Annotated in this window: 45 protein-coding genes, 1 tRNA gene and 4 pseudogenes; 26 read left to right on the plus strand and 24 right to left on the minus strand. The window is 51.6% G+C overall.

Going from position 1 to position 46,288, the window contains the following annotated elements; all coding sequences use genetic code 11:
• Positions 1-93: 93 nt before the first annotated feature.
• Together Q3O06_RS02995 and Q3O06_RS03000 are read left to right on the plus strand one after the other, a co-directional pair.
• A pseudogene (locus tag Q3O06_RS02995) lies at positions 94-2,706 on the plus strand (lactoferrin/transferrin family TonB-dependent receptor); the annotation flags it as partial.
• Between the two features lie 5 nt (positions 2,707-2,711).
• Positions 2,712-2,852 (plus strand): hypothetical protein, encoded by a 141-nt coding sequence (locus Q3O06_RS03000; RefSeq protein ID WP_162817098.1) that lies wholly within the window; start codon positions 2,712-2,714, stop codon positions 2,850-2,852.
• 734 nt (positions 2,853-3,586) lie between these two features.
• Here Q3O06_RS03000 and Q3O06_RS03010 read toward each other — a convergent pair.
• From Q3O06_RS03010 to rsmA, 12 genes are all read right to left on the minus strand, one after another.
• Positions 3,587-4,213: a phosphoribosylanthranilate isomerase gene (locus Q3O06_RS03010; protein ID WP_301817615.1), complete on the minus strand. Its 627-nt coding sequence runs from the start codon at positions 4,211-4,213 to the stop codon at positions 3,587-3,589.
• Positions 4,214-4,271: 58 nt separating this feature from the next.
• On the minus strand, positions 4,272-4,763 hold the full coding sequence (greB, locus tag Q3O06_RS03015; protein ID WP_301817616.1) for a transcription elongation factor GreB: 492 nt from the start codon (positions 4,761-4,763) through the stop codon (positions 4,272-4,274).
• 99 nt (positions 4,764-4,862) lie between these two features.
• Positions 4,863-6,407: an amidophosphoribosyltransferase gene (gene purF, locus Q3O06_RS03020; RefSeq protein WP_301817618.1), complete on the minus strand. Its 1,545-nt coding sequence runs from the start codon at positions 6,405-6,407 to the stop codon at positions 4,863-4,865.
• Positions 6,408-6,614: 207 nt separating this feature from the next.
• Positions 6,615-7,112, minus strand: a complete 498-nt coding sequence (locus Q3O06_RS03025) for a CvpA family protein (protein WP_301817619.1) — start codon at positions 7,110-7,112, stop codon at positions 6,615-6,617.
• Complete coding sequence (ftsN, locus tag Q3O06_RS03030; protein WP_301817620.1) at positions 7,105-8,139, minus strand: cell division protein FtsN; 1,035 nt, start codon at positions 8,137-8,139, stop codon at positions 7,105-7,107. The genes Q3O06_RS03025 and ftsN overlap by 8 nt, the downstream gene beginning before the upstream one ends.
• A 12-nt stretch (positions 8,140-8,151) precedes the next feature.
• Positions 8,152-9,426 carry a bifunctional tetrahydrofolate synthase/dihydrofolate synthase gene (folC, locus tag Q3O06_RS03035; RefSeq protein WP_301817622.1) on the minus strand — a complete coding sequence of 425 codons (1,275 nt, stop codon included), beginning with the start codon at positions 9,424-9,426 and terminating at the stop codon, positions 8,152-8,154.
• 30 nt (positions 9,427-9,456) lie between these two features.
• Positions 9,457-9,897, minus strand: a complete 441-nt coding sequence (locus Q3O06_RS03040; RefSeq protein ID WP_301817623.1) for a protein YgfX — start codon at positions 9,895-9,897, stop codon at positions 9,457-9,459.
• A 4-nt stretch (positions 9,898-9,901) separates the two neighbouring features.
• Positions 9,902-10,261, minus strand: coding sequence for a hypothetical protein (locus Q3O06_RS03045; RefSeq protein ID WP_301668307.1), 360 nt, complete (start codon positions 10,259-10,261; stop codon positions 9,902-9,904).
• 72 nt (positions 10,262-10,333) lie between these two features.
• Positions 10,334-11,062 (minus strand): amino acid ABC transporter ATP-binding protein, encoded by a 729-nt coding sequence (locus Q3O06_RS03050; RefSeq protein WP_002240396.1) that lies wholly within the window; start codon positions 11,060-11,062, stop codon positions 10,334-10,336.
• 41 nt (positions 11,063-11,103) lie between these two features.
• Positions 11,104-11,559 (minus strand): hypothetical protein, encoded by a 456-nt coding sequence (locus Q3O06_RS03055; protein WP_301817625.1) that lies wholly within the window; start codon positions 11,557-11,559, stop codon positions 11,104-11,106.
• A gap of 110 nt (positions 11,560-11,669) precedes the next feature.
• The gene (locus Q3O06_RS03060) at positions 11,670-12,239 is read right to left on the minus strand and encodes a nucleotidyltransferase family protein (RefSeq protein WP_301817626.1); all 570 of its coding nucleotides are present in this window, start codon (positions 12,237-12,239) and stop codon (positions 11,670-11,672) included.
• 15 nt (positions 12,240-12,254) lie between these two features.
• Complete coding sequence (gene rsmA, locus Q3O06_RS03065) at positions 12,255-13,034, minus strand: 16S rRNA (adenine(1518)-N(6)/adenine(1519)-N(6))-dimethyltransferase RsmA (protein WP_301817628.1); 780 nt, start codon at positions 13,032-13,034, stop codon at positions 12,255-12,257.
• A 333-nt stretch (positions 13,035-13,367) separates the two neighbouring features.
• Here rsmA and Q3O06_RS03070 point away from each other — a divergent pair, with 333 nt between their 5' ends.
• The 4 genes from Q3O06_RS03070 to Q3O06_RS03085 all read left to right on the plus strand — a co-directional run bounded on the left by Q3O06_RS03070 (position 13,368) and on the right by Q3O06_RS03085 (position 17,691).
• Entirely contained in the window at positions 13,368-13,907 is a 540-nt protein-coding gene (locus Q3O06_RS03070) for a uracil-DNA glycosylase family protein (protein WP_301817679.1), read from the plus strand.
• Positions 13,908-13,990: 83 nt separating this feature from the next.
• Positions 13,991-15,193: a tryptophan synthase subunit beta gene (gene trpB, locus Q3O06_RS03075; protein WP_301817629.1), complete on the plus strand. Its 1,203-nt coding sequence runs from the start codon at positions 13,991-13,993 to the stop codon at positions 15,191-15,193.
• Between the two features lie 131 nt (positions 15,194-15,324).
• Positions 15,325-17,544, plus strand: coding sequence for a DNA internalization-related competence protein ComEC/Rec2 (locus tag Q3O06_RS03080; RefSeq protein ID WP_301817631.1), 2,220 nt, complete (start codon positions 15,325-15,327; stop codon positions 17,542-17,544).
• A gap of 15 nt (positions 17,545-17,559) precedes the next feature.
• Positions 17,560-17,691: a hypothetical protein gene (locus tag Q3O06_RS03085; RefSeq protein WP_301817633.1), complete on the plus strand. Its 132-nt coding sequence runs from the start codon at positions 17,560-17,562 to the stop codon at positions 17,689-17,691.
• Here the strand turns inward: Q3O06_RS03085 and Q3O06_RS03090 are convergent.
• Positions 17,683-18,315, minus strand: coding sequence for a DUF8309 domain-containing protein (locus tag Q3O06_RS03090; RefSeq protein WP_301817634.1), 633 nt, complete (start codon positions 18,313-18,315; stop codon positions 17,683-17,685). The genes Q3O06_RS03085 and Q3O06_RS03090 overlap by 9 nt on opposite strands.
• Before the next feature lie 152 nt (positions 18,316-18,467).
• The gene (locus Q3O06_RS03095; RefSeq protein ID WP_033911979.1) at positions 18,468-19,271 is read right to left on the minus strand and encodes an outer membrane protein assembly factor BamD; all 804 of its coding nucleotides are present in this window, start codon (positions 19,269-19,271) and stop codon (positions 18,468-18,470) included.
• Here Q3O06_RS03095 and rluD point away from each other — a divergent pair.
• Entirely contained in the window at positions 19,270-20,394 is a 1,125-nt protein-coding gene (gene rluD, locus Q3O06_RS03100) for a 23S rRNA pseudouridine(1911/1915/1917) synthase RluD (protein WP_301817639.1), read from the plus strand. The genes Q3O06_RS03095 and rluD overlap by 2 nt on opposite strands.
• A 152-nt stretch (positions 20,395-20,546) precedes the next feature.
• Here the strand turns inward: rluD and Q3O06_RS03105 are convergent, their stop codons facing one another.
• Together Q3O06_RS03105 and Q3O06_RS11140 are read right to left on the minus strand one after the other, a co-directional pair.
• Positions 20,547-21,494, minus strand: a complete 948-nt coding sequence (locus Q3O06_RS03105; protein WP_301817641.1) for a bile acid:sodium symporter family protein — start codon at positions 21,492-21,494, stop codon at positions 20,547-20,549.
• A gap of 218 nt (positions 21,495-21,712) precedes the next feature.
• A pseudogene (locus Q3O06_RS11140) lies at positions 21,713-21,936 on the minus strand (hypothetical protein); the annotation flags it as partial.
• Between the two features lie 174 nt (positions 21,937-22,110).
• Between Q3O06_RS11140 and pgeF the strand changes: the two are divergent.
• The 5 genes from pgeF to Q3O06_RS03130 all read left to right on the plus strand — a co-directional run bounded on the left by pgeF (position 22,111) and on the right by Q3O06_RS03130 (position 25,552).
• Complete coding sequence (gene pgeF, locus Q3O06_RS03110; protein WP_118791893.1) at positions 22,111-22,890, plus strand: peptidoglycan editing factor PgeF; 780 nt, start codon at positions 22,111-22,113, stop codon at positions 22,888-22,890.
• A gap of 51 nt (positions 22,891-22,941) precedes the next feature.
• Positions 22,942-23,421, plus strand: coding sequence for an LPS-assembly lipoprotein LptE (locus Q3O06_RS03115; protein ID WP_301817644.1), 480 nt, complete (start codon positions 22,942-22,944; stop codon positions 23,419-23,421).
• 1 nt (position 23,422) lies between these two features.
• Positions 23,423-24,421 (plus strand): DNA polymerase III subunit delta, encoded by a 999-nt coding sequence (gene holA / locus Q3O06_RS03120; RefSeq protein WP_301817645.1) that lies wholly within the window; start codon positions 23,423-23,425, stop codon positions 24,419-24,421.
• 120 nt (positions 24,422-24,541) lie between these two features.
• The gene (locus tag Q3O06_RS03125) at positions 24,542-24,961 is read left to right on the plus strand and encodes a hypothetical protein (RefSeq protein WP_301817648.1); all 420 of its coding nucleotides are present in this window, start codon (positions 24,542-24,544) and stop codon (positions 24,959-24,961) included.
• 24 nt (positions 24,962-24,985) lie between these two features.
• On the plus strand, positions 24,986-25,552 hold the full coding sequence (locus Q3O06_RS03130) for an RDD family protein (protein WP_301817650.1): 567 nt from the start codon (positions 24,986-24,988) through the stop codon (positions 25,550-25,552).
• Between the two features lie 83 nt (positions 25,553-25,635).
• On the opposite strand, the gene Q3O06_RS03135 is transcribed toward Q3O06_RS03130, so the two are convergent.
• The gene (locus Q3O06_RS03135) at positions 25,636-26,520 is read right to left on the minus strand and encodes a YicC/YloC family endoribonuclease (protein WP_301817651.1); all 885 of its coding nucleotides are present in this window, start codon (positions 26,518-26,520) and stop codon (positions 25,636-25,638) included.
• A gap of 188 nt (positions 26,521-26,708) precedes the next feature.
• Between Q3O06_RS03135 and Q3O06_RS03140 the strand changes: the two genes are divergently transcribed.
• Positions 26,709-27,095 (plus strand): YqhA family protein, encoded by a 387-nt coding sequence (locus Q3O06_RS03140; RefSeq protein WP_301817654.1) that lies wholly within the window; start codon positions 26,709-26,711, stop codon positions 27,093-27,095.
• A 156-nt stretch (positions 27,096-27,251) separates the two neighbouring features.
• Here Q3O06_RS03140 and rpoH read toward each other — a convergent pair whose 3' ends face one another.
• The 4 genes and pseudogenes from rpoH to Q3O06_RS03160 form a co-directional block, all read right to left on the minus strand.
• Positions 27,252-28,115 (minus strand): RNA polymerase sigma factor RpoH, encoded by an 864-nt coding sequence (gene rpoH, locus Q3O06_RS03145; RefSeq protein ID WP_301817656.1) that lies wholly within the window; start codon positions 28,113-28,115, stop codon positions 27,252-27,254.
• 381 nt (positions 28,116-28,496) lie between these two features.
• Complete coding sequence (locus Q3O06_RS03150; protein WP_301668285.1) at positions 28,497-28,985, minus strand: hypothetical protein; 489 nt, start codon at positions 28,983-28,985, stop codon at positions 28,497-28,499.
• Between the two features lie 262 nt (positions 28,986-29,247).
• Positions 29,248-30,771, minus strand: a complete 1,524-nt coding sequence (gene lnt / locus Q3O06_RS03155; protein ID WP_301817658.1) for an apolipoprotein N-acyltransferase — start codon at positions 30,769-30,771, stop codon at positions 29,248-29,250.
• Positions 30,772-30,839: 68 nt separating this feature from the next.
• Positions 30,840-31,700: pseudogene (locus Q3O06_RS03160) on the minus strand (DUF808 domain-containing protein).
• Positions 31,701-31,904: 204 nt separating this feature from the next.
• Here Q3O06_RS03160 and Q3O06_RS03165 point away from each other — a divergent pair.
• Complete coding sequence (locus Q3O06_RS03165) at positions 31,905-33,626, plus strand: potassium/proton antiporter (RefSeq protein ID WP_301817660.1); 1,722 nt, start codon at positions 31,905-31,907, stop codon at positions 33,624-33,626.
• 62 nt (positions 33,627-33,688) lie between these two features.
• On the opposite strand, the gene Q3O06_RS03170 is transcribed toward Q3O06_RS03165, so the two are convergent.
• The 3 genes from Q3O06_RS03170 to tgt form a co-directional block, all read right to left on the minus strand.
• Positions 33,689-34,090, minus strand: a complete 402-nt coding sequence (locus tag Q3O06_RS03170) for a c-type cytochrome (protein ID WP_308446887.1) — start codon at positions 34,088-34,090, stop codon at positions 33,689-33,691.
• A gap of 190 nt (positions 34,091-34,280) precedes the next feature.
• Positions 34,281-35,363 (minus strand): ferrochelatase, encoded by a 1,083-nt coding sequence (gene hemH / locus Q3O06_RS03175; protein ID WP_301817661.1) that lies wholly within the window; start codon positions 35,361-35,363, stop codon positions 34,281-34,283.
• 9 nt (positions 35,364-35,372) lie between these two features.
• Entirely contained in the window at positions 35,373-36,488 is a 1,116-nt protein-coding gene (tgt, locus tag Q3O06_RS03180; RefSeq protein WP_301817663.1) for a tRNA guanosine(34) transglycosylase Tgt, read from the minus strand.
• A 178-nt stretch (positions 36,489-36,666) separates the two neighbouring features.
• On the opposite strand from tgt, the gene Q3O06_RS03185 reads away from it, so the two are divergent.
• From Q3O06_RS03185 to Q3O06_RS03240, 12 genes and pseudogenes are all read left to right on the plus strand, one after another.
• Positions 36,667-36,743, plus strand: a tRNA-Val gene (locus Q3O06_RS03185).
• 52 nt (positions 36,744-36,795) lie between these two features.
• A complete protein-coding gene (gene thrS / locus Q3O06_RS03190; RefSeq protein ID WP_301817665.1) occupies positions 36,796-38,709 on the plus strand; it encodes a threonine--tRNA ligase in 1,914 nt (637 codons plus the stop codon).
• Between the two features lie 17 nt (positions 38,710-38,726).
• Positions 38,727-39,248 (plus strand): translation initiation factor IF-3, encoded by a 522-nt coding sequence (infC, locus tag Q3O06_RS03195; protein WP_010951024.1) that lies wholly within the window; start codon positions 38,727-38,729, stop codon positions 39,246-39,248.
• Positions 39,249-39,394: 146 nt separating this feature from the next.
• Positions 39,395-39,592 carry a 50S ribosomal protein L35 gene (rpmI, locus tag Q3O06_RS03200; RefSeq protein WP_301817668.1) on the plus strand — a complete coding sequence of 66 codons (198 nt, stop codon included), beginning with the start codon at positions 39,395-39,397 and terminating at the stop codon, positions 39,590-39,592.
• A 12-nt stretch (positions 39,593-39,604) separates the two neighbouring features.
• On the plus strand, positions 39,605-39,964 hold the full coding sequence (gene rplT, locus Q3O06_RS03205) for a 50S ribosomal protein L20 (protein WP_107918888.1): 360 nt from the start codon (positions 39,605-39,607) through the stop codon (positions 39,962-39,964).
• Between the two features lie 240 nt (positions 39,965-40,204).
• On the plus strand, positions 40,205-41,197 hold the full coding sequence (pheS, locus tag Q3O06_RS03210) for a phenylalanine--tRNA ligase subunit alpha (protein ID WP_301817671.1): 993 nt from the start codon (positions 40,205-40,207) through the stop codon (positions 41,195-41,197).
• Positions 41,198-41,373: 176 nt separating this feature from the next.
• A complete protein-coding gene (locus tag Q3O06_RS03215; RefSeq protein WP_002229220.1) occupies positions 41,374-42,438 on the plus strand; it encodes an AAA family ATPase in 1,065 nt (354 codons plus the stop codon).
• A 6-nt stretch (positions 42,439-42,444) separates the two neighbouring features.
• Positions 42,445-42,963, plus strand: a complete 519-nt coding sequence (locus Q3O06_RS03220; protein ID WP_301817672.1) for a hypothetical protein — start codon at positions 42,445-42,447, stop codon at positions 42,961-42,963.
• Between the two features lie 35 nt (positions 42,964-42,998).
• Positions 42,999-45,362, plus strand: a complete 2,364-nt coding sequence (gene pheT, locus Q3O06_RS03225; RefSeq protein ID WP_301817674.1) for a phenylalanine--tRNA ligase subunit beta — start codon at positions 42,999-43,001, stop codon at positions 45,360-45,362.
• Positions 45,363-45,435: 73 nt separating this feature from the next.
• The gene (locus Q3O06_RS03230; RefSeq protein WP_003687686.1) at positions 45,436-45,738 is read left to right on the plus strand and encodes an integration host factor subunit alpha; all 303 of its coding nucleotides are present in this window, start codon (positions 45,436-45,438) and stop codon (positions 45,736-45,738) included.
• The gene (locus tag Q3O06_RS03235) at positions 45,722-46,030 is read left to right on the plus strand and encodes a hypothetical protein (protein ID WP_301817677.1); all 309 of its coding nucleotides are present in this window, start codon (positions 45,722-45,724) and stop codon (positions 46,028-46,030) included. Before Q3O06_RS03230 ends, Q3O06_RS03235 begins: the two co-directional genes overlap by 17 nt.
• Positions 46,031-46,067: 37 nt before the next feature.
• Positions 46,068-46,226 (plus strand): annotated as a pseudogene (locus Q3O06_RS03240) (IS5/IS1182 family transposase); the annotation flags it as partial.
• Positions 46,227-46,288: the final 62 nt, after the last annotated feature.

A 46,288-nucleotide genomic window follows, 5' to 3' on the forward strand; every position in this document is an offset into this window, starting at 1 on the left:
ACAAGGGAAGACTTACTCGTGGCTGCAACCCTACTAGCTCAAAATTTATTCACACATGGTTACGCTTTGGGGAAATTATGAGGGGATCTCTCAGTACTCGGTATCCGCGACCTGACGCGCTACGATCCGGGCGTGGCGGTTGTCGAACAGGGCAACGGCGCGAGCGGCGGCTACTCGATACGCGGCGTGGATAAAAACCGTGTGGCGGTTTCGGTTGACGGCGTTGCCCAAATACAGGCGTTTACCGTGCAGGGATCGTTGAGCGGATACGGCGGACGCGGCGGCAGCGGTGCAATCAACGAAATCGAATATGAAAACATCAGCACGGTGGAAATCGACAAAGGTGCCGGTTCGTCCGATCACGGCAGCGGCGCACTCGGCGGCGCGGTCGCCTTCCGCACCAAAGAAGCGGCAGACCTGATTTCAGACGGCAAAAGCTGGGGGATACAGGCAAAAACCGCCTACGGCAGTAAAAACCGCCAATTTATGAAGTCGCTCGGCGCGGGTTTCAGCAAAGACGGTTGGGAAGGGCTGTTAATCCGAACCGAACGTCAAGGGCGGGAAACGCGCCCGCACGGCGATATTGCGGACGGGGTGGAATACGGCATAAACCGTTTGGACGCGTTCCGCCAGACATACGATATTCAGAAGCAGAATAAAAAGGCGGAATATTTCTTAGCGGAGGGCGAGCGTGAACCCAAGCCCGTGGCAAAATTAGCGGGCAACGGAAACTATTTGAAAAACCAGCTCAACCGCTGGGTAAAAGAACGTATTGAACAAAATCAGCCTTTAAGTGCTGAAGAAGAAGCGATGGTGCGGGAGGCGCAGGCGCGCCACGAAAACCTGTCCGCCCAAGCTTACACAGGCGGCGGCAGGATATTGCCCGATCCGATGGATTACCGCAGCGGTTCGTGGCTTGCCAAGCTGGGCTACCGCTTCGGCGGCAGGCATTATGTCGGCGGCGTGTTTGAGGATACCAAACAGCGTTACGACATCCGCGATATGACGGAAAAACAGTATTACGGTACGGATGAGGCGAAAAAGTTTAGCGACAAGAGCGGGGTGTACGACGGCAACGATTTCCGCGACGGCTTGTATTTTAGGCCGAATATAGAAGAGTGGAAGGGCGATACAAATTTGGTCAAGGGCATAGGTTTGAAATATTCCCGCACCAAATTTATTGACGAACATCACCGCCGCCGCCGTATGGGTTTGCTGTACCGTTATGAAAACGAAGCGTATTCTGACAATTGGGCGGATAAAGCGGTGTTGTCGTTTGACAAACAGGGCGTGGCAACCGACAACAACACGCTGAAGCTGAATTGCGCCGTGTATCCTTCCGTGGACAAATCCTGCCGCGCGTCGGCGGACAAACCGTATTCCTACGACAGCAGCGACCGTTTCCACTACCGCGAACAGCACAATGTTTTGAATGCCTCGTTTGAGAAATCGCTGAAAAACAAATGGACGAAACACCATCTGACTTTGGGCTTCGGTTACGATGCTTCCAAAGCAGTTTCCCGCCCCGAACAGCTTTCCCACAATGCGGCAAGGATTTCGGAATCCACGGGATTCGATGATAACAATCAAGATAAGTATCTTTTGGGTAAGCCCGAAGTCGTCGAAGGGTCGGTCTGCGGCTACATCGAAACCCTGCGTTCCCGCAAATGCGTGCCAAGAAAAATCAACGGCAGCAATATCCACATTTCTTTGAACGACCGTTTTTCAATCGGCAAATATTTTGATTTCAGCTTGGGCGGCAGGTATGACCGGCAAAACTTTACCACGTCGGAAGAACTCGTCCGCAGCGGGCGGTATGTTGACCGTTCGTGGAACAGCGGCATCGTGTTCAAACCGAACCGGCATTTTTCTTTGTCTTACCGCGCCTCCAGCGGCTTCAGAACGCCCTCATTCCAAGAGCTTTTCGGTATAGACATTTATCACGATTATCCGAAAGGCTGGCAGCGTCCCGCCCTGAAATCGGAAAAGGCAGCCAACCGGGAAATCGGTTTGCAGTGGAAGGGCGATTTCGGCTTTTTGGAAATCAGCAGCTTCCGCAACCGCTATACCGATATGATTGCCGTTGCCGATCAAAAAACCAAATTGCCGGATTCAACAGGACGATTGACAGAGATTGATATACGCGATTATTACAATGCCCAAAATATGTCGCTCCAAGGCATTAATATATTGGGAAAAATCGACTGGAACGGCGTGTACGGCAAACTGCCCGAAGGTTTGTACACGACTTTGGCGTACAACCGCATCAAACCGAAATCGGTATCCAACCGGCCGGACTTGTCCCTCCGCAGCTATGCTTTGGATGCGGTACAGCCGTCGCGTTATGTTTTGGGGTTCGGATACGACCAGCCCGAGGGGAAATGGGGCGCAAACATTATGCTGACCTATTCCAAAGGGAAAAACCCTGACGAGCTTGCTTATCTGGCAGGCGATCAAAAACGATATTCGGCAGGAAGGGTTACGTCTTCTTGGAAAACGGCAGACGTTTCCGCCTATCTGAATCTGAAAAAACGGCTGACCTTGAGGGCGGCTATCTACAATATCGGCAACTACCGCTACGTTACTTGGGAATCGTTGCGCCAGACTGCGGAAAGCACGGCAAACCGACGCAGCGAAGACAGCAATTATGGAAGGTATGCCGCACCGGGCAGAAACTTCAGCCTCACGCTCGAAATGAAGTTTTAAAGGAAATGCCGTCTGAAAGCTTGATCTGCACCCCAAAAGTCGGACTAAACCGCCAACTGATTAAGGTGCAGGTTTTTTTGATTCAATATAAACAAGATTTCCGCCGTCATTCCCGCGCAGGCGGGAATCTAGACATTCAATGCTAAGGCAATTTATCGGGAATGACTGAAACTCAAAAAACTGGATTCCCACTTTCGTGGGAATGACGCGATTAGAGTTTCAAAATTTATTCTAAATAGCTGAAGCTCAAAAAACTGGATTCCCGCCTGCGTGGGAATGACGAATTTCAGGTTGCTGTTTTTGGTTTTCTGTTTTTGTGAAAATAACGGGATTTTAGCTTATGGGTATTTACCGGAAAAAACAGAAACCGCTCCGTCGTCATTCCCGCGCAGGCGGGAATCTAGACATTCAATGCTAAGGCAATTTATCGGAAATGACTGAAACTCAAAAAACTGGATTCCCACTTTCGTGGGAATGACGCGATTAGAGTTTCAAAATTTATTCTAAATAGCTGAAACTCAACGCACCGGATTCCCGCCTGCGCGGGAATGATGAAGTGGAAGTAAAACAAGCGAAACCGAATGAACCGGATTCCTGCCTGCGCGGGAATGACGAAGTGGAAGTTACCCGAAACTTAAAACAAGCGAAACCGAACGAACCGGATTCCCGCTTTCGTGGGAATGACGGGATTAAGTTTTCAAAATTCATCAGAAATTACTGATTTAATAACATAAATTTTTTAGATTATAGTGGATTAAATTTAAATCAGGACAAGGCGACGAAGCCGCAGACAGTACAAATAGTACGGCAAGGCGAGGCAACGCCGTACTGGTTTAAATTTAATCTACTATAAGTCATTCCGGCGGCAATTTTTGTTGCTTTAACGGAATAGGCGGTTGGCGGTTGCGATAAAGGCGGCAACTTTGGCGGGGTCTTTTTTGCCTTTAGACGCTTCCACGCCGCCGGATACGTCGACCGCTTCCGCTCCGGTGATGCGGATGGCTTCGCCGACGTTTTCAGGGGTCAGCCCGCCGGCAAGCACCCACGGTTTGCCCGAATATTCCGCCAGCAGCGTCCAGTCGAAGCGGTGTCCCGTGCCGCCGTATTCCGAAGGGTGGTAGGCATCGAACAGCAGTGCCTGAGCGTTGGGAAAACGGTGGGCGGCGTTTTGGATGTCTGATGCCGTCTGAACACGAATGGCCTTGATATAGGGGCGGTCGAACTGGCGGCAGAATGCGTCGTCTTCGTCGCCGTGGAATTGGATGATGTGTATTGGTACTTCGGCAAGGATGCGGCGGATGTTTTGCGCGCTTTCGTTGACAAAAAGGGCGACAACGCTGACAAACGGCGGCAGTGCGGCAGTGATTTCTTTTGCGCGGGCAATATCGACGGCCCGGCTGCTGCCTTGGAAAAAGACCAGCCCGACGGCATCCGCACCTGCCGCTGCGGCGGCCGCTGCGTCTTCCGGTGTGGTGATGCCGCAGATTTTGGTGCGGATTTTCCTCATTCGGTATTCCTTTATTTGGGAAACGGCGCGCTTGCACCGTTTCAGACGGCATTCCTAATTAGTCGATTTTGATGTATTCGACAGAAAGGATTTCAATTTCCTCACGGTCTTCCGGCGTGTTTAAAACCACTTCGTCGCCTTCGCGTGCTTTAATCAGGCAACGCGCCAACGGCGAAATCCAAGAAATTTTGTTTTGCGCGGTATCGATTTCGTCGATGCCGACGATTTTGACGGTTTGCTCGCGCCCGTCGCCGCGTAACAGACCGACCGTCGCGCCGAAAAATACTTGGTCGGTCGCTTCGCGCAATTCGGGATCGACGACGACGGCAGCTTCCAAACGCTTGGTCAGGAAACGGATGCGGCGGTCGATTTCGCGCATACGGCGTTTGCCGTAAAGATAGTCGCCGTTTTCGCTGCGGTCGCCGTTGCCTGCCGCCCAGTTGACGATTTGGACGATTTCGGGGCGTTCTTTATTGACCAGCCGGTAAAGTTCGTCTTTCAATGCCTGCCATCCGGCGGGCGTAATGTAGTTTTTGGTTTCGCTACTCATATTGCGTGCGGATAGAATGGGAAATGTGATGCCGATATGGGAAATGCCGTCTGAAAACCCAGCGTTCGGATTTCAGACGGCATCGCGGTTTGGGAAGTCTTATTCTTCGTCGCCCGCATCGCTGATGCTGATGCTGTGTTCCATCCTGCTCGGGTGGATTTTCAGACCGCCGCAGCCGGATTTCTCGGCAGACAGGCGGTCGAGGTAGGCATCATCGATGTCGCCGGTCTGATAAATGCCGTTGAAACAGGACGAATCGAAGGATTCGATTTTCGGGTTGAGTGCTTTGACGACGGTTTCCAAATCGCCCAAGTCTTGAAACACGATGCCGTCCGCGCCGATTTCGGCAGCGATTTCCGCCGCGCTGCGCCCGTTGGCAATCAACTCTTCGCGCGTGGGCATATCGATGCCGTACACATTGGGATAGCGCACTTCGGGCGCGGCGGAGGCGATATAGACTTTGCGCGCGCCAGCCGCGCGTACCATTTCGACGATTTCGCGGCTGGTTGTCCCGCGCACGATGGAGTCGTCCACCAGCAACACGCTTTTGCCTGCAAATTCGGTTTCCATCGGGCTGAGTTTTTGGCGCACGGATTTTTTGCGCGTCGCCTGACCGGGCATAATAAAGGTGCGGCCGATATAGCGGTTTTTAATCAAACCTTCGCGGTAAGGCTTTTTGAGGTGGACGGCAAGCTCCATCGCGCTGGGGCGGCTGGTGTCGGGGATGGGCATCACGACATCGATGCCGTCCACAGGCAGCTCGCGTTTGATTTTTTCCGCCAGCGACACGCCCATATCCAAGCGCGATTGGTAAACCGATACGCCGTCAATCACAGAGTCGGGGCGGGCAAAATAAACATATTCAAAAAGGCAGGGGCTGAGTTTGGCGCGGTCGCTGCATTGTCGGGCAATCATTGTGCCGTCAAAGCCGACAAATACCGCTTCGCCCGGCCGGATGTCGCGTTCCAAATCGTAGGCAAGCGCGTTGAAGGCAACGGATTCGGAGGCGACGGCATAGGATTTTCTGCCTGCTTCGTCGGTTTGCGAACCCAATGCCAGCGGACGGATGCCGTAAGGATCGCGGAAGGCGACCATGCCGTAGCCCGCAATCATGGCAACCACGCCGTATGCGCCGCGCACCAGACGGTGGACTTCGGCAACAGCGTTGAAAATATTGTCGATATTGAGCCGGTGCGGATCGGCGTTTTTGGAGACTTCGCGGCGCAATTCGTGCGCGAAGACGTTGAGCAAGACTTCGGAATCGGAGCTGGTGTTGACGTGGCGCAGGTGTTTGTTACACACGTTTTCATACAGTTCGGCAGTGTTGGTGAGGTTGCCGTTGTGCGCCAAAACGATGCCGAAAGGCGAGCTGACGTAGAAAGGCTGTGCCTCCGCGCTGCTGCCCGCGTTGCCCGCAGTAGGATAACGGACGTGGGCGATACCGGCGTTGCCGACCAAATCGCGCATATTGCGTGTACGGAAGACTTCGCGCACCATCCCTTTGCCTTTGTGCATATGGAAGGTGCCGCCTTCCGCCGTTACAATGCCCGCCGCATCCTGTCCCCTGTGCTGCAACATCTGCAAGCCGTCGTACAGAAGCTGGTTCACGGGTTCATGACTGACCAAACCTAATACGCCGCACATATCGTCTTCTCCGATTCGAGGTTTAAGGGTAAAACGGAATTATAAAGCAAACGGCGGTTTTTTGCCTGAATTGTTGACAATATTTGCGCGAAGGACAGATAGGTGGGTTTATGGAGGATAAGATTTAATCTGTGATATGGCTGAGAAAAGGAAAAAACATTTCAGACGGCATAAAAGAGAATGCCGTCTGAAATATCTGTATGGCAATCAATCGTCTTCCAAAGCTCCATCACTGTCGTCCGCATGGTTTAACACTGCTTCGGAAAGCGAAACGAAAAACGGTACGGTATAGGACTGCCGCCATTCTTCGGTATCGGGCAGGTCGGTTTTTGAAGCGAGCATGACCAGCAGGGTAATAATCAAAATGCCTTTCAATGCACCGAATACGCCGCCCAAAATGCGGTTGGCAAAGCCCAAACCGACCGCCGAAACTGCGCCGGTCAGCAGCGAACGGAGTATTTTCTGGATCAGACAGGCAATGACGAATAGGGAAATGAACGACAGAGCCAATGCAAACAGGCGGGGTTGGAACGAGGCAAAGGCGAGGTCGGCGAAGGAGGCGGCAAAGAGTTTGGCGAAAAAGAAGGAAACCACCCATGCCGCCATTGAGCCTGCCTCCGCAATCACGCCGCGCATCGTGGAAATGACGATGCAGGCGGCGATGATAGCGAAGACGAGGAGGTCGGCAACGGGGAGGTTATTCATTCGTTACCTGACCGGCGATACCGTGTACGCGCAATTTGTTCAAATCGCGTTCGGCATCTCTCGCGTTTTTATAGTTGCTTGATTTGACGCGGTAAACTTTGCCGTTGTCGGTCATAATTTCGGTGATGGTCGAATCGATACCCGCCACCTTCATTTTGCGCTGGAGGCTCAAGGCGCGTTCTTTTTCGGCATAACCTGCCTGAATGGCGGCTTTTTTACCGGATTTTTCCTTCTCGGCGGTTTTGGTCTTGTCCGCTTTGTCGGTTTTTTGTGCCGTTTCGTGTTTTTTGCCGTCCGAACGGTCTTTTTCGGCTGTTTTTTTGCTTTCAGCCTTGTCGGCTTTTTTCGCTTCTTTTACCGCGCTGTCGGATTTTGCCGTATCCGGTTTGGTTTTTTCGGCGGCAGTTTTCGGTTTGTCGGCAACTTTTTCGGCGGTTTTGGTTTCTTTGGCTTTGGGCTTGGCTTCGGCAGTGCGTTCCGCTTTTTGCGGTTTTGTTTCGGCAGTGCGTTTCGGTTTTTCAACCGCTACCGTATCCGTACTGTCGGCAGTTGCCGGCACTTTTTCGGCAGCGCGTTGTTTTGCCTGCTTCGGTGCGGTTTGGGCAGTTTCTGCCTGCTGCAGTTTCTCGGATGCTTCCAAACCTTTGATGTTGCTGTCTTCGAGGCGGTCGTTAATCAGCACCAGCGGCGCGCCTACGTTTTCAGGCTCGCTGATTTCGCTGTCGGCGGCAGAAGGCTTGTCTTCGCCTGCCAAGTCCTGCGGTTTGTCGGCGGCGGTTTCCCCGTTTTTGGCGGCGGATTTCAAGGCAGGGGCTTGTGCCGCACCTGCCGCTTTGTTTTCTACGCTGCTTGTTTCTTCGGCAGTCTGTTTGGCAGGATCATTTTCGGCAGGACCGGAACTGAGTGCGGCTGCCAGCAGGATGCAGGAGGCGGCAACCAGGCAGCTTGCCGTTACGAGGCGGCGGCGGTTGCGCCGTTTGAGCTGTTCGTAACCGCTCAGGACTTCGTTTTGTTTGTTTTCGGACATAGAAGTTTCCTTTTACAGTACCGACATCACGTCGGCAACGGTATGAAATGAGCCGAATACGACGATTCTGTCGTTTTCGCCCGCTTTTGAGGCTGCCGCCCGATATGCGTCGCGGACGGCGGCGAATGTCTGTATGTTTTCGATACCGTGTTCGTGCAGTTTGTCTTGCAGGCTATCGAGCGTCATTCCGCGCGGCATGTCCAAAGGTGCGATATACCATTCGTCAAACTGGTCTTTGACAATTTCCAACACGCCGTCTATGTCTTTGTCGGACAGCATACTGAACACGGCGGTGCGTTTTTGCGCAAACGCCAAATTAATCAGGCTGCGTCGCAGGGCGCGAGCGGCGTGGGGATTGTGTCCGACATCCAATACGGTCAGCGGCCGGCCGGGCAGGACTTGGAAGCGTCCGGGGTTTTCGACCAGCAACAAACCGCGCTTGATGGCGCCGATGTCCGCCGGCAGTTTGTCGTTCAAGCATTCCAACACGGTCAGCGCGCAGGCGGCGTTGGAAAGCTGGTATGCGCCACGCAATGCGGGGAAGGGCAGGGCATTGCGGTTGCGCGCGGGGTCGTCTGAATGTTGCGGCCGGAAGCGGTAGTTCCATTGGATGTTTTCCATCGCGTGAAACTCGAAATCGCGCTGCACCATCAGCAGTTTCGCGCCTATGGCTTCGGCGTGTGAAAGCAACGATTCGGGCGCGGGGTTTTGACCGCAGATTGCGGGTTTGCCGCTGCGGAACACGCCTGCTTTTTCAAAGCCGACCTGCTCGACCGTATCGCCCAAAAACGCCTGATGGTCCAAATCTACACTAGTAACCACCGCGCAATCGCCGTCAAATGCGTTGACCGCGTCCAAGCGTCCGCCCAAGCCGACTTCCAATATCATCACGTCAACCTGTTCGCGCATGAAGATGTCGACGGCCGCCAACGTATTGAATTCAAAATAAGTCAGCGATATTTCGCCGCGCGCCGCTTCGATGCGCTCGAAAGAGGCAATAATCGTATCGTCCGAAACGGGTTCGGCGTTGATGGCGATGCGTTCGTTGTAACGCAATAAATGGGGGCTGGTTAATGTGCCGGTTTTGTAGCCCGCCTGTTTGTAAATCTGTGTCAGGTAGGCGCAGACCGAACCTTTGCCGTTTGTTCCCGCGACAACGACGACGGGGCATTGCGGTGTCAGGTTCATGCGCTTTTTCACTTCGCCTACGCGCTCCAAACCCATGTCGATTAAGCCGCCGCTGTGGGCGGTTTCCAAATGCGAGAGCCAATCTTGTAGTGTTTTCATGAGTGTTTCGTTTTCAAATGCCGTCTGAAATCAGTCTGATGTATCGGTTTCGGCAGTTTTTTTCGGCTGCCGCCAAAGCACCCAGACTTTCAGCCGCCGGTAGGATTCTTTGTCCGTCATGTCGGGCATGATGCAGTGGTGGACGGTTTTGCCGCCGGTGTCCCATTGTAAGAATAAGGCATAAGGCGTAACCATACTGCTGCCCGCAAGTGTTGCCGCTGTTTTGTCTTTGCCGGATACGATTTCCGCTTGTCCGTCGCGGTCGATAATGACGGAGGTTACGGCATGGCGGTGTTTCAGGTTCGTTATCCGCAGCGAGTGGATGAAACTTGCAAGCAGCGCGGCAAGCCCGAACCACATCATCCGGCCGTAAAACCAAGTCAGGCAGACGGCAAGGGAGGCGGCGTGGAGCGATACGGTCAGGATGTTCAGAATACGGGACGGCTTCAATGCCGTCTGAAAGGCGCGCATGGCGTTACATCATATTGTCGAACACGGGCGTGATGTTCAAATCCGCTTCTTCCATATCCAAAACCATATCGTGGATTTCGATGTCGAAAAATTCCCAAAACGCCTTCAGCCCCATATCTTGCGGCCATTTGTCTTTATCGATGTCCCAACCTGCCAGCTCCGCTTCAAAAATCTGGCGGTAGCGTTCGTCGAAGTAGGAAACGACGGCTTCCGGTTCGTCGAACTGCGGAACGAGGAAGACGGAACAGTTGGCGCGAAGCTGCTCTATGGTCAGGTCGGGCATATTTTCGTCGGTGCTTTTGAGCCATTCCAAAAAGTGCGCGGTCGGCTTGAGGACGACGGCGGTGCGGTCAACAAAATACATGGTTTTCTTTCTCAATCATCTTACGGTGTCGGGCTATGCCGTCTGAACGTTCGGTTTTCAGACGGCATAGCATCAATGGGTCATGACCTGTTGCAGGAACTGCTTGGCGCGTTCGTGTTTTGGGTTGGTAAAAAACGCTTCGGGCGTTTCGTCTTCGAGGATTTGCCCTTTATCGACAAAAAGCACCCGGTCGGCAACTTCGCGGGCAAAACCCATTTCGTGGGTTACGCACATCATGGTCATGCCGCTTTCTGCCAAGTCTTTCATGACTTTTAATACCTCGCCGACCATTTCGGGGTCGAGTGCGGAGGTCGGTTCGTCAAACAGCATCACGCGCGGTTCCATCGCCAACCCGCGCGCAATCGCCACGCGTTGCTGCTGGCCGCCGGAAAGTTGGGAAGGGAAGGCGTCTTTTTTGTGTGCCAGTCCGACGCGTTCCAAAAGTTCCATCGCTTTTTTCTCCGCCTGTTCCGCATTTTGACCTTTAACCTTCATCGGTGCGAGGGTGATGTTTTCCAATACGGTCAGGTGGGGGTAGAGGTTGAAGCCTTGGAATACGAAGCCGACTTCTTCGCGGATTTTGTTCAAATCGGTTTTGGGGTCGGCAACGTTGACACCGTCCACCCAAATCTCGCCGCTTTCAATGCTTTCGAGCTGGTTGACGGTGCGGATGAGTGTGGATTTGCCGCTGCCCGAAGGTCCGCAGACGACGACCACTTCGCCTTTTTTGATTTCCAAGTTCACGCCGTTGATGACGTGCAGGTCTTTGAAATGTTTGTGTACGTTTTTGAATTTAATCATAGTGTCCATTCTTTTCAGGCAGTCTGAATCCGTCTGACTGATTAAGGGTAAAACTTATTCAAATCGGCAACCAATTTGGTTAACTCTTCTTGATTCGGCTTATTCATGCTCCGGTAAACTTTGACGTAGCCTTTGTCGTTTTTTATATTCACGACATAGATGATGAAACGTATGCCGTTGAGTCCTTTTTCCGCATCGCAGGTGTAGTACGTCACACCCCCGCTTTCCGCTTTTTCCAGTACGCAGTCGTTTTTGCGGTAGCCTTGCTCCTTTGCTATCCAATCCCGCTCAAATGAAGCCCTGTACGCGTCCGGCACGTGGACTTGGTCGACCAATAAATCATGATCGGGATTTTGGGAATAACCGTAATGGAAAATGGCATTTGAACCGTTCAATTGTGCCTCTAGCATTTGATAACGCCGGTTTTGGAAAAACGCATCGTTCGGGTTCATGCAGGCAGTTAAAAGAAAAGTCAGGAGTGCGGCTGTGTATTTCATGGTTTGTTCACTCGGGCAGTTGAAAGAAAAGTCAGGAATACGGTTGTGTATTTTATGGTTTATTCTCTTATAAACAGTTATAAACGGTTTCAATGCGGCTTGCCGGTAATTCAACGCACAAAATTCCGTTTGCACATCATATGGTTTTCAATATTGGCTTTGACATCTTTTTCATCCCAAACCTGCAATTCCCACGGATAGTAGAAATTGCTACTGTTTTTGAAATAAATATGTATGCCGATATAGTCGCCCGCATCGCGCAAATACCAGTTTTTCAAGCCGTATTCTGTTTTCCAGCCGTCAAGTTTTTCCAAAATCCCGGCGACTGTTTCAGACGGCCAAATCAGCCGCGCGCCGAAAATATCGTTCAGGATGTTGTTGGTCGGATATTGGGTGCCGCGTGCCAGATAGCGGCTGATTTTATCATGTATGCTTTCTGCGGTTTTCACGCGGTAGAAAAAGTCTATGCCGCGCGTGTCGGCAAAGGCTAAATAATCGTTAACCGCTTCGTGCAAATTAAGGCGATAAGACAAAATATGTTCGGTCGGAACGTTTTTGAGCGTGCGGCTCAAATTGATTTTCCGCACTTTGCCGGTTTCAAAATAATCCTGCGAATATTGTGCGTGCAGGTGGTTGATTTCGCGGATCAAACGCTCGGTTTTCTGCAGGTTGCCTTCCATTTCCGCCACCTCTTTTCAGACGGCCTTGCCCGCCAAATAATTGCTCAACGCCACGTATTTTTCCGGCGCGATATGTTCGGCACGGTCTTGCGGATTGATGCCGACTGCCTGCAAATCATCGTCGCCTGCAAGCTCTTTCAGATTGTTGCGTATGGTTTTGCGGCGTTGGTGGAAGGCGAGTTTCACGAGTTTGGCAAAATGCTCGAAATCGTCTGCCTTGCCGATGCGGTGTTTCACCGGAATCATGCGGACGACGGCGGAATCCACTTTCGGCGCGGGGTCGAACGATTCGGGCGGTACGTCAATCAGCAGCTCCATATCGAAAAAATATTGCAACATCACGCCCAAGCGGCCGTAGTCGTTGCTTTTCGGCGCGGCAACCATGCGCTCGACCACTTCTTTTTGCAGCATAAAGTGCATATCGGCGACATCGTCCGCCACCTCCGCCAGCTTGAACAAAAGCGGCGTGGAAATGTTGTAGGGCAGGTTGCCGACGATTTTCTTTTTGCCTGCAATACTGTTGAAATCAAACTGCAACACGTCGCCTTCGTGAATGACGAGCTTGTCCGCAAACGGCAGCGTTTTCAGACGGCATACGATGTCGCGGTCGATTTCGATAACGTGCAAGCGGTTCAGTTTTTTCGCCAAAGGTTCGGTAATCGCCGCCAAACCCGGGCCGATTTCAATCACGACATCATCCGCCTGCGGGCGCACGGCGTTGACAATATCGCCGATAATCCGCGTGTCCTGCAAAAAATTCTGCCCGAAACGCTTGCGGGCTTTGTGTTCTTTCATCGTGTTTCCTTTTCGGTTGAAACCCCGCCCTTTAGGGCGGTAGAATCAGACTCTGTTTGGGAGGGGCGTAACTCCTTCCAAATCAGGACGGCACATATGGCGGTGCTTTATGTGTCGTCCTGTGTGTTGAAACATAAATGTGTTTACAGTATCCGTTTGATGTCGGCATTGTAACCGAAAACGGCAGGGCGTGATAATGCCGTTTGAAGGCTTGCCGTGTTTGGCGGTTTGGTGCAAAACGTTTTGCCTGTTGGAGGATTGGACGTGTCTGAAAATCTGCTTGAAATCGAAACCCATCCCTTCGATCCCGTGCTGCCGCCGAAGGCTGCGGTCATGATGATGGGGACGTTTCCGCCCAAGGAAGACAAACGCGCGATGCAGTTTCATTATCCGAATTTCCAAAACGATATGTGGCGCGTTTACGGACTGGTGTTTTTTAACGATGCGGCGCATTTTCAGATGCCGGCTGAAAAAGCGTTTGACGCGGAGAAAATCAAAACGTTTTTGCACGAACGGGGGATTGCGTCCTGTCCGACCGTGTTGAAGGCGGCAAGGGAACACGGCAATGCGTCCGACAAGTTTTTGAAAGTGGTCGAAACCGTCGATTTGGCGGCGGTGTTGGCGAAAATACCTGAGTGCCGCCATATTTGTACGACAGGCGGCAAGGCGACGGAAATCCTGCTCGATATTCAGGGCGGCGGCATCAAAATGCCGAAAACGGGCGAAACCGTGCCGTTTCCGTTTGCCGGACGGGATTTGACGCTGACGCGCCTGCCTTCGACTTCGCGTGCCTATCCTTTGAGTTTGGCGAAAAAGGCGGCGGCGTATCGGGCGTTTTTCGAAATGGCAGGTTTGTGTGAAAAACAGTTATAATTGCCGACAATTTCACGTTCTGACGGCATGTTTGCAAAAATGGAGAGGCCGTCTGAAAACCTGAAGCACAAGGAAGAAATCCGATGAAAAACTACCATGCGCCCGACGAGAAGGGCTTTTTCGGCGAACACGGCGGCCTGTATGTTTCCGAAACCCTGATTCCGGCTTTGCAAGAATTGGCAGAAGCCTATAAAGCAGCGAAAGAAGATCCTGAATTTTGGGCGGAGTTCCGCCGCGATTTGAAACATTATGTCGGCAGGCCCAGCCCCGTTTACCACGCCGCGCGGTTGTCTGAGCATTTGGGCGGCGCGCAAATCTGGTTGAAACGCGAAGATTTGAACCACACCGGCGCGCACAAGGTCAACAACACCATCGGTCAGGCATTGCTCGCCCGCCGTATGGGCAAAAAACGCGTGATTGCCGAGACCGGCGCGGGTCAGCACGGCGTGGCGAGTGCCACTGTTGCCGCCCGCTTCGGTATGACTTGCGACGTGTATATGGGTGCGGACGACATCCAACGCCAAATGCCCAACGTGTTCCGTATGAAGCTGCTTGGCGCGAATGTCGTCGGCGTTGGCAGCGGCAGCCGTACTTTGAAAGACGCAATGAACGAAGCCATGCGCGAATGGGTGGCGCGTGTGGACGACACGTTCTACATCATCGGCACTGCCGCCGGCCCCGCGCCGTATCCCGAAATGGTGCGTGATTTCCAATGCGTCATCGGCAACGAAGCCAAAGAACAGATGCTCGAAGCCGTCGGCAGACAGCCCGACGTTGCCGTTGCCTGCGTGGGCGGCGGCTCGAACGCCATCGGTTTGTTCTACCCCTATATCGAAGAAGAAAACGTGCGCCTCGTCGGCGTGGAGGCCGGCGGTTTGGGCGTGGATACCCCCGATCATGCCGCGCCGATTACTTCGGGCGCACCGATTGGCGTACTGCACGGCTTCCGCAGCTATCTGATGCAGGACGAAAACGGTCAGGTTTTGGGTACGCACTCCGTTTCCGCAGGCTTGGATTACCCAGGCATCGGCCCGGAACACAGCCACCTGCACGACATCAAGCGCGTCGAATACACCGTTGCCAAAGACGAAGAAGCACTCGAAGCCTTTGATTTGTTGTGCAAATACGAGGGCATTATCCCCGCGCTCGAATCCAGCCATGCTGTTGCTTGGGCGGTGAAAAACGCGCCGAAAATGGGCAAAGACCAAGTGATTTTGGTCAACCTCTCAGGTCGTGGCGACAAAGACATCAACACCGTGGCGAAGCTCAAAGGGATTAAACTGTAACCTCGTCCGTCTGATAAAAATGCCGTCTGAAGCCTGAGTTCAGACGGCATTTTTACGAACTTTCCTTTATGACGGTTTTTTGGATTTGCTTTATTATCCGTTTATTTTTGAAATATAGGGAGTGGGGAGACGTGTTCCGTCGTTGGTTTTTGCCGTGTTGGGTTGTCGGCGTGGCGGCTTCGTTTGCGCTGCCGGTCGTGCCGCATTGGCTGTTTTGGCTGGCGGCTTTTGCGGTTTTGGCTGTGCTTGCAAGGCGTTTTGCGTTTGCCGGTCTGATGCTGTGCGTGTTGGCGGGCGCGGCTTACGGCGTATTCAGAACGGAAGCGGCACTGTCTTCGCAATGGCGGGCAGAAGCCGTTTCAGGCGTGCCTTTGACGGTGGAAGTGGTGGATATGCCGAGGTCGGACGGGCGGCGCGTGCAGTTTGCGGCAAAGGCTGTGGACAGCGGTGGTCGGACGTTTGATTTGCTGCTGTCGGACTACAAACGGCGCGAATGGGCGGTCGGGAGCAGGTGGCGGATAACGGCACGTGTGCACCCTGTCGTCGGGGAGTTGAACCTGCGCGGTTTGAACCGTGAGGCGTGGGCATTATCCAACGGGATAGGCGGTGTGGGGACGGTCGGTGCGGACAGGGTTTTGCTGCATGACGGAAGCGGTTGGGGGATTGCGGTTTGGCGCAGCCGCATCAGCCGTAATTGGCGGCAGGCGGATGAGGACGGCGGGCTTTCAGACGGCATCGGGCTGATGCGCGCGTTGGGCGTGGGCGAACAGTCGGCATTGCGCCCCGAATTGTGGCAGGCGTTCCGACCGTTGGGACTGACGCATCTGGTCAGTATTTCGGGTTTGCACGTTACGATGGTGGCGGTGCTGTTTGCGTGGCTGGCGAAGCGGCTGCTTGCCTGTTCCCCGCGCCTTCCCGCCCGGCCGCGCGTGTGGGTTTTGGCGGCGGGGTGTGCGGGCGCACTGTTTTACGCGCTGCTTGCCGGTTTTTCCGTGCCGACGCAGCGCAGCGTTTTGATGTTGGCGGCGTTTGCGTGGGCGTGGCGCAGGGGAAGATTGTCGGCGTGGGCGACGTGGTGGCAGGCGTTGGCGGCGGTGCTGCTGTTCGACCCTTTGGCGGTTTTGGGTGTGGGGACTTGGCTGTCTTTCGGTTTGGTGGCGGCACTGATATGGGCGTGTTCGGGGCGTTTGCACGAGGGGAAACGGCAAACCGCCGTGCGCGGGCAGTGGGCGGCTTCGGTGTTGTCGGTGGTTTTGCTCGGTTATCTGTTTGCCTCGCTGCCTTTGGTCAGCCCTTTGGTCAATGCGGCGGCGATTCCGTGGTTTTCTTGGGTACTGACACCGCTGGCGTTGCTGGGTTCGGTCGTGCCGTTTGCGCCTTTGCAACAGTTGGGGGCATTTTTGGCGGAATACACTTTGCGGTTTTTGGTGTGGCTTGCCGATGTGTCGCCCGAGTTTGCCGTTGCCGCCGCACCTTTGCCGCTGCTGGTGTTGGCGGTGTGTGCCGCTTTGCTGTTGCTGCTGCCGCGCGGTTTGGGTTTGCGTCCGTGGGCGGTGTTGCTGTTGGCAGGGTTTGTATCCTACCGTCCTGAAGCAGTACCTGAAAACGAAGCTGCGGTTACGGTTTGGGATGCGGGGCAGGGCTTGTCGGTGTCGGTTCAGACGGCAAATCATCATCTTTTGTTTGACACCGGAACTGCATCGGCGGCACAGACGGGGATTGTGCCGAGTTTGAATGCGGCGGGCGTACGGTACTTGGACAGGTTGGTGATTTCCCACCATGACAGCGATCATGACGGCGGTTTGCGGGCGGTGAGGAATATTCCCGATAGCGGAATGTATGCCGGACAGCCGGAATTTTATGAGGGGGCGCGGCATTGTGCGGAACAGCGTTGGCAATGGGACGGCGTGGATTTCGAGTTTTTGAGGCCGTCTGAACGCAAAAACATCGATGATAATGGGAAAAGTTGCGTACTCCGCGTAACGGCGGGCGGTGCGGCACTGCTGGTAACGGGCGATTTGGATACGAAAGGTGAGGCGGAGTTGGTTAAAAAATACGGCTCAAACCTGTACAGCCAGGTGTTGGTGTTGGGGCATCACGGCAGCAATTCATCATCTTCAGGCATATTCCTGAATACGGTTGCACCCGAATATGCCGTTGCTTCAAGCGGTTATGCCAACGCCTACAAACATCCGACCGAAGCGGTACAGAACCGTGTCCGCGCACACGGCATCAAGTTGTTGCGGACGGATTTGTCGGGCGCGCTGCAATTCGGCTTGGGACGCGGCGGCGTAAAGACCCAACGTTTGAGAGGGTATAAATTCTATTGGCAGAAAAAACCGTTTGAATGAGGTTTGAAACATAAAATGCCGTCTGAAACGGATTCAGACGGCATTTTGGCGTTAACGCCGGTTCGTGCCGGTAAGCCATATCGTTTGATTTTGAGAAATGCTTTGAGTGTATTATTTCAGCCCTTTAAGTCGTTGATTCTAGGTTGATATGATCTCAATATACTCTTTGTATTCTAAGGGGATAGGTAGATTAAAGACCAAATCCTTTAGAGGGTCTACATTTCTCCCCATTTTGTAACACAAATATAGCCGTTCATTAAGCTCAGCATAGATTCGTACATTCCTCAATTCATAGCTATTAATCGTTTCTAAATCGTCTCTATTTATTGACGCAATGATATCTCGTTCATTGTATTTCCCCGAGGAAGTATCTACTTCAAAGAGTCTGCCCCTACCATCTCCTATGATAAGAATTTTCTTTTTGTTTGGTGTTCCTTCCCAGAGCGTAATCCATCTACTTCCCATACCTAAGGGGTCTATCTTACGCTTTGGAGAGATATAGTTCTCAATCCCCTTAATATTCTGCCTGAAGATATTGCTGCTTTTAATGAATTGACGAGCAACAGTGGCGCAGAAAAGAATAGGAACTTGGGTTAAGTCCACATCATCCCAATTGTTATCAGTGTTAAATAGATTGAAAAACAGGAGTTCAGCCTTCCCTATCATCTGAGCGAGCACATACACCCTAGTTTCTCTTGATTCATCCTTTCGTTTAGTCTCAATGCTGATAACTTGATTATTCCTCCACCTTATTTCTGTCATATTTCTCATCTTAGTGAATTCCTTTGGTTTTCAGTGTGCGTCAAAAACAGAAAGGGCATTGCCGTTAACGGCAGGGAGAACCGTTTGAATGAGCGGAAAGGTTTGCGCCGGAACGGGAAATGCCGTCTGAAAGGGCTTCAGACGGCATTACGAAGATGGGCTTAATGCCAGTAACGCCACCAAGGCATATCGTCGGGCTGCCAGGCGTGCGTCAAAAACGGGCTTTTCGGGAAATTGGTTTCCAACACGCGGCGCGTGTCGGCGGCAAGCTGCGGTTTGCCGAGTTTTTGGTAGGCAAGTTCCAATATGGCGAGCGATTCTTCGACATAGCGTGTATTTTGATAGCTGCCGATAATTTTTTGGGCGCGGTTGGCGGCGGCGATATATGCGCCGCGTTTCATGTAGTAACGCGCTACCGACATTTCATTGCCGCCCAAAGCATCGACCAGTTTGATCATACGTGCGGTCGCATCGGCGGCGTATTTGCTGTTGGGGAAGCGTTGGACGAGTTCCGCAAACGCCTGGTACGCTTCGCGGTTGGCTTTCGGGTCGCGGTCGGACCAGTCTTGCGAGGCCAGTTTGTTCAAGAAGGACTGGTCTTCGTTGAACAGTACCAAGCCGCGCAGGTACAGCGCGTAATCCATGTTCGGATGCTGCGGATGGAGGCGGCGGAAGCGTTCGATTGCCGCCAGAGCTTTGTCTTTTTCATCGTCTTTATAATAGGCGTATGCGGTATCCAGTTGCGACTGCCGGGCATGTCGGCTGGTGGGGAAGCGCGATTCCAAGATTTCGTATAACTTGACAGCCCGCGTATAATTGCTGCTGTTCAATTCGTCCTGGGCTTCGGCATAGAGCTTCTCCACACTCCAATCTTGGGTAATCTGGGCATCTTTATCGACCGTACCTTGGGTGGCACAGGCACTCAGTGCCAAACCTAATGAAACCGTTAAAAGAATTTTTTTCATGCAGAATACTTCCTTTGATAATAAATCCGATTATAGCGACGATTCAGACTTTGCGTCAGCTTCCGAAACTGAAAACCGTATCGGTCTGACCGTTCCGCTCGAGCTTGCCGGCGGGCGGCTGGATGCGGTGTTGGCGAAACTTTTGCCCGACTACTCGCGCAGCCGGTTGACATCATGGATTAAAGAAGGCGCGGTTATTGTAAACGATAAACCTTCGCAACCCAAAGACAAAATGATAGGCGGCGAGCAAATTTGTGTAACCGTCCGTCCGAGTGAGGAGAATCTGGCGTTTGTTCCAGAGCCTATGGATTTGGATATTGTTTACGAAGACGATACCGTCATCGTCGTCAACAAACCGGCCGGACTGGTGGTGCATCCGGCGGCGGGCAACTGGACGGGGACGCTGCTCAACGGTCTGTTGGCGCATTGCCCCGAATTGAGCCAAGTACCGCGTGCAGGCATCGTACACCGTTTGGACAAAGAAACCAGCGGGCTGATGGTGGTCGCCAAAACCCTGCCGGCGCAAAATTCCCTTGTGCGGCAGCTTCAAGAGCGCACGGTCAAACGCATTTACCGCGCCGTCGCCAACGGCATCGTCCCCTTTGACGGCAAAATCGAAACCCAAATCGGACGCGATCCGCACAACCGTCTGAAAATGGCAGTCGTCAAATTCGGCGGCAAACCTGCCGTAACCCACGTCAAAGTGTTGGAACGCTATCTGGCGCACAGCTATATCGAATGTTCGCTCGAAACGGGCAGGACGCACCAAATCCGCGTGCATATGCGCGAGGCCAACCATCCGCTTGCCGGCGATCCCGTGTACGGCAACCCGCGCCATCCGTGCGGCGACACGGTGAAAGAAGCCGTTAAAAGTTTGGGCGCGCGTCAGGCATTGCACGCCTACCGCTTGAGTTTCGTCCATCCGGAAAGCGGCGAAACCGTTTCGTTTGAAGCCCCGATTCCCGACGATATATATCATTTGTTGTCCGTTCTCCGTCTTGAAGCCGGTTTGGATTCGTCTTTGAGCAATGAAGAGGAATGGCAGGGCAAACTCGGCGCGGATGACGACGATGATTGGAACGAAGACGACTACGATGTCGAAGTGGTTTATGTAAGGGAGTGAGGCGGCTTGAAAGGCGGGGCGAACGCAGGCAGCCGAACCGGAGCAGCCGGACAATCGTCCCTGCCGATTTCAAACAAAGGCCGTCTGAAGGGGCAGGGCAGAAACCGCCGGTTTCGTTTGTCCCGTTCAGACGGCATTATGATGAAAGGCGTTTAGGGTTTTTTATGTTTACCGGCTTTGGCCGCCCAATAAGTTGCCAGCAGCGAGCCGGAGATATTGTGCCACACGCTGAACAATGCGCCCGGAACGGCAACGACCGGCGCGGCGGCAAAGTGTGCGGCGGCAAGCGCGGCGGCCAGGCCCGAGTTTTGCATACCGACTTCGATGGCCAGAGTTTTTTGTGCATCATAAGGCAGGCCGGTCCATTTGGCGGCAAAGAAGCCGAGCAGGTAGCCGATGCCGTTGTGGAGTACGACAACCGCAAAAATCAGCAGGCCGCTTTCCATAATCTTGCCTTTGCTTGCCCCAACAACCGCGCCGATAATCAGCACGATGGCGGCAACGGAAACCAGCGGCAGCGAATCGGTCAGCTTTTCGGTTTTACTGCCCAAAACCTTATGGACAATCAAACCCAAAATAATGGGGAGCAAAACCATTTTGACGATGGACATCAACATACCGGCCGCTTGGATTTCCAGCATTTCACCGGCAAGCATCAGGAAGATGGTGGGAGTCAGCAATGGGGAAATCAGGGTGGAAACAGACGTAACGGCAACCGACAAAGCCACATTGCCGCGCGCCAGATAGGTCATCACATTGGAAGCCGTACCGCCCGGGCAGCAGCCGACCAAAATCACGCCGACCGCGATTTCGGCAGGCAGGTTCAACAGTTTGGACAGCAGCCAGGCGGTTGCCGGCATAATGGCGAATTGTGCGATTACGCCGATGATGACGGCTTTGGGATGTTTGAACAAAATATCGAAGTCGGAAGGTTTGAGCGTCAAACCCATACCGAACATAATAATGCCCAGCAGCCAAGGAATATAAGGCCCCGCCCATTTGAAGGTGTCGGGCGCGAAAAAAGCGGTGGCGGCAAAGAGCGCGGCCCAGAGGGAAAATGTTTTTCCGATAAAGCTACTGATTTTACTGAGGATATTCATAATAATGTGTTGCGTGTTTGTTTTTAAGGGAAGGCAAGCATACACGCCTTAACCTTAATTTGCAAAATGACCGCGCCTAAACAATGCCGCCTGAAAATGGAGATTGGTTTTCAGACGGCATCGCCCGAGAGGTGTCGGAAACGGACTTTATCCCCATTCCTTTTCGGTTGAAACCCGTCTGTTTATGGCGATAGAATCTAATCGGAGGGCAGTCTCGTTCGGGCAACACGAAGTGCGGTGCTTGATGTGCCGTCCTCTGTTGAAACATATAAAGCTCGGAGAAAGTATAGTGGATTAAATTTAAACCAGTGCGGCGTTGCCTCGCCTTAGCTCAAAGAGAACGATTCTCTAAGGTGCTGAAGCACCAAGTGAATCGGTTCCGTACTATTTGTACTGTCTGCGGCTTCGTCGCCTTGTCCTGATTTAAATTTAATCCACTATATATAAGGGCATCATTCCCGCACCTGCAAGAATCCGAATCCGAACGTTTGAACAATTGAAAGCAATCCTGAATCTCCGGATTCCCGCCTGTGCGGGAATGACGAAAAAACAAGCATCCATTTGCCCCGAAGGCAGTTAATCAACCCTTTCCGCCACACACCTATTCCAATATCCAATGAAAACCATCACAGAAACCCTAAATCTTGCCCCGAAAGGCAAAAACTTCCTGATCGCCGATTGGCCCGCGCCCGCCAATGTGAAAACCCTGATTACCACGCGCAACGGCGGCGTGAGCCAAGGTGCGTATCAGAGTTTGAACCTCGGTACGCACGTCGGCGACAATCCCGAAGCCGTGTGCCGCAACCGCGAAATCGTGCAACAGCAGGTCGGATTGCCCGTTGCCTACCTCAATCAAATCCACAGCACCATTGTCGTCAACGCTGCCGAAGCATTGGACGGCACGCCCGATGCGGATGCTTCCGTGGACGACACGGGTAAAGCCGCCTGTGCCGTGATGACCGCAGACTGCCTGCCTGTTCTATTTTGCGACAGGGCAGGTACGGCGGTTGCCGCCGCACACGCGGGCTGGCGCGGTTTGGCGGGCGGCGTATTGCAAAACACCATTGCCGCGATGAAGGTTCCGCCTGTCGAAATCATGGCGTATCTCGGCCCTGCCATCAGTGCGGATGCGTTTGAAGTCGGGCAGGACGTGTTTGATGCGTTCTGCACGCCCATGCCCGAAGCCGCCGCCGCATTTGAAGGCATAGGCGGCGGCAAATTCCTTGCCGACCTCTACGCGCTGGCACGTCTGATTCTGAAGCGCGAAGGCGTGGGCGGCGTGTACGGCGGCACGCATTGTACGGTTTTGGAACGGGATACTTTCTTTTCCTACCGCCGCGACGGAGCGACAGGGCGTATGGCGAGCCTGATTTGGCTGGACGGCAATGCCGTCTGAACACGCCGCTGGTATAATCTACCGACTTTGTGCTTTTGAGAAAGGCAAGCCATGAACAAACTGTTTCTTACTGCCGCAGTGCTGATGCTGGGCGCGTGCGGTTTCCACCTGAAAGGTGCAGACGGCATTTCTCCGCCGCTGACCTACCGGAGCTGGCACATCGAAGGCGGACAGGCATTGCAGTTCCCCTTGGAAACCGCGCTGTATCAGGCTTCGGGCAGGGTGGACGATGCTGCCGGCGCGCAGATGACCCTGCGTATAGACAGCGTTTACCAAAACAAGGAAACCTATACCGTTACCCGTGCGGCAGTCATCAACGAATATCTTTTGATATTGACGGTTGAAGCGCAGGTATTGAAACGCGGCGAGCCGGTCGGCAAACCGATGACCGTGTCCGTCCGCCGCGTTCTTGCTTATGCGGACAACGAAATTTTGGGCAAACAGGAAGAAGAAGAAACCCTGTGGGCGGAAATGCGGCAGGATGTTGCCGAACAGATTGTCCGCCGCCTGACCTTTCTGAAGGCGGAATGACGTGGTGGCACATATCGGACGCATCGATACGGACGCGCCTTTGAAACCTCTGTACGTCATCCACGGCGAGGAAGAACTGTTGCGTATCGAGGCATTGGACGCATTGAGGGCGGCGGCGAAGAAGCAGGGTTATCTCAATCGTGAAGCCTATACCGCCGACGCGTCTTTCGATTGGAACGAACTGCTGCAAACCGCAGGCAGTGCGGGTCTGTTTGCCGATTTGAAGCTGTTGGAACTGCATATCCCCAACGGAAAACCCGGCAAAAACGGCGGCGAGGCGTTGCAGGATTTTGCCGCCCGACTGCCAGAAGATACGGTAACGCTGGTTTTGCTGCCCAAACTGGAGAAAACCCAGCTTCAGTCCAAATGGTTTGCCGCATTGGCGGCAAAGGGGGAAGTGTGGGAAGCCAAACCGGTCGGCGCGGCGGCTTTGCCCCAATGGATACGCGGACGGCTGGACAAAATCGGTTTGGCTATCGAGGCAGACGCATTGGCACTGTTTGCCGATCGCGTGGAAGGCAATCTGTTGGCGGCGCGTCAGGAAATCGACAAGCTCGCACTGCTGTATCCGAAAGGACATACCCTAAATATCGATGAGGCGCAAACCGCCGTCGCCAATGTTGCCCGCTTCGACGCGTTCCAACTGGCAGGCGCGTGGATGAAGGGCGATGTCCTGCGCGTATGCAGGCTTTTGGACGGATTGCGGGAAGAGGGCGAAGAACCGGTGCTGTTGCTGTGGGCGGTTGCCGAAGACGTGCGGACGCTGGTCCGGCTTGCCGCCGCCCTGAAACAGGGGCAGAGCATCCAATCCGTCCGCAACAGCCTCAGGCTTTGGGGCGACAAACAGACGCTCGCACCGCTTGCGGTCAAGCGGATTTCCGTCGTCCGCCTGCTTGACGCGCTCAAAACCTGCGCCCAAATCGACCGAATCATCAAAGGCGCGGAAGACGGCGATGCGTGGGCGGCGTTCAAACAGCTTGTCGTGTCGCTGGCAGAATAAAGCGGTAATCCCCAAAATCCGAAAATACGGTAAAATACCGTCAATCCCGATAAATATTTGTCAATCTGTCCGAAAGTGTTTCAGACGGCATGGCTACCTCAATAAAGGAACATCAACCCTATGGACAATAAGACCAAACTGCGCTTGGGCGGCCTGATTTTACTGACTACCGCCGTTTTAAGCCTCATTATCGTATTGATTGTCGATTCCTGGCCGCTTGCCATCCTGCTTGCCGCCATCATCGTCGCTGCCGCTGCGGGCGGTTTTGTTTGGACCAGCCGCCGTCAGCAGCGTCTGTTTATCGAACGTCTGAAAAAATTCGATATCGATCCGGAAAAAGGCAAAGTCAATGAGGCCAACCTGCGCCGTATGTATCATAGCGGCGGACAATACCAGAAGGATGTCATTACTTTAATCTGCCTGTCGCAAAAATGTTCGGTTGACGAGGCGCATGCCATGTTCAAAAAACGTCCGTCTCGTCAGGAAATCAACCAAATGGCGGCAAAACAGTCGCGCGGCCAGAAGCGTCCGCACCGTTAACCGCCGCAAGGCATATCTGCATCAATGCCGTCTGAAGCCTATTGGCGTTTCAGACGGCATATTCTGATTGAAAAGATGATGACACTGAAAACCGCCCCGCTCAAACGCCGCTTCGCCGCCATACCGTACGAAATGCTGCTGGCAGGTGCGGCAACCTGTCTGGCGGCATTGATTGCCGGTATCGCCGCCATTTTCCTCAATCCTGTTTCTACCCTGCTTTCCGCCTTGGTAACCAGTATCCTGATAATGGGTTCGTGGTGGGTGTATTTCCGCACCAACTGGCACGGACAGGGGCAGACTTTGGCAATGAGGACATGGAAAATCGGTTTGTGCGATGTTAACGGTATGCAGCCGTCTTTGCACCTGCTGCGCCTGCGCTTTATTTGGGCGTGCATATTCATTGTCTTCATTCCTATGCTTGCTTATGCCGGATTGCGCCACTTCCTCGGCATTCCACCCAAGGGCGCAGCCGGCGCGGCATTGGTTTGGCTGATTTTGCCGTGGGGGTTCGCACTGCTGAATCCCGATCGGCAGTTTCTGTATGATTTTCTTGCAGGAACAAGATTGGTGGAGGTCAAAGGAAAGCCCTAAGCCTTTATACCGCAAAGGTTTCAACCTGAAAAAATGCCGTCTGAAAGGGCTTTCAGACGGCATTTGGTTATCGGGGAAACCGATTATTCAATATTCTGCACTTGTTCCCGCATCTGCTCGATTAAGACTTTCAGTTCGACCGAGGCTCGGGTGCATTCGGCGGCAATGGATTTGCTGCCCAAAGTGTTAGCTTCGCGGTTTAATTCCTGCATCAGGAAGTCCAGCCGTTTGCCGCTGCTGCCTTTGTGTTCGGTAACGATGCGGCGTACTTCGTCGATATGCGTGCGCAGGCGGCTAAATTCTTCGTCGATGTCGGATTTTTGGACAAACAGGGCAAACTCTTGTTGCAGGCGGTCGTTGTCGATGCTGCCGACTGCTTCTGCAAGGCGGGCGCGGATTTTTTCTTTATGCGCTTCCACCAGCTCGGGGAAGATTTCGCTCAATGCCCCGATGATTTCTTCCATAGACTCGAGGCGTTGTAACAGGTGCTCGCCTAATTTCTTACCTTCCCGCTTGCGTGCAGCAGTAAAGTCTTTTAACGCTTTTTCAGTCAGTTTGGTAATGCTTTTTGCCAATTCTTCCGTATTTTCCCTTTGGCTTGCCAATACGCCGGGAAAACGTAAAATATCGGCAACCCCCAATTTTGCCAGGTCATGATGTTTACGGAGGGTTTGGTTGATTTCTGCAAGTTGTCCGACCAAGTCGTGATTCAGTTCCAAAGATTGGTTTCTGTTTTCCGCATCTTGGATTTGAATTTTGCATTCGACTTTGCCGCGTGCCAGATGGGATGAAATCTGCTCGCGGATGCCGCTTTCTAAATGGCGCAAATCATCCGGCATCCTGATTTGAATGTCCAAAAAGCGGTGGTTGACGGCGCGGATATCGAGGTTGATGCGTTTGCTACCGCACTCTGCCGCCGCGTTGGCAAAGCCGGTCATGCTGTGGATGTGGATATTTCCGCTGCTCATGTCGTTCTCTGAAGTCCGTTAAAATGGAATCAATATATCACATCTATATGGCGGCAAGCGTTTTCGGGTGTGAAAAATTGAAGATTTCGCAGCGGTAGATTGGAATCACGCGCTTTTGTTGCTGCAAGGAAGGGTAATGCATCAAGCAAAATCTCCAAAACCCGAACAGGCTATGGTTTTTTGCCAAAATGATTTTTGCAAGCCGTTGGCTGCAAGTGCCGATTTATGCGGGGTTGATTGTGGTACAGGCGATTTATGCCTATAAGTTTTTGAAATCGTTGAGGCATCTGGCTATGAATTTGGGTGTGTCGGACGAAAACGCCATCATGCTCGCTGTTTTGAATCTGATTGATGTGGTTATGATTGCGAATCTGCTGACCATGGTGCTGATTGGCGGGTATGAGACGTTCGTATCCCGGTTGCGCATCGACGACCATCCTGACCGGTCCGAATGGTTGAGCCATGTGAATGCACCGGTATTGAAGGTGAGGCTGTTGATGTCGATTATCGGCATTCATCCATCCATTTGCTCCAAACATTTATCAATTCCGCTAATCTGTCGGAAAAGCAGCTGATGTGGCAGTGTCTGGTGCATGTCTGCTTTTTGATTTCGGCGATTGCGATGGCTTGGACGGATAAAATAGTGTACGGCACGACGCACAAACCGCATTGATGTTTACCAAATAAAATACCCGACAAATTGTTTTGTCGGGTATTTTATTGTGTATATTTCAAACCGCTTCGGCTTCTTCGGTCAGGAAACCGCGCAGTTTCTGCATGGCTTTTGCTTCGATTTGGCGGATGCGTTCGGCAGATACGCCGTATTCGGCGGCAAGCTGGTGCAGCGTCAGACCGCCGTCATCTTGAAGCCAGCGGCTTTCCACAATACGGCGGCTCCTGTCATCCAGTCGCGCCAAAGCGTTTTGTAAACCTTCTGTTTGCAGCGCGTAATGTGCCTGTTTCGACAGTTGCCGGCTCGGTTCGGAATCGTGGTCGGCAAGCCAGTCGATGGGGGCGAAGCTGTCTTCGTCATCGCTGTTGTCTGCCATGATGGCGATGTCGTGTCCCGTCATGCGCTGTTCCATTTCCAGAACTTCGGAAAGTTTGACACCCAAGTCGTCGGCAATGCTTTGCGCTTCTTTGGGGGACAGGGCGTTGAGGTTTTTACGCATACTGCGTAAATTGAAAAACAGCTTGCGTTGCGGCTTGGTGGTGGCAACGCGGACCAAACGCCAGTTTTTCAGGATAAATTCGTGAATTTCCGCCTTAATCCAATGTACGGCAAATGAAAATAGGCGCGCACCCCTGCCGGGTTCGTAGCGTTTGACCGCCTTCATCAGTCCGATATTGCCTTCTTGAATCAGGTCTGCCTGATTCAGCCCGTAACCGTCATAGCCGCGCGCGATGGAAACGACGACGCGCAGGTGGGACAGGATAAGCTGTTTGGCAGCATTGAGGTCGCCTTTGTGTTGGCGTTCGGCAAGGCGTGTTTCTTCCTCTTGGGTCAGCATGGGAATGCTGTTGACGGTGTGGATGTATTGTTCGAGGCTGCCGTTGCCGCTTTGGATGGCGGGTAATGCGAAAGCGTTATTCATTTGAGGCATTTCCTTTCGGCTGAAACTGCGTATCGGCGGTTTGGTGTGTTGGGATGCAGTATATCACTGCTTGGATTGTGTTTCGTACGTTTGATAAAAGATATGCGGTAGGGGTTGATAAATAGGGAAATTTTATATCTGATTTCGATTGATTTTTTAAACCTGATATTTTAGGTCGATTTGGATATTATATTACATTCGGTTCTGTATGTAAACAGTATCATGGAAAAGACTGTCCGCTTTGGCGGACAGTTCCGGCATTAGGATTTTTTGTTTCGGAAAAGGCAGCCTGAAACCGAGTTCAGAGAAACCAAAACCGCGTGTGCATAAATTACACCCTACCATTTCACATTTTTGGTTGGTTGCACAGGCTACGCTGGCTTAATCTAAATCCAAGAGTATTTCAGAACAATTTGAATATGACTTATCCCATTGAATTGAAAAGATTAAATCACAACCATTCCCAAACGAATCTATGTTTATAACAATATTGTTATCAATGCAAAAATATTTTCCAAAGGTTTTATGTTCTTTAATTGTTAAATAGCGGTATTGCTCAAATACCTGCTCTATATTATGTTTAGTATTAGGAGAACATTGCAGAAATCTAATTTTTCCATTAGAAAACTTAAATTCATTACTTTGATTGATACGTGGCTTACCCAAATCCCATGTTGCAGATCCCATTCTTCTCGATATATCAGAGATAAAATTAGTTGCATGGGTTTGCTTGATTTTAGCTATTCCAATCTCACCATCATTTTTTCCATTAGTATCTCCAAAATAAACCAAAATAATCAATAAAGGAATAGCCCCAAGACAAAACTCTCCTAATTTTACTTTTAATCGTAACCATGTTTTATTTACCATTATTTACTCTATTCATTGTTTTCTCAATCGATATGTTGTACCATGACTGAAAGAGGCATTTGGTGTACCTATACCTGTTTCTACTGCCCATCTACCATCTCTTGTTTTTATAATTTTAATATTCCCACCCCAATTGCCAAAACTTACTGTAGTACTTTCCCCTGGTAAAAAATCATTTGTTTCTTTTTTCCAAATATCAGATATTTCTTTTGTATAGTGTAATTTAGGGTTAGGAACATAGACACCTTGCTGGATAAGTTCATTACATTATGAAAAGTATCAGTGTGATAAGGGTCAATATTCCTATCAACGGCCATGAGCTGCCGGCTTTCATATAGGGCGTTTCACCGGTATAGCCTTTGATGTGTCCTTCCAATATGGTTTCGGTATCGGGTTGTGCTTGGGCAATAATATTGCCTTTGGGTGCGATGATGGCGGTCGCTCCGGTGTTGGTTGCGCGAACCATATAGCGTCCGAGTTCCATAGCCCGCGCCTGCGATTGCTGGAGATGCTGGTACATGGCGTTGGATTTTCCATACCAAGCCATATTGCTGACATTGGCAAGCAGTGTGGCATCTTTGGCGGCGGCAATCAGTTCGTCGCCGAATCCGTCTTCGTAGCAGATGTTGAAGGCGATTTTTTGGTTTTTCATCATTAGGGCGGATTGCTTGCCGCCGCCTTTGCGGAAGTCGGAAAGGGGCATATCCATCATTTTGTAAAGCGGCGTGGTCAGGAAGGGCAGCGGTTTGTATTCGCCGAAGGGGACGAGGTGGTTTTTCGCGTAGTAGGGGATGCCGTCCTGATTGTTTTCCTGATAACCGGTCAGGTTGATGATGGCGTTTTCGTAACCGTTGCCGTCCGAAGTGTATTGGCTGATGCCGACGGCGAGCGTGCTGCCGTTGTTTTGCGCCTGTTCGGCAAATTGCGCCAGTATGTTTTCCGGCAGGTTTTGGCGCATGACGGGGATGGCGGTTTCGGGCAGGATGACGATGTCGGCAGTGGTTTTGCCGACCTGTTCGTAATATTTCTGTATGGTCGGGATAACTTGGTCTTCACGCCATTTGATGGTTTGGGCGATGTTGCCCTGAAGCAGGGCGACGGTGCTGCGGCTGCCGTCGGGGCGGGTGAAGTCGGTTTGTTGGGCGGTGTAGCCTGCGGCAAGCAGGGCGGCAATCAGGATAATTGGAAGCAGGCGTTTGCCCGAACGTGCGGTGTTATCACTCGCCAAAACCAGCCAGACACCGAGAAAGGCGGTCGCCAGTGTAACCATGTGGATGCCGCCCAATGGGGCGAAACCTGCCAGCGGGCTGTCCGGGGTGATTTGGGAGTAGCCGATTGCGCCCCAGCCGAATCCGGTCAGGAAACGCTCGCGGGCAAACTCAGTCAGCGTCCACAGGATGGGCAGTACCAGACCGGTCTTTATGCCCCGGGGCAGGGTAAATTTTTTCCACAGCCAGAAACACAGTGCCGGATAGAGGGCAAGGTAGGCGGGCAGCAGGAAGGTCAGCGGTACGGCATAGAGGTCGGGCAGGCCGGAAACGTCGTGCAGGGCAGTGTGTATCCAGTAGAACTGTGTCGTGTATGCGGTCAGACCGAACAGGTAGGCGGAAGAGGCGGCAAAACGCGGACGCAGTTCGATGAGGCGGACGAAGGCGCCGAAAATCAACGGCATCAGCCAAAAGTGGTAGTAGGGTGCGAAGGTGAAGGGGGTGGCGGCGGCAAAAAGGATGAGCAAAGGCCAGTAGAGGGCGGGGTGCCGCCAGTATTTGTCCAGTTTGGAAAACATATTCGTCTGTCTGTTCGGAAGATGCCGCCTGAACGTCTTTCAGACGGCATCGGTATTTGAAAAAGGAATCAATGCCTGCCGAAACGATTCATCAGCGGCAAGGCGGGGGCGCAGGCAATCGAACCGGAAAGCAGTCAGACAACGAGGTTGGCGAAGTACTCCGCCCAGACAGCGTCCCAGTGTTGCGCGTGCAGGAAATCGTGCAGAAGGCCGAGGTTGTGGGCGACCAGTCCGCCGCCGGCAAGAAACATGGCAAGCGTGCCGACCACGCTCAAACCGCGCATAAAGCAAGGCATAAAGGCAGTCAGCATTTGCCCCGAACTGCGCGAAAAGGCTTGTGGGCGGCGCATCAGCAGCATGCCCAAGTCGTCGAGTTTGACGATGACGGCGACGATTCCGTACACCAAAACAGTCATGCCGATGCCGATTGCCGCCATCACGAGCGAGCGCGTTATCAGGCTGTATTGCTCGACCACGCACAGCGCGATGATGATGATTTCTGCGGACAGGATAAAGTCGGTACGGATAGCACCTTTGATTTTAGCCTGCTCGTCAACCGTCGTTTCGCCGCCGTCATTATGCACGTCATGTCAGTGCAGAAACTTGTGCGGCAGCTTTTCCACGCCCTCAAAGCACAGATAAATCCCGCCTGCCGTCAAAAGCGGCGTAATGAGTTGCGGCAGGAAGGCGGAAAGCAGCAGAGCCGCAGGCACAAAAAACAGCTTGTTGACAAAAGAACCTTTCGCCACCGACCAAACAATCGGCAACTCGCGTTCTGCTGATACGCCTGTAACCCGGTTGGCATTGGATGCCAAATCGTCGCCGACCACGCCGGCGGTTTCCTTTGCGGCGGCTTTAGTCATCAGGGCAACATCGTCCAAAACGGCGGTGATGTCGTCCGGCAGGGTAAATAGTGAGGCAAATGCCATTAAAGAATCCTGAAATGCGGCGCAAAGTCCGACATTATATAGGAGAATGCGGGTTTGGGTGGTCTCAGGCGGCATGAAACAGGAAAATGCCGTCTGAAGGCGGTGGTGGACATGAAATAAAGTTTCGTGAAAAGAAAATGCCGTGTTACAATCTTTCGATTTTAATTTCATGAATTTTAAGGGAGAATCTTTGGCGTGGATTGGATGAACAGTCTGTTTCTGCTGGGTGGCGCACTGTTGTTCCTGAGCGTGGTTTCGACCACTTTGTCCGCACGTTTGGGAATGCCTTTGCTGCTGGTGTTTCTTGCCGTCGGCATGCTGGCGGGCGAGGAAGGCGTTGGCGGCATTGCCTTCAATAATGTCGTGATGGCGAATTTCATCAGCCAGCTTGCTTTGGCGGTTATTCTGCTCGACGGCGGTTTGCGGACGCAGCTTTCCAGTTTCCGGATTGCGTTGAAGCCCGCGTCGGTACTCGCTTCGTGGGGCGTGTTTGCCACCGTGCTTCCGCTGGGACTGTTTGCAACTTTTTACCTCGGTTTGGATTGGAAGTTCGGCGTGCTGATGGCGGCGATTGTCGGTTCGACCGATGCCGGCGCGGTATTCAGCCTTTTGCGCAACAGCGGCGTGCGTTTGAACGAACGGGTGCAGGCGACTTTGGAAATCGAATCGGGTGCGAACGACCCGATGGCGGTTTTTTTGGTTACGGCACTGATTACCATGATTATGCAGCCGGCGGAATCGGGTGCGGCGGCATTTGTCCGGATGCTTGCGCTGCAAATCGGTTTCGGTCTGCTGACGGGTTGGGCGGGCGGAAAGATATTGGCAAAGCTGGTACGCCGTCTGAATCTTGCGGAAGGTCTGTACGCGCTGATGATTATGTCGGGCGGGCTGCTTGTGTTTGCGTTTACCAATACCATAGGCGGCAGCGGCTTTTTGGCGGTTTACCTTGCCGGCATCATTGTCGGCAACCAGCGCAACCGTGCGACGGAACACGTTTTGCGCGTGATGGACAGTTTGGCTTGGCTGGCACAGGCAACCCTGTTCGTCATGCTCGGTCTGCTGGTTTCTCCCGCCGGCGTGTTGGACAGGGCGGCGGAAGCCTTGGCGATTGCGGCGTTCCTGATGCTGGTCGCGCGTCCGCTGGCAGTGTTCGGCGGTTTGTGGAAATTCAATTACAGCCTGCGTGAAAAGGCGTATATCAGTTGGTTGGGCTTGCGCGGAGCCGTACCGATTTCGCTGGCGATGATGCCGTTGGTGACGGGCGTTCCCAATTCGCACCTGCTGTTTGATGTGGCGTTTGCCGTGGTGGTGCTGTCGCTGCTGATTCAGGGAACGACGATTCCTGTGATGGCGCGGCTGTTGAAGGTTGCCATGCCCAACAAGCCCGAACCGAAAGATACGCATGATATTTGGCTGGCGGAAAAGGAAATTGTCAGAATGTCGGCGTTTAAAGTGGTTGCCGAATCTGAAGCGGAGGGACACCATCCCGATACGGTCGAACCGATTTCCGATTCGTTTGACGCACGCTGTTTCGCATTGATACGCAACGGCAGCCGAATCGAAATGCAGTCCGACACCGTGCTTCAGGCGGAGGATTTGGCGTGGTACATCCTGCCCGACGGCAAGGTCGATAAAATGGCGAAATACTTTACCGAGACGGGTATCGGCGTCCGTGAGAATTTTGATTTCTTCGGCGAGTTTGTCGTTTCGCCGGCAGCACGTTCGGGCGATTTGGCACTTGCTTACGGTTTGAAGCTGGAAGCGGGCGAAGAGGATTTGAGCCTTGCCGAGCTTTTCGATAAGCGTTCCGACAGTCAGGAGCCGGTCGAGGGCGACCGTATTGACATCGGCGGCTTTATGCTGACCGCGAAGGAGGTTGACGGGGACGGCAATATCGGGTCTATGGGTCTGAAAGTACCGCGTTAGAAAGGTTTGGTTTGAATGCCGTCTGAAGCCGGATTGCCGGTTTCAGACGGCATTTTGTCTGTTTAGTTTTTTTTGCCTTTTGCCTGTTTTACGTCTTTTTCGGTAACGCTTCCGCCGCCGTTGTCAAAGGCGTTCATGATATAAGTGGCGACGGCGGCAATGTCCGCATCGCTGATGGCGGTTGCGGGCATGAATCCGTTGTAGGTTTTGCCGTTGACTTTGATTGTACCGTTGATGCCTTTGACCATGCTGTGCAGCAACACCTGCGGTTTTTTCATGATGAAGTCGGAGCGGTAGAGCGGCGGAAACATGGTTCCGCGACCTTCGCCTTTTTTGCCGTGGCAGGCGACGCAGTTGGATTCGTACACTTTTTGCCCTTTTGTCATGATGCTGTTGTCGGCGGCAGAAGCGGCGGCGCAGAGGCAGCACAAGACGAGGGCGGTCGGCAGTCGGGTTGTGTTCATTGGCATTTCCTTAATGTTTGAAACCTTGTTGTTGATTTTGCGTAGCGGGTGAAAGGTTTTTTTGCCGAATCGGTAGTAAGCTTGCACTTGATGTGCTGTCCAGCATAGATGCCATCATACGCTAAAGTAGCGGGAAAATGCCGTCTGAACACGGCGTTCAGACGGCATTTTAGACATGGGTCAAACAGTTTCAACGCCAGCCGCCAAGGTTTTCTTCGGCAAGTGCGACGAGTGCGTCTATCCAGTCGGGGTTGTCGTTGAGGCAGGGGATGTAGCGGTAGCTTTTGCCACCTGCTTCATAAAACTGTTCCCGCCCCATCAGGGCGATTTCTTCCATGGTTTCCAAACAGTCTGCCAAAAAGCCCGGGCAGAATACGTCCAGCTCGGTTACCCCCTGTTTGGGCAGTTTGCCGAACAAATCCTGCGTGCTCGGTGTAACCCATTTTGCCCTGCCGAATTGGCTTTGGAATGATACGGTATATTCGTCTTCGGTCAGTTCCAGTGCTTCGGCAAGCAGTTTGGCGGTGTGGCGGCACTCGTCGGGATAGGGGTCGCCGAGGTCGTAGTGCTTCTGCGGTACGCCGTGAAAACTCAACATCAGTTTTTTCCCGCGCCCGTGTTCCGCCCAATATCGGAGGATGTGGTTTTTCATCGCATCAATGTAGCCGGCGTCGTCATAAAAGCGCGAAACGGTGCGGACGCTCATTTGGTTCCGTTGGCGCAGCAGTTGTTCGCATACTTTATCTACCGCCGCTCCGCTGCTGGAAGCGGCATATTGCGGATACAGGGGAATCGCAAGTAATCTGCCTACACCTTGGGATTTCAGTTCCGCCAATACATCCGCTATCGAAGGATTGCTGTAAGTCATGGCGTGGCGGACGATGAGGTCGGGCATACGCTCGGCAAGCGCGGCAGCTTGGCGTGCTGTGTAAACTTCTAGGGGCGAACCTTCCTTAAACCAGATTTTTTCATAGGCGTGCGCGCTTTTTTTGGCGCGGAAAGGCAATACGATGCCGCGTAAAACCGGCTGCCACAGCCATTTGGACAGTTCGACGACGCGCAAGTCCGACAAAAACGATTTGAGGTAGGGGCGGACGGCGCCGGCAGTCGGCGCGTCGGGCGTGCCGAGGTTCAACAGCAAAACGGCGGTACGGTTTTGTTGCGTATAAGAAAGGGAGGGTTCTGGAAGGAATGGAAGCATGATCGGTTTCTGAAAAATAGTGCGGGTAGGGTAAATCGACAAAATGCCGTCTGAAGCGGCTTCAGACGGCATTGCCGAGAGTCAGTCTGTGCCGCGCGCGCGGTTTTCGTGGAATTGCGCCTGCCAGTCGGCAAATTTGCCTTGTTCGACGGCTTCGCGCATTTCCGCCATGATGACTTGGTAGAAATGCAGGTTGTGGATGGTGTTCAATTGCGCGCCCAAGATTTCGCCGGCGCGGTGCAGATGGTGCAGGTAGGCACGGCTGAAGTTTTGGCAGGCGTAGCAGGTGCAGCTTTCGTCTATCGGACGCTTGTCGAGCTTGTGTTTGGCGTTTTTGATTTTCAAATCGCCGAAACGGGTAAACAGCCAGCCGTTACGCGCATTGCGGGTGGGCATCACGCAATCGAACATATCGATGCCGTGCGCCACGCCGTAAACGAGGTCTTCCGGCGTGCCTACGCCCATCAGGTAATGCGGTTTGTGTTCGGGCAGCATCGGTCCGACGGTGCGCAGCATGCGGTACATTTCGGGTTTGGGTTCGCCAACGGACAGTCCGCCGATGGCAAGGCCGGGGAAGTCGAACTGTTCCAAACCGCGCAAAGATTCTTCGCGCAAATCCTCATACATCGCGCCTTGCACGATGCCGAACAGCGCGTTCGGGTTTTTCAAATCTTCAAAGGCTTTTTTGCTCCGTTCCGCCCAGCGCAGGCTCATTTGCAGCGATTTTCGCGCCTGTTCGCGCGTTGCCTCGCCCGGCGTGCATTCGTCCAACTGCATCGCGATGTCCGAGTTCAAAACCGTTTGGATTTTCATAGAAATTTCAGGCGATAAAAACAGCTTGTCGCCGTTGATCGGGCTTTTGAACGTACAGCCTTCTTCCGTCAGCTTGCGCATATCCGACAAAGAAAAAACCTGAAAACCGCCCGAGTCGGTCAGAATCGGTTTGTCCCAGCCGATAAAACCGTGAAGCCCTCCAAAGCGTTCGATGATCTCCAAACCCGGACGCAACCATAAATGATAAGTGTTGCCCAAAATAATTTGCGCCTTGATGTCGTGCAGGTTTTGCGGGTTCATCGCTTTGACCGAACCATATGTGCCGACCGGCATGAAAACCGGCGTTTCGATTTTGCCGTGGTTCAACTCCAGCGTGCCGCGTCGGGCGAGACCGTCTTTTTTGTGTAAAGTAAATTTAAGCATAAGATTGAATGTCAGTTGGGCGACAGGGGGCGAAATATATTTTAAAAGACGGCATTATAAATGATTTCCCACGGTTTTTCAGACGGCATCCCCAAATCTTTCCACAATGTTGCATAAAGAAATGCACATACCTCTTGCAAAAATTAAAACGACCCGATAAAATGCAAAAATTCTTTGAAGGCACGTAGCTCAGTTGGTTAGAGCACCACCTTGACATGGTGGGGGTCGTTGGTTCGAATCCAATCGTGCCTACCAAATTCCCATAACGGCATTTATGCCGTTATTTTTTAATCTTTCGGAGCGTTTGATGTTGAATATTACCTTGCCGGACGGCTCAGTCCGCCAATACGAATCCCCCGTTACCGTGGCTCAAATTGCTGCGTCTATCGGTGCCGGTTTGGCGAAGTCGGCAGTGGCAGGTAAGGTAAACGGCAAACTGGTCGATGTGTGCGATCCGATTACCGAAGATTCAAGTGTCCAAATCATTACCCCGAAAGATCGCGAAGGCGTTGAAATCATCCGCCACTCTTGCGCCCACCTTGTCGGTCACGCAGTCAAGCAGCTTTATCCGAATGCAAAAATGGTTATCGGCCCCGTCATCGAAGAGGGCTTTTATTACGATATTGCTACGGAAAAACCGTTTACGCCCGAAGATGTTGCCGCCATCGAAGCACGTATGAAAGAATTGATTGCACAAGATTATGATGTGGTCAAAATCATGACCTCGCGTGCAGAGGCGATTAAAATTTTTCAAGAGCGCGGCGAAGAATACAAACTACGCCTGATTGACGATATGCCCGAAGTGGAAGCGATGGGGATGTATCATCATCAGGAATATGTCGATATGTGCCGCGGTCCGCACGTTCCGAACACCCGTTTCCTGAAAAACTTCAAGCTGACCAAGCTGGCAGGCGCATACTGGCGCGGCGACAGCAACAATGAAATGTTGCAACGTGTTTACGGTACGGCTTGGGCAAGTAAAGACGAATTGAAAGCCTATATCCAACGCATCGAGGAGGCGGAAAAACGCGACCACCGTAAGCTGGGTAAACAATTGGATTTGTTCCACCTGCAAGATGAAGCACCGGGCATGGTGTTCTGGCATCCTAAAGGCTGGGCTTTGTGGCAAGTGATTGAGCAGCATATGCGTAAAGAGCTGAATGCTGCCGGTTATAAAGAGGTGAAAACACCTCAGATTATGGATAAAACCTTCTGGGAAAAATCTGGCCACTGGGAAAACTATAAAGACAATATGTTCGTGACCAGTTCAGAAAAACGCGAATACGCGGTTAAACCGATGAACTGTCCGGGTCATGTTCAGATTTTTAATAACGGCTTGCGCTCATATCGCGATTTGCCGATGCGTTTGGCGGAATTCGGTTCTTGCCACCGTAATGAACCAAGCGGTGCATTACATGGTCTGATGCGTGTTCGCGGTTTTGTGCAGGATGATGCACATATCTTCTGTACCGAAGACCAAATCGTCAGCGAGGCTCGTGCATTCAATGAATTGCTGGTTCGCATTTACAAACAATTCGGCTTCCATGATGTTGCTGTGAAGCTGTCCCTCCGCCCTGAACAACGCGCAGGTTCAGACGACGTGTGGGATAAGGCAGAGCAGGGTTTGCGCGAGGCATTGGCTGCTTGCGGCGTAGAATGGGGCGAATTGCCGGGCGAGGGTGCGTTTTACGGGCCTAAAATCGAATATCACGTCAAAGATGCCTTGGGTCGTTCTTGGCAATGCGGTACATTGCAACTAGATTTCGTCTTGCCGGAACGCTTGGATGCAGAATATGTCACCGAAAACAACGGTCGCGCTCGCCCTGTAATGTTGCACCGCGCCATTTTAGGTTCTTTGGAACGATTTATCGGTATTCTGATTGAAAACCATGCAGGCTCATTCCCATTGTGGCTTGCACCGGTTCAAATGGTGATTATGAACATCACCGAAAATCAGGCAGATTATTGCCGTGAACTGGCTGCCAAATTGCAGGCGGCAGGATTCCGTGTCGAATTGGATTTGCGTAACGAGAAAATCGGTTACAAAATCCGCGACAACAGCCAATACCGTTTTCCTTATCAAATCGTTGTCGGCGATAAAGAGAAACAAGAAAACAAAGTTGCGGTACGCCGCAAAGCAGAAGACTTGGGTTCTTTGAATGTAGATGATTTTGTTGCACAATTGCAGCAAGAAATCACTGATGCCCTCGTCAATCATTAATTTTTATAGGAGTATTCATCATCGCTCAAGAACGCGAAGCACGAATCAATGGTGAAATTACCGCCAAAGAAGTGCGATTAATCAGTGAGTCAGGCGAACAGCTTGGTGTCGTTTCAGTTCGTGAAGCTTTGGCTATGGCCGAAGGGCAGGATGTCGATTTGGTAGAGATTTCCCCAACTGCTAAACCGCCCGTATGCAAACTGATGGATTACGGTAAATATAAATACCAGCAGGCCAAGAAACGCGACGAAGCCAAGAAAAACCAAAAGCAGGTGCAAATTAAGGAAATCAAATTCCGTCCGGGTACAGATGAGGGCGATTATCAAATCAAGATGCGCAACATCAACCGCTTCCTTGCCGACGGCGATAAAGTCAAAGTGACATTGCGTTTCCGAGGCCGTGAAATGGCCCACCAGCAACTCGGCGCGCAACTTTTGGAACGCGTAAAAGAGGATTTGGCTGAAGTGGCACAAATCGAGTCCTTCCCTAAAATGGAAGGCCGCCAAATGGTGATGATGATTGCGCCTAAGAAAAAATAAAGCTATAATTCTCCGCTTACTCCGATTGCCGCTTCGGAGTAAGTTTTCAATTGCGGCAAAAAACCGTGGCATTGTGGGTTCAAGTGTTTGAAACCGATGTTTTAAAACCCCCTAATGCCTTATCCGATAACGAATGGAGTTTTCCCATGCCTAAAATGAAAACCAAGTCTAGCGCGAAAAAACGCTTTAAAGTACTGGGTAACGGCGGTGTGAAACGCGCTCATGCGTTCAAACGCCACATCTTGACTAAAAAGACCACCAAAAACAAACGCCAACTGCGCGGTACCTCTATGGTAAACGATCACGATTTGGCTTCTGTTGCTAAAATGTTACCCTACGCTTAAGGAGTTTAGAATATGCCACGCGTAAAACGCGGTGTAACCGCCCGTGCCCGTCACCAAAAAATCTTCGCGTTAGCCAAAGGCTATCGCGGTCGTCGTAAAAACGTTTACCGCGTTGCCAAGCAGGCGGTAATGAAAGCCGGTCAATACGCATACCGTGACCGCCGCCAACGCAAACGCCAATTCCGTCAATTGTGGATTGTCCGTATCAATGCAGGTGCGCGTGAAAACGGTTTGTCTTACAGCAAATTTATGAACGGTCTGAAACGCGCCTCTATCGAAATCGACCGCAAAGTATTGGCTGATTTGGCCGTGTTCGATAAAGCCGCTTTTGCACAATTGGTTGAAAAAGCCAAAGCTGCTTTGGTTGCTTAATCCAAAAAATTGAAAAGGAAGCTGCGGCTTCCTTTTTTCTTTGTTTGCAGAAATTCTATGTGATTGATTTTCTTTCTTTAAAGTCTATTTTTTTAAATAAATTTGCGTTAAAATACAGAAAATTTATCCAATGGATTGACCGTGAAGAAAATAAGGTCGTCTGAAGAGTCTGATATGTCAGGCTATACAGGCGGCCTCATTGTTTCAGGTGGCATATCATTAATTGACAGACTTGATATTATGGAAAATGTAAACCGTATCGTTGCAGAAGGCATTGCCGCAGTAGAAGCTGCGCAAGATTTCAATACATTAGAACAAATTAAAGCACGCTATCTCGGTAAAACCGGCGAATTGACCGGGCTTCTGAAAACTTTGGGTCAAATGTCGCCTGAAGAGCGCAAAACCATAGGCGCGCATATCAATGAGTGCAAAAACCGGTTTCAGACGGCCTTTAACGATAAGCGCGATGCCCTCAACGAAGCCAAGTTGCAAGCCCGACTTGCCGCCGAAGCCCTTGACATTACCCTGCCCGGACGCGCTCAGGAAGGCGGCAGCCTGCATCCCGTAACCCTGACCTTGCAACGTGTGGTCGAACTCTTTCACGGAATGGGTTTTGAAGTGGCGGATGGGCCTGAAATCGAAGACGATTTCCACAATTTCCAAGCCCTGAACATCCCTGCAAACCATCCTGCCCGCGCCATGCAGGATACGTTTTACGTTGAAAACGGCGATGTTTTGCGTACGCACACTTCCCCGATTCAAATCCGCTATATGCTTGACAAAAAAGAGCCGCCCATCCGCATTATCGCCCCCGGCCGCGTTTACCGTGTGGACAGCGATGCCACGCACTCGCCTATGTTCCATCAGGCGGAAGGTTTGTGGGTAGAAGAGGGCGTAACCTTCGCCGATTTGAAAGCCGTGTTCACCGACTTTATCCGCCGCTTTTTTGAACGCGATGATTTGCAAGTGCGTTTCCGCCCGTCTTTCTTCCCATTCACCGAACCGTCTGCCGAAATCGACATTATGGGCGAAAACGGCAAATGGCTGGAAGTCGGCGGCTGCGGCATGGTACATCCCAACGTGTTGAGAAATGTGAATATCGATCCCGAAAAATACACCGGTTTCGCTTTCGGTATCGGTCTCGACCGTTTCGCTATGCTGCGTTACAACGTGAGCGATTTGCGACTGTTTTTTGATAACGATTTGAATTTTTTGAAGCAGTTTGCGAAATGATTGTGTAGGCTGCCTAAAAATGAAAAAAGCAGCCTGTGCCTACCTCAGGAAGCTAAATCATGAAACGCTATGTCGCTCCATTATCCGCCTGCTATGCGTTTACTATGGTGCTGTGGTTGCTGTCTTTTTACAATGTGGCTTGTACAAATATTGTTGATATATATTAGGGGGATTATATGATTAAATCATTTGAGCTTGAAAATTTCGGGCCGATTAGCTTATTGAAGGCTGATAATTTAGGGAAAATAAATTTAATTATTGCAGAAAATAGCAAAGGGAAAACTTTTATTTTAAAGGCATTATATAGTGTTTTAAAAAGTCATGAGGAAGCTCATAAAGGAAAGAATATTCGTGATTTTTCTGAGGAATTGCGAGATAAGCTATATTGGACGTTCCAAGTAGAGGAAATCGGTGATTTAGTTACAAGAGGAAAAGAAAATCCAAACGAACGGCCTCTTAAGTTAAGTATGACTTTGGAAGATAGTTCTTCAGTTTTGTTTTCTTTTGGTAGAACTACCAAAAAGCTAATTAAACCGGAGCTATACGAACTTTCTCCCAGAATAAACGCTAACTCTATTTTTTTACCACCCAAAGAAGTTCTATCACTATTTGATGTAATTAAAAAATCAGAGGAAGAAAAGAGATTTGGTTTTGATGCTACTTACATTGATTTGGTAAAAGCATTGGATATTAAACCAACAAAAGGGAGGAATTACCCTGAGGCAGCGGAAGCTAGAAAGGATCTAGAAGCATTGTTTGGCGGTTATGTTAGCTACAATGATAAAAAGAAGGCATGGGTATATGAAAAAGATAGACAAACTTTCTCTATCAATTCTACAGCAGAGGGGGTAAAAAAGATTGGGATATTAGACACTCTATTAGGAAATCGGTTTTTGAGTCCTGGATCAATCTTATTTATTGATGAGCCAGAAGCTAATCTACATCCGAAAGCAATTAATCAATTTCTAGAAATTCTGTTTTCCTTATCTAAATCCAAATTGGGAATACAGATTTTTATGAGTACGCATTCATATTTTGTTATCAAGAAGCTGTGTTTATTAGCTAGAAAGCATAGTGAAAGTATTCCTGTTTTTATGCCTGGAAAAGAAAAGGAACAGACTACTTGGGTGCAGGAAAATTTACAAAATAGCATGCCGGATAATGAAATTATTGGTGAGTCTATTCGATTGTTCAGAGAAGAAATAGGTGTTTTATCTCCGGAAACAGCATGGATTGGTTAGGTTTTTATGAGTGAAATAATAAATCTCACTGAATCAGGTATAACTTTTAATCTAGTAAAAAATAACCTGTTTTATATAGAACCATATATCCGGAAGAGAAGGCAAGAAGGTATTAAGACAGTAGAGTTTATCTATCTGCAAGAAGATAATTTGTTATTTGTTGAGGCAAAACAAAGTATTCCAAATCAAGAAAAATCTCCTGAGCATTTTGATGAATATATTTCAGAGATTTATCAAAAATGGTGTAATGCATTAAATGTTGAAATTTTGGGAATATTAGGCAGAGAAGATATCAAAGAAACAATTATGCCTAGTGCTTTTTCAAATTTGCAATGGGGTAGCATAGAAATCAAATTATTACTGGTTATCCCGGATGTGCCTCTTAATTATCTTGGGCAATTGAATGAATTAATAAAGCAAGAATTTAATAAGAAAGATACTTTGCGGTTGATTTCTTTATGGAACATTTCTGTAGAAGTAATTAATAGGGACTTAGCCATTCAAAAAGGTTTAGCTAGCTCTTGAAAATCTAAAGTTAATTAGTTAATTGAGAACATAACATGCAATTCTCCTACTCATGGCTGAAAACCCAAGCCGATACCGAACTTTCCGCCGATAAGCTGGAACATCTGTTAACCATGTCCGGCTTGGAAGTGGAAGAGGTCGAGACTGCCGCGCCTGCGTTTGCGGGCGTGGTGATTGCCGAAGTGAAATCCGTTGAAAAACATCCGGATGCCGACCGTTTGAACGTTACCCGAGTCGATGCGGGTACGGGTGAGTTGGTGCAGATTGTGTGCGGTGCGCCGAATGTGAAAGCGGGTATCAAAGTGCCGTGTTCGCTGCCGGGTGCGGTGTTGCCGGGCAATTTCAAAATCAAGCCGACTAAAATGCGCGGTGTGGTGTCGAACGGGATGTTGTGTTCCACTGACGAACTCGGACTGCCCGACGACGGCGTGAACGGCCTGCACATTTTGCCTGAAGACGCACCCGTCGGTGCAAACATCCGCGAATATCTGGATTTGGACGACACGGTGTTCACGCTGAAAATCACGCCTAACCGTGCCGACTGCCTGAGCATCAAAGGCATTGCGCGCGAAGTGTCCGCATTGACGGGTTGCGCGTTCAAGCAGCCTGCAATCCATCCCGCGTCAATCACGGGTAGCCGCAAACAGCCCGTGCAGATTGATGCGCCTGCCGATTGTGGCCGCTTTATCAGCCGCGTGATTGAAAACGTGAACGCGCGTGCCGCTACGCCGGATTGGATGAAGCAGCGTTTGGATCGCAGCGGTATCCGCAGTATTTCCGCGCTGGTGGACATTGGCAATTATGTGATGCTGGAAATCGGTCAGCCGATGCATGTTTTTGATGCCGACAAACTTTCAGGCAGCCTGCACATCCGCCGTGCGCGCGAAGGTGAAACGCTGGAATGTCTGAACGAGAAAATCGTTTCCCTGTCTGAAAACACGCTGGTCGTAGCGGACGAAAAAGGTGCGTTGAGCTTGGCGGGGCTGATGGGCGGCGCGGCAAGCGCGGTTTCAGACGGCACGCAAAATATCGTGCTGGAAGCGGCTTGGTTTGCGCCCGAAATCATCGCCGGCAAATCGCGCCAATACGGTTTCGGTTCGGATTCGTCGTTCCGCTTCGAGCGCGGCGTGGATTACCGTTTGCAGGCGGATGCCATCGAACGCGCCACCGAATTGGTTTTGCAGATTTGCGGCGGTGCGGCAGGAGAAATGGTGGAAGCGCAGGGTGAATTGCCCGAAGCGAAGCAGGTCGGATTGCGTTTGGACCGTCTGAAAACCGTATTGGGCGTGGACATTTCCGCCGAACAGGTGAAAACCATTTTGCAACACTTGGGTTTGCAGCCTGAGAAAACTGAAGAAGGCTTCCGCGTTACCGCGCCGAGCTTCCGTTTCGACATCGAAATCGAGGCCGATTTGATTGAAGAAATCGGACGCGTTTACGGCTATGAAAACATCCCCGACGATTACACGTCAGGCCGTCTGAAAATGCTGGAACTGCCCGAAACACGCCGTCCGCGTTTTGCCGTTTACAACGAAATGGCGGCGCGCGGCTACCGCGAAGTAGTCAGCTATGCCTTCGTTGACGAGCAGTGGGAACTCGATTTTGCCGCCAACGCCAACCCCATCCGCCTGCAAAATCCGCTGGCGGCGCAGTATGCCGTGATGCGTTCCACGCTCATCGGTGGTTTGGTGGAAATTCTGCAGAACAATCTGAACCGCAAGCAAAGCCGCGTGCGCGTGTTTGAAATCGCCCGCGTGTTCGGCAAAGGTTCAGACGGCCGGTTTGTCCAAAACGAACGCATCGGCGGTCTGTGGTACGGCGCGGCAATGCCCGAACAATGGGGTGAAAAAACGCGCAACGCGGATTTTTACGACATCAAGGCGGACGTGGAAAATCTGTTGAAAAACAAGGCGGTCGAGTTCGTCAAAACCGGACACCCCGCCCTGCATCCCGGACGCGCCGCCAATATCGTTTCAGACGGCAAAGTCATCGGCTTTGTCGGCGAACTGCATCCGAAATGGCTGCAAAAATACGACCTGACGCAAGCGCCGCTGGTATTTGAAATCGATATGGCGGCTGTGTTGGAATGCGGGAAAACGCGCTATCGGGCCGTATCGAAATTCCAGCCGGTGCGCCGCGATTTGGCGTTTGTGATGCCGGAAGCTATGAGCCATGATGATTTGCTGCTTGTCTTGAAAGGCGCGGCAAACAAGTTGGTACAGGAAATCAGCGTGTTTGACGTGTATCGCGGCACGGGACTGCCCGAAGGGATGAAGAGCGTGGCGGTCAAAGTGATTTTGCAGGATATGGAAAACACGCTGACGGATGAGGTGGTCGAGCCGCTTATCGGAAAACTGATTGGCGCGGCAACGGCGGCAGGGGCGCGGCTTCGCAGTTAAAAAATAAATATTCGCTTGAATTTTAAATAAAAATTGGTAATAATCCACAACTGTTACAACAGAAGGTAATCATATGACTCTCACTAAAGCCGAATTGGCCGATATTTTGGTAGACAAAGTCAGCAACGTCACCAAAAACGATGCCAAAGAAATCGTCGAACTCTTTTTTGAAGAAATCCGCAGCACTTTGGCAAGCGGCGAAGAAATCAAAATTTCCGGTTTCGGAAATTTCCAGTTGCGCGACAAGCCGCAACGCCCGGGCCGTAATCCGAAAACCGGCGAGGAAGTGCCGATTACCGCCCGCCGCGTGGTAACTTTCCATGCCAGCCAGAAACTCAAAGGCATGGTGGAACACTACTATGACAAACAACGTTGATTTGAAAGTTCCCGCAAAACGCTATTTCACGCTGGACGAGTTGTGCGGACTGTTGCAAATCAGCCCCTATGGTTTTGCGCAATGGCAGCATGATCACGGTGTGGTTGTCGGTTACGGCGGCGAACGCTACATCCGTTTGGATGTGGTGAAACTGTTGAAACTGAAGAGCACGTTTGCGCCGTATGCAGAAGGTGCGGAATCGGGTTCGGACGGCAACCGTCCGGTTACGCTTCAGGAAATTGGAGACGGTCTGAAAGACCTGTTGGCTGATTTGGATAAGGAATTGTGCTGATTTGAGGCCGGTTGCAGGTATGCAGCCGGTTTTGTTTTACACGCTAAAAAATAATTATAGTGGATTAAATTTAAATCAGGACAAGGCGACGAAGCCGCAGACAGTACAAATAGTACGGCAAGGCGAGGCAACGCCGTACTGGTTTAAATTTAATCCACTATATTGCGTGATTTCACATTGTTTCGGCTTGAAGCACATGGTTTTGTAATCATTTACAGGCAGGTCGCTTGGATTCCTGTTCGGGCGGTTTGCTGTTTA

It is taken from the genome of Neisseria maigaei, from assembly GCF_958267405.1.
GTDB classification, from domain to species: Bacteria; Pseudomonadota; Gammaproteobacteria; order Burkholderiales; family Neisseriaceae; genus Neisseria; species Neisseria bergeri.

What these genes read in the sequence shown, in the direction of transcription:
- Q3O06_RS03000 (WP_162817098.1), top strand. Translation starts at nt 2,712, where the DNA reads ATGCCGTCTGAAAGCTTGATCTGCACCCCAAAAGTCGGACTAAACCGC.
- Q3O06_RS03010 (WP_301817615.1), bottom strand. Translation starts at nt 4,213, where the DNA reads ATGAGGAAAATCCGCACCAAAATCTGCGGCATCACCACACCGGAAGAC.
- greB (WP_301817616.1), bottom strand. Translation starts at nt 4,763, where the DNA reads ATGAGTAGCGAAACCAAAAACTACATTACGCCCGCCGGATGGCAGGCA.
- purF (WP_301817618.1), bottom strand. Translation starts at nt 6,407, where the DNA reads ATGTGCGGCGTATTAGGTTTGGTCAGTCATGAACCCGTGAACCAGCTT.
- Q3O06_RS03025 (WP_301817619.1), bottom strand. Translation starts at nt 7,112, where the DNA reads ATGAATAACCTCCCCGTTGCCGACCTCCTCGTCTTCGCTATCATCGCC.
- ftsN (WP_301817620.1), bottom strand. Translation starts at nt 8,139, where the DNA reads ATGTCCGAAAACAAACAAAACGAAGTCCTGAGCGGTTACGAACAGCTC.
- folC (WP_301817622.1), bottom strand. Translation starts at nt 9,426, where the DNA reads ATGAAAACACTACAAGATTGGCTCTCGCATTTGGAAACCGCCCACAGC.
- Q3O06_RS03040 (WP_301817623.1), bottom strand. Translation starts at nt 9,897, where the DNA reads ATGCGCGCCTTTCAGACGGCATTGAAGCCGTCCCGTATTCTGAACATC.
- Q3O06_RS03045 (WP_301668307.1), bottom strand. Translation starts at nt 10,261, where the DNA reads ATGTATTTTGTTGACCGCACCGCCGTCGTCCTCAAGCCGACCGCGCAC.
- Q3O06_RS03050 (WP_002240396.1), bottom strand. Translation starts at nt 11,062, where the DNA reads ATGATTAAATTCAAAAACGTACACAAACATTTCAAAGACCTGCACGTC.
- Q3O06_RS03055 (WP_301817625.1), bottom strand. Translation starts at nt 11,559, where the DNA reads ATGAAATACACAGCCGCACTCCTGACTTTTCTTTTAACTGCCTGCATG.
- Q3O06_RS03060 (WP_301817626.1), bottom strand. Translation starts at nt 12,239, where the DNA reads ATGGAAGGCAACCTGCAGAAAACCGAGCGTTTGATCCGCGAAATCAAC.
- rsmA (WP_301817628.1), bottom strand. Translation starts at nt 13,034, where the DNA reads ATGAAAGAACACAAAGCCCGCAAGCGTTTCGGGCAGAATTTTTTGCAG.
- Q3O06_RS03070 (WP_301817679.1), top strand. Translation starts at nt 13,368, where the DNA reads ATGATGATGGGGACGTTTCCGCCCAAGGAAGACAAACGCGCGATGCAG.
- trpB (WP_301817629.1), top strand. Translation starts at nt 13,991, where the DNA reads ATGAAAAACTACCATGCGCCCGACGAGAAGGGCTTTTTCGGCGAACAC.
- Q3O06_RS03085 (WP_301817633.1), top strand. Translation starts at nt 17,560, where the DNA reads ATGCCGTCTGAAACGGATTCAGACGGCATTTTGGCGTTAACGCCGGTT.
- Q3O06_RS03090 (WP_301817634.1), bottom strand. Translation starts at nt 18,315, where the DNA reads ATGAGAAATATGACAGAAATAAGGTGGAGGAATAATCAAGTTATCAGC.
- rluD (WP_301817639.1), top strand. Translation starts at nt 19,270, where the DNA reads ATGCAGAATACTTCCTTTGATAATAAATCCGATTATAGCGACGATTCA.
- Q3O06_RS03095 (WP_033911979.1), bottom strand. Translation starts at nt 19,271, where the DNA reads ATGAAAAAAATTCTTTTAACGGTTTCATTAGGTTTGGCACTGAGTGCC.
- Q3O06_RS03105 (WP_301817641.1), bottom strand. Translation starts at nt 21,494, where the DNA reads ATGAATATCCTCAGTAAAATCAGTAGCTTTATCGGAAAAACATTTTCC.
- pgeF (WP_118791893.1), top strand. Translation starts at nt 22,111, where the DNA reads ATGAAAACCATCACAGAAACCCTAAATCTTGCCCCGAAAGGCAAAAAC.
- Q3O06_RS03115 (WP_301817644.1), top strand. Translation starts at nt 22,942, where the DNA reads ATGAACAAACTGTTTCTTACTGCCGCAGTGCTGATGCTGGGCGCGTGC.
- Q3O06_RS03125 (WP_301817648.1), top strand. Translation starts at nt 24,542, where the DNA reads ATGGACAATAAGACCAAACTGCGCTTGGGCGGCCTGATTTTACTGACT.
- Q3O06_RS03130 (WP_301817650.1), top strand. Translation starts at nt 24,986, where the DNA reads ATGCCGTCTGAAGCCTATTGGCGTTTCAGACGGCATATTCTGATTGAA.
- Q3O06_RS03135 (WP_301817651.1), bottom strand. Translation starts at nt 26,520, where the DNA reads ATGAGCAGCGGAAATATCCACATCCACAGCATGACCGGCTTTGCCAAC.
- Q3O06_RS03140 (WP_301817654.1), top strand. Translation starts at nt 26,709, where the DNA reads ATGATTTTTGCAAGCCGTTGGCTGCAAGTGCCGATTTATGCGGGGTTG.
- rpoH (WP_301817656.1), bottom strand. Translation starts at nt 28,115, where the DNA reads ATGAATAACGCTTTCGCATTACCCGCCATCCAAAGCGGCAACGGCAGC.
- Q3O06_RS03150 (WP_301668285.1), bottom strand. Translation starts at nt 28,985, where the DNA reads ATGGTAAATAAAACATGGTTACGATTAAAAGTAAAATTAGGAGAGTTT.
- lnt (WP_301817658.1), bottom strand. Translation starts at nt 30,771, where the DNA reads ATGTTTTCCAAACTGGACAAATACTGGCGGCACCCCGCCCTCTACTGG.
- Q3O06_RS03165 (WP_301817660.1), top strand. Translation starts at nt 31,905, where the DNA reads ATGAACAGTCTGTTTCTGCTGGGTGGCGCACTGTTGTTCCTGAGCGTG.
- Q3O06_RS03170 (WP_308446887.1), bottom strand. Translation starts at nt 34,090, where the DNA reads ATGAACACAACCCGACTGCCGACCGCCCTCGTCTTGTGCTGCCTCTGC.
- hemH (WP_301817661.1), bottom strand. Translation starts at nt 35,363, where the DNA reads ATGCCGTCTGAAGCCGCTTCAGACGGCATTTTGTCGATTTACCCTACC.
- tgt (WP_301817663.1), bottom strand. Translation starts at nt 36,488, where the DNA reads ATGCTTAAATTTACTTTACACAAAAAAGACGGTCTCGCCCGACGCGGC.
- thrS (WP_301817665.1), top strand. Translation starts at nt 36,796, where the DNA reads ATGTTGAATATTACCTTGCCGGACGGCTCAGTCCGCCAATACGAATCC.
- rpmI (WP_301817668.1), top strand. Translation starts at nt 39,395, where the DNA reads ATGCCTAAAATGAAAACCAAGTCTAGCGCGAAAAAACGCTTTAAAGTA.
- rplT (WP_107918888.1), top strand. Translation starts at nt 39,605, where the DNA reads ATGCCACGCGTAAAACGCGGTGTAACCGCCCGTGCCCGTCACCAAAAA.
- pheS (WP_301817671.1), top strand. Translation starts at nt 40,205, where the DNA reads ATGGAAAATGTAAACCGTATCGTTGCAGAAGGCATTGCCGCAGTAGAA.
- Q3O06_RS03215 (WP_002229220.1), top strand. Translation starts at nt 41,374, where the DNA reads ATGATTAAATCATTTGAGCTTGAAAATTTCGGGCCGATTAGCTTATTG.
- Q3O06_RS03220 (WP_301817672.1), top strand. Translation starts at nt 42,445, where the DNA reads ATGAGTGAAATAATAAATCTCACTGAATCAGGTATAACTTTTAATCTA.
- pheT (WP_301817674.1), top strand. Translation starts at nt 42,999, where the DNA reads ATGCAATTCTCCTACTCATGGCTGAAAACCCAAGCCGATACCGAACTT.
- Q3O06_RS03230 (WP_003687686.1), top strand. Translation starts at nt 45,436, where the DNA reads ATGACTCTCACTAAAGCCGAATTGGCCGATATTTTGGTAGACAAAGTC.
- Q3O06_RS03235 (WP_301817677.1), top strand. Translation starts at nt 45,722, where the DNA reads ATGACAAACAACGTTGATTTGAAAGTTCCCGCAAAACGCTATTTCACG.